Origin of the sequence: Photorhabdus hindustanensis (assembly GCF_002968995.1) — a bacterium.
Classification (GTDB): Bacteria; Pseudomonadota; Gammaproteobacteria; order Enterobacterales; family Enterobacteriaceae; genus Photorhabdus; species Photorhabdus akhurstii.
This window is the reverse complement of sequence record NZ_PUWT01000014.1, coordinates 57,672-114,396: the sequence shown is the minus strand read 5'-3', so window position 1 is coordinate 114,396 and position 56,725 is coordinate 57,672. Positions and strand designations below refer to the sequence as shown.

64 protein-coding genes, 1 tRNA gene and 3 pseudogenes (1 of these 68 running past the window's edge) are annotated in these 56,725 nt (G+C 41.9%); 27 read left to right on the top strand and 41 right to left on the bottom strand.

What is annotated here, in order from left to right; genetic code table 11:
* Both C6H66_RS06225 and eutA read right to left on the bottom strand, forming a co-directional pair.
* On the bottom strand, positions 1-375 hold the start of the coding sequence (locus C6H66_RS06225) for an ethanolamine ammonia-lyase subunit EutB (RefSeq protein ID WP_105395102.1). 987 nt of this gene lie to the left of the window's left edge; only the first 375 of its 1,362 coding nucleotides appear in the window; its start codon is at positions 373-375; its stop codon lies beyond the left edge, outside the window.
* A gap of 12 nt (positions 376-387) precedes the next feature.
* Positions 388-1,800 carry an ethanolamine ammonia-lyase reactivating factor EutA gene (gene eutA, locus C6H66_RS06220; RefSeq protein WP_105395101.1) on the bottom strand — a complete coding sequence of 471 codons (1,413 nt, stop codon included), beginning with the start codon at positions 1,798-1,800 and terminating at the stop codon, positions 388-390.
* 315 nt (positions 1,801-2,115) lie between these two features.
* Here eutA and cobA point away from each other — a divergent pair, with 315 nt between their 5' ends.
* The 5 genes and pseudogenes from cobA (at position 2,116) to cobO (ending at position 6,116) form a co-directional block, all read left to right on the top strand.
* Positions 2,116-2,898 (top strand): uroporphyrinogen-III C-methyltransferase, encoded by a 783-nt coding sequence (gene cobA / locus C6H66_RS06215; protein ID WP_036777417.1) that lies wholly within the window; start codon positions 2,116-2,118, stop codon positions 2,896-2,898.
* Positions 2,899-2,927: 29 nt separating this feature from the next.
* On the top strand, positions 2,928-4,001 hold the full coding sequence (gene cobD / locus C6H66_RS06210) for a threonine-phosphate decarboxylase CobD (RefSeq protein ID WP_105395100.1): 1,074 nt from the start codon (positions 2,928-2,930) through the stop codon (positions 3,999-4,001).
* On the top strand, positions 3,994-4,854 hold the full coding sequence (locus C6H66_RS06205) for a GHMP family kinase ATP-binding protein (RefSeq protein WP_146111025.1): 861 nt from the start codon (positions 3,994-3,996) through the stop codon (positions 4,852-4,854). Before cobD ends, C6H66_RS06205 begins: the two co-directional genes overlap by 8 nt.
* Before the next feature lie 19 nt (positions 4,855-4,873).
* Positions 4,874-5,503 (top strand): annotated as a pseudogene (locus tag C6H66_RS06200) (NAD(P)-dependent oxidoreductase); the annotation flags it as partial.
* A gap of 55 nt (positions 5,504-5,558) precedes the next feature.
* Positions 5,559-6,116 carry a cob(I)yrinic acid a,c-diamide adenosyltransferase gene (gene cobO / locus C6H66_RS06195; RefSeq protein WP_105395097.1) on the top strand — a complete coding sequence of 186 codons (558 nt, stop codon included), beginning with the start codon at positions 5,559-5,561 and terminating at the stop codon, positions 6,114-6,116.
* A gap of 766 nt (positions 6,117-6,882) precedes the next feature.
* Here cobO and C6H66_RS06190 read toward each other — a convergent pair.
* Positions 6,883-7,131 carry a helix-turn-helix domain-containing protein gene (locus C6H66_RS06190; protein ID WP_011147600.1) on the bottom strand — a complete coding sequence of 83 codons (249 nt, stop codon included), beginning with the start codon at positions 7,129-7,131 and terminating at the stop codon, positions 6,883-6,885.
* A 70-nt stretch (positions 7,132-7,201) separates the two neighbouring features.
* Positions 7,202-7,474 carry a helix-turn-helix domain-containing protein gene (locus tag C6H66_RS06185; RefSeq protein WP_051240231.1) on the bottom strand — a complete coding sequence of 91 codons (273 nt, stop codon included), beginning with the start codon at positions 7,472-7,474 and terminating at the stop codon, positions 7,202-7,204.
* A gap of 103 nt (positions 7,475-7,577) precedes the next feature.
* Here C6H66_RS06185 and C6H66_RS06180 point away from each other — a divergent pair, with 103 nt between their 5' ends.
* On the top strand, positions 7,578-7,835 hold the full coding sequence (locus C6H66_RS06180; protein ID WP_065389358.1) for a helix-turn-helix domain-containing protein: 258 nt from the start codon (positions 7,578-7,580) through the stop codon (positions 7,833-7,835).
* 100 nt (positions 7,836-7,935) lie between these two features.
* On the opposite strand, the gene C6H66_RS06175 is transcribed toward C6H66_RS06180, so the two are convergent.
* The 31 genes and pseudogenes from C6H66_RS06175 to C6H66_RS06025 all read right to left on the bottom strand — a co-directional run bounded on the left by C6H66_RS06175 (position 7,936) and on the right by C6H66_RS06025 (position 30,264).
* Positions 7,936-8,388 carry a tail fiber assembly protein gene (locus tag C6H66_RS06175; protein WP_105395096.1) on the bottom strand — a complete coding sequence of 151 codons (453 nt, stop codon included), beginning with the start codon at positions 8,386-8,388 and terminating at the stop codon, positions 7,936-7,938.
* Positions 8,389-9,366 carry a gp53-like domain-containing protein gene (locus C6H66_RS26635; protein WP_248000617.1) on the bottom strand — a complete coding sequence of 326 codons (978 nt, stop codon included), beginning with the start codon at positions 9,364-9,366 and terminating at the stop codon, positions 8,389-8,391. It abuts the gene before it with no gap.
* 1 nt (position 9,367) lies between these two features.
* Positions 9,368-9,943 carry a phage tail protein I gene (locus C6H66_RS06165; RefSeq protein WP_377312609.1) on the bottom strand — a complete coding sequence of 192 codons (576 nt, stop codon included), beginning with the start codon at positions 9,941-9,943 and terminating at the stop codon, positions 9,368-9,370.
* Positions 9,936-11,039: a baseplate assembly protein gene (locus C6H66_RS06160; RefSeq protein ID WP_105395095.1), complete on the bottom strand. Its 1,104-nt coding sequence runs from the start codon at positions 11,037-11,039 to the stop codon at positions 9,936-9,938. Before C6H66_RS06160 ends, C6H66_RS06165 begins: the two co-directional genes overlap by 8 nt.
* Positions 11,030-11,383: a GPW/gp25 family protein gene (locus C6H66_RS06155; protein ID WP_105395094.1), complete on the bottom strand. Its 354-nt coding sequence runs from the start codon at positions 11,381-11,383 to the stop codon at positions 11,030-11,032. The genes C6H66_RS06160 and C6H66_RS06155 overlap by 10 nt, the downstream gene beginning before the upstream one ends.
* Before the next feature lie 46 nt (positions 11,384-11,429).
* Positions 11,430-12,032: a phage baseplate assembly protein V gene (locus C6H66_RS06150; protein WP_105395093.1), complete on the bottom strand. Its 603-nt coding sequence runs from the start codon at positions 12,030-12,032 to the stop codon at positions 11,430-11,432.
* On the bottom strand, positions 12,029-13,207 hold the full coding sequence (locus tag C6H66_RS06145) for a phage late control D family protein (protein ID WP_105395092.1): 1,179 nt from the start codon (positions 13,205-13,207) through the stop codon (positions 12,029-12,031). Before C6H66_RS06145 ends, C6H66_RS06150 begins: the two co-directional genes overlap by 4 nt.
* On the bottom strand, positions 13,195-13,410 hold the full coding sequence (locus C6H66_RS06140) for a tail protein X (RefSeq protein WP_105395091.1): 216 nt from the start codon (positions 13,408-13,410) through the stop codon (positions 13,195-13,197). Before C6H66_RS06140 ends, C6H66_RS06145 begins: the two co-directional genes overlap by 13 nt.
* Positions 13,411-13,412: 2 nt before the next feature.
* Entirely contained in the window at positions 13,413-14,297 is an 885-nt protein-coding gene (locus C6H66_RS06135; RefSeq protein ID WP_105395090.1) for a phage tail protein, read from the bottom strand.
* A complete protein-coding gene (locus tag C6H66_RS06130; protein ID WP_105395089.1) occupies positions 14,297-16,849 on the bottom strand; it encodes a phage tail tape measure protein in 2,553 nt (850 codons plus the stop codon). The genes C6H66_RS06135 and C6H66_RS06130 overlap by 1 nt, the downstream gene beginning before the upstream one ends.
* 3 nt (positions 16,850-16,852) lie before the next feature.
* Positions 16,853-16,972 (bottom strand): GpE family phage tail protein, encoded by a 120-nt coding sequence (locus tag C6H66_RS27405; RefSeq protein WP_105395088.1) that lies wholly within the window; start codon positions 16,970-16,972, stop codon positions 16,853-16,855.
* A complete protein-coding gene (locus tag C6H66_RS06120; protein ID WP_105395087.1) occupies positions 16,932-17,258 on the bottom strand; it encodes a phage tail assembly protein in 327 nt (108 codons plus the stop codon). The genes C6H66_RS27405 and C6H66_RS06120 overlap by 41 nt, the downstream gene beginning before the upstream one ends.
* Positions 17,259-17,355: 97 nt before the next feature.
* On the bottom strand, positions 17,356-17,544 hold the full coding sequence (locus tag C6H66_RS06115; protein ID WP_105395086.1) for a hypothetical protein: 189 nt from the start codon (positions 17,542-17,544) through the stop codon (positions 17,356-17,358).
* Between the two features lie 8 nt (positions 17,545-17,552).
* Positions 17,553-18,077: a phage major tail tube protein gene (locus C6H66_RS06110; protein ID WP_011147613.1), complete on the bottom strand. Its 525-nt coding sequence runs from the start codon at positions 18,075-18,077 to the stop codon at positions 17,553-17,555.
* Positions 18,077-19,504 carry a phage tail sheath subtilisin-like domain-containing protein gene (locus C6H66_RS06105; RefSeq protein WP_105395085.1) on the bottom strand — a complete coding sequence of 476 codons (1,428 nt, stop codon included), beginning with the start codon at positions 19,502-19,504 and terminating at the stop codon, positions 18,077-18,079. Before C6H66_RS06105 ends, C6H66_RS06110 begins: the two co-directional genes overlap by 1 nt.
* Positions 19,494-19,703 (bottom strand): hypothetical protein, encoded by a 210-nt coding sequence (locus C6H66_RS06100; protein ID WP_040152989.1) that lies wholly within the window; start codon positions 19,701-19,703, stop codon positions 19,494-19,496. The genes C6H66_RS06105 and C6H66_RS06100 overlap by 11 nt, the downstream gene beginning before the upstream one ends.
* Positions 19,700-20,167 (bottom strand): Gp37 family protein, encoded by a 468-nt coding sequence (locus C6H66_RS06095; protein ID WP_105395084.1) that lies wholly within the window; start codon positions 20,165-20,167, stop codon positions 19,700-19,702. Before C6H66_RS06095 ends, C6H66_RS06100 begins: the two co-directional genes overlap by 4 nt.
* Positions 20,167-20,604, bottom strand: a complete 438-nt coding sequence (locus tag C6H66_RS06090; RefSeq protein WP_040152993.1) for a gp436 family protein — start codon at positions 20,602-20,604, stop codon at positions 20,167-20,169. The genes C6H66_RS06095 and C6H66_RS06090 overlap by 1 nt, the downstream gene beginning before the upstream one ends.
* A gap of 1 nt (position 20,605) precedes the next feature.
* On the bottom strand, positions 20,606-20,956 hold the full coding sequence (locus C6H66_RS06085) for a DUF2190 family protein (protein WP_105395083.1): 351 nt from the start codon (positions 20,954-20,956) through the stop codon (positions 20,606-20,608).
* 13 nt (positions 20,957-20,969) lie between these two features.
* Complete coding sequence (locus C6H66_RS06080; RefSeq protein WP_105395082.1) at positions 20,970-21,905, bottom strand: hypothetical protein; 936 nt, start codon at positions 21,903-21,905, stop codon at positions 20,970-20,972.
* Between the two features lie 31 nt (positions 21,906-21,936).
* A pseudogene (locus C6H66_RS06075) lies at positions 21,937-23,032 on the bottom strand (peptidase).
* 204 nt (positions 23,033-23,236) lie between these two features.
* Positions 23,237-23,686, bottom strand: a complete 450-nt coding sequence (locus C6H66_RS06070) for a phage virion morphogenesis protein (RefSeq protein WP_065389182.1) — start codon at positions 23,684-23,686, stop codon at positions 23,237-23,239.
* A complete protein-coding gene (locus C6H66_RS06065; protein WP_040153002.1) occupies positions 23,679-24,509 on the bottom strand; it encodes a phage head morphogenesis protein in 831 nt (276 codons plus the stop codon). Before C6H66_RS06065 ends, C6H66_RS06070 begins: the two co-directional genes overlap by 8 nt.
* Entirely contained in the window at positions 24,490-25,983 is a 1,494-nt protein-coding gene (locus tag C6H66_RS06060) for a DUF935 domain-containing protein (RefSeq protein ID WP_105395081.1), read from the bottom strand. The genes C6H66_RS06065 and C6H66_RS06060 overlap by 20 nt, the downstream gene beginning before the upstream one ends.
* Positions 25,983-27,506 (bottom strand): hypothetical protein, encoded by a 1,524-nt coding sequence (locus tag C6H66_RS06055; RefSeq protein WP_065389185.1) that lies wholly within the window; start codon positions 27,504-27,506, stop codon positions 25,983-25,985. The genes C6H66_RS06060 and C6H66_RS06055 overlap by 1 nt, the downstream gene beginning before the upstream one ends.
* Positions 27,503-28,048, bottom strand: coding sequence for a DUF3486 family protein (locus C6H66_RS06050; protein WP_040153010.1), 546 nt, complete (start codon positions 28,046-28,048; stop codon positions 27,503-27,505). Before C6H66_RS06050 ends, C6H66_RS06055 begins: the two co-directional genes overlap by 4 nt.
* Positions 28,048-28,359, bottom strand: a complete 312-nt coding sequence (locus C6H66_RS06045; RefSeq protein ID WP_040153013.1) for a hypothetical protein — start codon at positions 28,357-28,359, stop codon at positions 28,048-28,050. The genes C6H66_RS06050 and C6H66_RS06045 overlap by 1 nt, the downstream gene beginning before the upstream one ends.
* Positions 28,352-28,684, bottom strand: coding sequence for a hypothetical protein (locus C6H66_RS06040; protein WP_040153014.1), 333 nt, complete (start codon positions 28,682-28,684; stop codon positions 28,352-28,354). The genes C6H66_RS06045 and C6H66_RS06040 overlap by 8 nt, the downstream gene beginning before the upstream one ends.
* Positions 28,681-29,304 carry a hypothetical protein gene (locus C6H66_RS06035; protein WP_105395080.1) on the bottom strand — a complete coding sequence of 208 codons (624 nt, stop codon included), beginning with the start codon at positions 29,302-29,304 and terminating at the stop codon, positions 28,681-28,683. The genes C6H66_RS06040 and C6H66_RS06035 overlap by 4 nt, the downstream gene beginning before the upstream one ends.
* On the bottom strand, positions 29,294-29,911 hold the full coding sequence (locus C6H66_RS06030) for a transglycosylase SLT domain-containing protein (RefSeq protein WP_040153018.1): 618 nt from the start codon (positions 29,909-29,911) through the stop codon (positions 29,294-29,296). The genes C6H66_RS06035 and C6H66_RS06030 overlap by 11 nt, the downstream gene beginning before the upstream one ends.
* Before the next feature lie 2 nt (positions 29,912-29,913).
* Positions 29,914-30,264 (bottom strand): putative holin, encoded by a 351-nt coding sequence (locus C6H66_RS06025; protein ID WP_105395079.1) that lies wholly within the window; start codon positions 30,262-30,264, stop codon positions 29,914-29,916.
* A gap of 250 nt (positions 30,265-30,514) precedes the next feature.
* On the opposite strand from C6H66_RS06025, the gene C6H66_RS06020 reads away from it, so the two are divergent.
* Complete coding sequence (locus tag C6H66_RS06020; RefSeq protein ID WP_105395078.1) at positions 30,515-31,285, top strand: DNA adenine methylase; 771 nt, start codon at positions 30,515-30,517, stop codon at positions 31,283-31,285.
* A gap of 47 nt (positions 31,286-31,332) precedes the next feature.
* Here the strand turns inward: C6H66_RS06020 and C6H66_RS06015 are convergent, their stop codons facing one another.
* The 3 genes from C6H66_RS06015 to C6H66_RS06005 all read right to left on the bottom strand — a co-directional run bounded on the left by C6H66_RS06015 (position 31,333) and on the right by C6H66_RS06005 (position 32,981).
* Positions 31,333-31,770, bottom strand: coding sequence for a hypothetical protein (locus C6H66_RS06015; protein WP_105395077.1), 438 nt, complete (start codon positions 31,768-31,770; stop codon positions 31,333-31,335).
* Between the two features lie 239 nt (positions 31,771-32,009).
* A complete protein-coding gene (locus C6H66_RS06010; protein WP_040153027.1) occupies positions 32,010-32,546 on the bottom strand; it encodes a hypothetical protein in 537 nt (178 codons plus the stop codon).
* An 18-nt stretch (positions 32,547-32,564) separates the two neighbouring features.
* Entirely contained in the window at positions 32,565-32,981 is a 417-nt protein-coding gene (locus C6H66_RS06005; protein WP_082301050.1) for a helix-turn-helix domain-containing protein, read from the bottom strand.
* 90 nt (positions 32,982-33,071) lie between these two features.
* Between C6H66_RS06005 and C6H66_RS06000 the strand changes: the two genes are divergently transcribed.
* From C6H66_RS06000 to C6H66_RS05890, 20 genes and pseudogenes are all read left to right on the top strand, one after another.
* A complete protein-coding gene (locus C6H66_RS06000) occupies positions 33,072-33,260 on the top strand; it encodes a DNA-binding protein (protein WP_036777229.1) in 189 nt (62 codons plus the stop codon).
* A gap of 66 nt (positions 33,261-33,326) precedes the next feature.
* Positions 33,327-33,635, top strand: coding sequence for a helix-turn-helix domain-containing protein (locus C6H66_RS05995; RefSeq protein WP_040153029.1), 309 nt, complete (start codon positions 33,327-33,329; stop codon positions 33,633-33,635).
* Between the two features lie 19 nt (positions 33,636-33,654).
* Positions 33,655-34,611 carry a hypothetical protein gene (locus C6H66_RS25830; protein WP_036777233.1) on the top strand — a complete coding sequence of 319 codons (957 nt, stop codon included), beginning with the start codon at positions 33,655-33,657 and terminating at the stop codon, positions 34,609-34,611.
* A 53-nt stretch (positions 34,612-34,664) separates the two neighbouring features.
* Positions 34,665-36,449 carry a DDE-type integrase/transposase/recombinase gene (locus tag C6H66_RS05985; RefSeq protein ID WP_105395076.1) on the top strand — a complete coding sequence of 595 codons (1,785 nt, stop codon included), beginning with the start codon at positions 34,665-34,667 and terminating at the stop codon, positions 36,447-36,449.
* Between the two features lie 238 nt (positions 36,450-36,687).
* Complete coding sequence (locus C6H66_RS05980) at positions 36,688-37,860, top strand: ExeA family protein (RefSeq protein ID WP_040153035.1); 1,173 nt, start codon at positions 36,688-36,690, stop codon at positions 37,858-37,860.
* Positions 37,861-38,459: 599 nt separating this feature from the next.
* Positions 38,460-38,651, top strand: a complete 192-nt coding sequence (locus C6H66_RS05975; RefSeq protein WP_040153038.1) for a hypothetical protein — start codon at positions 38,460-38,462, stop codon at positions 38,649-38,651.
* Positions 38,652-38,766: 115 nt separating this feature from the next.
* Positions 38,767-39,177 carry a gp16 family protein gene (locus tag C6H66_RS05970; RefSeq protein ID WP_248000620.1) on the top strand — a complete coding sequence of 137 codons (411 nt, stop codon included), beginning with the start codon at positions 38,767-38,769 and terminating at the stop codon, positions 39,175-39,177.
* Positions 39,170-39,538: a Mor transcription activator family protein gene (locus C6H66_RS05965; protein WP_065389196.1), complete on the top strand. Its 369-nt coding sequence runs from the start codon at positions 39,170-39,172 to the stop codon at positions 39,536-39,538. Before C6H66_RS05970 ends, C6H66_RS05965 begins: the two co-directional genes overlap by 8 nt.
* Positions 39,539-40,306: 768 nt before the next feature.
* Positions 40,307-40,945: a hypothetical protein gene (locus C6H66_RS05950; protein WP_046394953.1), complete on the top strand. Its 639-nt coding sequence runs from the start codon at positions 40,307-40,309 to the stop codon at positions 40,943-40,945.
* A gap of 583 nt (positions 40,946-41,528) precedes the next feature.
* On the top strand, positions 41,529-42,551 hold the full coding sequence (locus C6H66_RS26630; protein ID WP_248000616.1) for a hypothetical protein: 1,023 nt from the start codon (positions 41,529-41,531) through the stop codon (positions 42,549-42,551).
* A gap of 909 nt (positions 42,552-43,460) precedes the next feature.
* The gene (locus C6H66_RS05940; protein ID WP_105395074.1) at positions 43,461-43,988 is read left to right on the top strand and encodes a GNAT family N-acetyltransferase; all 528 of its coding nucleotides are present in this window, start codon (positions 43,461-43,463) and stop codon (positions 43,986-43,988) included.
* A gap of 407 nt (positions 43,989-44,395) precedes the next feature.
* Entirely contained in the window at positions 44,396-45,229 is an 834-nt protein-coding gene (locus tag C6H66_RS26625) for a gp53-like domain-containing protein (protein ID WP_246593307.1), read from the top strand.
* A gap of 478 nt (positions 45,230-45,707) precedes the next feature.
* The gene (locus C6H66_RS05930) at positions 45,708-47,192 is read left to right on the top strand and encodes a pyocin knob domain-containing protein (protein ID WP_105395073.1); all 1,485 of its coding nucleotides are present in this window, start codon (positions 45,708-45,710) and stop codon (positions 47,190-47,192) included.
* Between the two features lie 288 nt (positions 47,193-47,480).
* Entirely contained in the window at positions 47,481-48,896 is a 1,416-nt protein-coding gene (locus C6H66_RS05925; protein ID WP_105395072.1) for a tail fiber assembly protein, read from the top strand.
* 804 nt (positions 48,897-49,700) lie between these two features.
* The gene (locus C6H66_RS05920; protein ID WP_046394949.1) at positions 49,701-50,288 is read left to right on the top strand and encodes a gp53-like domain-containing protein; all 588 of its coding nucleotides are present in this window, start codon (positions 49,701-49,703) and stop codon (positions 50,286-50,288) included.
* 2 nt (positions 50,289-50,290) lie between these two features.
* A complete protein-coding gene (locus C6H66_RS05915; RefSeq protein WP_046394948.1) occupies positions 50,291-50,713 on the top strand; it encodes a tail fiber assembly protein in 423 nt (140 codons plus the stop codon).
* 366 nt (positions 50,714-51,079) lie between these two features.
* Positions 51,080-51,739 carry a DUF4431 domain-containing protein gene (locus C6H66_RS05910; protein WP_105395071.1) on the top strand — a complete coding sequence of 220 codons (660 nt, stop codon included), beginning with the start codon at positions 51,080-51,082 and terminating at the stop codon, positions 51,737-51,739.
* Between the two features lie 206 nt (positions 51,740-51,945).
* On the top strand, positions 51,946-52,242 hold the full coding sequence (locus C6H66_RS05905) for a type II toxin-antitoxin system HicB family antitoxin (protein ID WP_105395070.1): 297 nt from the start codon (positions 51,946-51,948) through the stop codon (positions 52,240-52,242).
* A 504-nt stretch (positions 52,243-52,746) separates the two neighbouring features.
* Positions 52,747-53,403 (top strand): annotated as a pseudogene (locus tag C6H66_RS05895) (tail fiber protein); the annotation flags it as partial.
* A gap of 228 nt (positions 53,404-53,631) precedes the next feature.
* A complete protein-coding gene (locus C6H66_RS05890; RefSeq protein WP_082301060.1) occupies positions 53,632-54,255 on the top strand; it encodes a tail fiber assembly protein in 624 nt (207 codons plus the stop codon).
* 87 nt (positions 54,256-54,342) lie between these two features.
* Here the strand turns inward: C6H66_RS05890 and C6H66_RS05885 are convergent.
* The 3 genes from C6H66_RS05885 to C6H66_RS05875 all read right to left on the bottom strand — a co-directional run bounded on the left by C6H66_RS05885 (position 54,343) and on the right by C6H66_RS05875 (position 56,493).
* A tRNA-Pro gene (locus C6H66_RS05885) sits at positions 54,343-54,419 on the bottom strand.
* A 75-nt stretch (positions 54,420-54,494) separates the two neighbouring features.
* Positions 54,495-56,234, bottom strand: a complete 1,740-nt coding sequence (gene yejM, locus C6H66_RS05880; protein ID WP_105395069.1) for an LPS biosynthesis-modulating metalloenzyme YejM — start codon at positions 56,232-56,234, stop codon at positions 54,495-54,497.
* A gap of 31 nt (positions 56,235-56,265) precedes the next feature.
* Complete coding sequence (locus tag C6H66_RS05875; RefSeq protein ID WP_011147091.1) at positions 56,266-56,493, bottom strand: YejL family protein; 228 nt, start codon at positions 56,491-56,493, stop codon at positions 56,266-56,268.
* Between the last annotated feature and the right edge of the window lie 232 nt (positions 56,494-56,725).

Here is a 56,725-nt window from a genome sequence, read left to right as displayed (position 1 = left end):
CACGGCGGCAACGACTTCAGAACTGATCCCTTTACGCAGAAAGGCGATATCATCCACGCTGGTATCATCGCTTAGTATGTATTCACGCAGTTCACCGATACTCCAGTTTTTTGTGCGGGTGTAGGCAATTTCGTTAATGTCATCCTGAATAATGCGAGTCACGCAATCCTCTTCATAAGGAATGATCGGATTCATGCGAATATCCGCAATCGTCATTTCCGAGAGGACATGTTTAGCCGCGACGCGTTGTTGGGAACTTTCGGCCGCTACCCCGGCTAGCATATCCCCGGAACGCAATTCGTTAGCCATTGCCAGCACCTGTTTGACATCTTTAAACTGATAGGTCTTACCAAAAAGCTGAGTTTTCAATTTCATGTTTACGCTCTCTCAGGAAGGAAAAGCCAGTGATTTGATAGTGACGGGAACCACAGTGCCATTAAATAGTGGCGTGCCAATGTCGATATAATCCCCGGTGCGGGTGATCACTTCATCGATAACCGCCAGCGGCCGTTCTCCCATCAGAGGATGCAACAGCATGCCCAATGCCTTACCAAAATCTTGACCGGCGACGATGAGCAGCGGGTGAGAAGAGGGATAGCGGGCGGCGAAATTCTGTAAAGCGGTAATGCATGTCTGTACGGCGGCATAATTCACCGGCAGGGCGTCGGGTAGGGCCAATGCATATAGATCTTGTTCGGCATTCAGATCCATTTGTGTGAGTGCATGTTGCCAGGCTTCTGCCAGCGATTCAGCGGCTTCTGTGTCAGGGTGGACGACGGGAATGTTGCGTAGTGGTAGTGATAGTGTATCGAGCCAAATGGTGCTACCGGATAATGATAATGTATGAGCACCGGCGCCAATGACGGTAGCACGCACGGTTTGTTTTGGCACTTGCAGTGGTAGTTTGGTGAAATCATTATCACGATGGATAGCTTGCGCCAGCAATGGCCCTAAATCGTGAAAACGGAATAGATCATGATCCGATGCTTCACGATAACACTCTCCTACCCCGCCGGAGAGGGTGACGGCATAGAGTTCATCACAGTTTGACAGCGGTTCGGTCATCAGTAATTGTTGCGTCAGTGGTGTGAGTTGTCCGGTGACGACTTCCCACAGCAATTGCGACATCCGCGTAGCAATTTGCTGTAATTGCGTGGCTGTCAGATGTTGAATATCTGTGTTTTCGCCAAACAGTGAATTAACGATGAGTACTCCGGGCGGATGTGCCCGTAAGACTTTCCCTTGAGGATCGGTTTCTAATAAGCGGCCGCCGACATTTAAGCAAGCGGAGGCGATGAGTCGCCCGGCGTCAAATAGCGCATAGTTGGCTGTGCCGCCGCCGATGTCAATGTTGAGCACTCTGGCCATTTTCTGCTGTGACAACGCTTGAGCGCCGGAACCCAAACCGGCAATCATTGATTCCAGATGTGGTCCCGCTGTTGCGACAACAAAATCCCCTAATTTTTGCGCCAGTGTCATGATCGCAGGGCGTGCATTGCATGTTTTCGCGGTTTCACCCGTAATGATCACCGCGCCGGAGTCGATGCTTTCCGGATCGATGTTTGCTGCCTGATATTGTGCCAGGATCAAGTTGAACAGCTCGTCTTCACGCAATTGTCCGGCGAAGTCTACGGGGGTAAATAACACCGGGCTTTGCCAGATAATCTCGCGGCTAACAAACTCGTAGCGTGGCACTTGTGATACCGCGGCACGGTTCACCAGTGACAGACGCGAGAAGATCACTTGTGTGGTGGTAGTGCCGATGTCAATTCCGACACTGAATAATTCCTTGGATTCCATCGCTACGCCTCTTGTTTGTAATAAGGCGTATGTTGGCATTTTTTTTTTATCAATCAGTATTAAATGTCGTCAATTTGGTTGAAAAGTAAACTGTGGTCACAAAAACATTAGGGGTTATAATAAAAATGGCGTAGATACAAGGTACAGGGCGAAGTTGCTAAGGGAAACAAGCAGATAAAGCTGCAATGTGTCAGGACATATAGTTATCATCAATACATTAATAAAAATGAATAATTATTGATCTTACACCAGATCGTGTTGCTGCCTATCGGTTATATATCTTCAAACAGACTTTCGTTAAGGGTGAGAAAAATGATGAATAGCGGAAAAGTTTGGTTGGTAGGCGCCGGTCCAGGCGATGCGGCGCTGATTACTGTCAGAGGATTGCATTGTATCCGTCAGGCTGAGGCGCTGGTGTATGATCGATTAGTCAGCCCGGACCTGTTATCCGAAGCGCCTGATAACTGCAAAATGATTAATGTCGGCAAAACGCCGAACTATCACCCAGTGCCGCAACGGCAAATAAATCAGATCTTGGTGGAGTGTGCGCAACAAGGGTTAAATGTCGTCCGGCTGAAAGGGGGAGATCCCTATGTGTTTGGCCGTGGTGGTGAAGAAGCGGAAGCTTTGGCGCTGGCGAAAATCCCTTTTGAAGTGGTGCCGGGCATCAGCTCATCAATTGGTGGTCTGGCTTGTGCTGGGATACCGGTCACTCATCGTGATTATGCATCAGGTTTTCATGTTATTACCGGCCATTTGCGTCAGGGAAATGAATCACAGGATTGGGCGACGCTGGCAAAACTGGAAGGCACGCTGGTGATCTTAATGGGCATGACCCAACTGGCGAGTATCTGTGAGCAATTGATCGCAGGCGGTAAAGCGCCGACAACGCCGGCGGCGGTTGTGATGTATGCCAGCCATCAGCAACAACAGGTCGCCAGTGCAACCCTGTTAACTCTGGCTCAACGGGTGGCGGCTCAGGGATTGACTGCGCCAGCGTTGATTGTGATTGGTGATGTGGTGCGTCTGCGGGAAACACTGGCTTTTAGCCGGGATCGTTTGTTGCTCTCTTCCGTTCCATCACTGATGGCACTCTGATTTTTTGTTTAACATTCGGGATCAATTTGATGAGCGAACATGGCGGTAATGTGCTGGAAATGGCGCTGAAAATGGGTGTTACAGTCGAAGAGATAATTGATTTCAGCGCTAATATTAACCCATTAGGGATGCCGGAATCCCTAAAAGCGGCCATTATCGACCAATTAAAATGTGCAGAGTATTACCCTGATACAGAATATCGTCGATTGCATGCAGCGTTAGCACAGATTCATCATTGTACTGCGGAAAACCTGATGGCGGGTAATGGTGCTACCGAATTGATTTATGCTGTGGTGAATTATCTTAAGCCGCGTCGTGCCATGCTCTTGATACCGGGATTTGCTGAATATCGGAAAGCCTTACAACGGGTTGATTGCCAGATTGATGAGTATGTGATGCGTGAAGCTGATGATTATCAGCCTGATCAACGTTTATTGGCGGCATTGGATCGATGTCGCCCTGATTGCCTGTTTCTTGCTACACCCAATAATCCAACCGGTTTAATGCCAGATGCTGCGTTATTGCAGGCGGTATTTGAACGTTGCCGTCAGCATAATATTGCACTGATTTTCGATGAAGCGTTTATCGATTTTCTCCCGGATACTGCCGGATTTATTCCTCAGATAGCGCATTTTCCTCGTCTTTATATTCTGCGTTCACTCACGAAATTTTTTGCTATTCCGGGGCTGCGCCTTGGTTATCTGGTCAGTAGTGATGTCACGGGGATTCGGGCAATGAAGCGCTGGCGGGAACCGTGGACGATTAATGCTTTCGCGGCATTGGCCGGTGAAACTGTTCTTAATGATAAGGCTTACATTCAAGCAACACACCGCTGGTTAGCTGAACAACAACGTTGGCTTTATCAGGCGTTGACCGCATTACCGGCATTGCGTGTTTGGCCTCCTGCGGCAAATTATATCTTCCTGCATTGTCTGCGCCCGGAAATTAATCTTCAACAAGCATTGTTGAAACAGAGAATACTGATTCGCCATTGTGCTAACTATCCTGGCTTGGACGCGGCTTATTATCGGGTCGCCATCAAGGGTGAGCATGATAATCGCCGTCTGGTATCGGCGTTACATCAGGTATTCAATTATGGCTAAAGCGCGTTGTCCCGCATCGTGTGGTGAACTTATCCAAGGGTGGATACTTGGTGGTGAGAAATTGATCTCTTGTCCGGTGAATTGGTTTAGCGAGGTGTCTGTTACAGATGGCGTGCCGGGAAAAAATGAACGTCCTCGCATGCGTCAAATGATGAAAACTGTACTGGCGTATTTTGGTTTATCGGTGGAGATGGCGCGAGGTTTACGGCTCTCCTTTACTTCTACGATCCCAGTAGCAAAAGGGCTGGCAAGTAGTACCGCTGATATTGCCGCCACGGCGCTGGCGACGGCGCGTTATTTTGGGGAAACACTTGATGAAACGACTCTGGCTGGCTTTTGCGTACAGCTTGAGCCTACTGATAGCACGTTATTCAGCCAACTTACCTTGTTTGATCATCAAACGGCTGCTACTCGGATTGCTTGTGACTGGCAGCCATCTATCGATATTTTGTTATTGGAAAGCCCGGAAACTTTGATCACGGCTGATTATCACCGTTTAGATCGCCATCCGGTATTACTGGAGAATGCCGCAGTGCTAGAGCATGCCTGGAGACTATTTTGTCAGGCTGTGACTACCCAGAATTGCTGGCGATTGGGAGAAGCCACAACACTCAGTGCACAGGCCAGTCAAAAGTTGTTGGTAAAACCGGCGTTTGACAGTTTGTTGGAACTAGTGGAACGGAGTGGGATCTACGGGCTGAATGTTGCTCATAGTGGCAGTATTGTCGGGTTATTGTGCGATCGCAGCCATCATGATGTTGAGTATCTATGCTGGTGGCTGAAACACCGAGGCATAACGCGTTTTTATCCTCGCCAGCACTTGCTGACCATGATACCGGGTGGTGTGCGTTAACTGTAGGAGGGGACTTATGTTGGATTATTTGCCGATGTTTTGTCAGGTCCGGGATAAAACCTGTCTGTTGGTTGGAGGAGGTCAGGTAGCGGAGCGTAAAGCGCGTCTATTATTAGATGCCGGTGCGCATCTATTAGTTAACGCACGGGAATTCACCCCTCAATTTAAGCTATGGGGGGAAACTGACCAAGTGACACTTATTCATGGAGAGTTTGAGCCTTACTGGCTTGAGCATTGTTGGCTGGTTATTGCCGCTACTAATGATGCGGTGGTGAATGGCTATGTGAGTGATTGTGCGACGGTGCGCCGCATTTTTTGCAATGTGGTGGATGAGCCACAGCAAGCCAGTTTTATCACACCGTCAGTGATTGATCGTTCACCACTGGTGATTGCTATCTCCTCCGGTGGCAATGCGCCGGTATTGGTCAGGTTATGGCGTGAAAAACTCGAACGGTTGTTACCGATGCATCTTGGTCGTCTGGCCGCTTACGGTGGAACACTTCGTCAGCGGGTAAAACGACACTTTCATCATTTGGCGGCACGTCGTCGCTTTTGGGAACGGTTTTTTACTAATGAGCGATTAATGCAATCGCTGGTGAGTCAAGATCGTCAACAAGTCGATCGGGTAGTAGAAACATTATTCTCTGAGTCAACTCAAGCAAATACAGACAAAACAAACTGACTAAGATATTGGAGCCAGATAAATGAGTGAGGAGCGATATAAACAGAGAAAACAGCGGCAAAAAGAGAGATTTATGGCACAAGTTTCAGCCGCTCAGGAAAGCCGAGGAATTGTCATTATCTATACCGGTAACGGCAGAGGGAGAACCACCGCAGCAATGGGGACGGTTACACGAGCGTTGGGTCATGGATTAAAGGCCGGCATTGTCCAATTTATTAAGGATGAATGGTCAGCCGGTGAACGTGTTTTGTTACAGCGGCATGGAGTAGAATTTCAATTAATATCAATGAACTTGACTGGAGAAATTCACAATCGTACTAAGAATATTGCCGCTTGTACTGAGGTTTGGCAGCATGCGTTGCACATGATGCGTGATCCTGAATTATCATTGGTAGTGCTTAACGAATTGGCTTGCGTGATAAACAACAGTTATCTATTACTCGATGAAATTATCGAGGCATTAAACGGACGGCCAATTAATCAGACGGTGATAATTACCGGACAAGATTACCCTGCTGAATTAATTGAACTGGCAGATACGGTCACTGAAATGCGTCCTGTAAAATATGTTTTCACTTAATTATGCGTTTTCCAGTCATCACATCAGATAAAGAGTGATTCACATTTTTATCTTGTTTAACCAGTGCATTAATTTTTCTCATGGTGATATTTGATACTGTTGATGCCGCGCGCGATAAATTTCGCTTATCCGCTCGATAAATAAAGCGACAATTGCGTTTCATCTATTGAAAAATTTTTACACAAAATGCACAGTACAGAATGAAATGCCTAACCAAATGAAAATGATTGGAATGCATTCAGCTATGATTTTAGCTGAACTTGAACCTACCTCTAATGTAAAGCTATCTTAGCCTTATAAACCTCTATCTTGAGACTAAGAAGTTATTAAGAAGCGCCTGACAAATTCACCTAACCGAACGAGAAGAATGAGAGTATAGATAGGAAAAACGTGAAGTCATTTTTGGAATTCAGCATATAAGTTAGCAATACGCAACGCGTAAAAATCGTTGGTCAAACTAAGGGAGCCGAAGCTCCGAAAATTTGGGAAATCGCTATAGCTGAAAAGGCCGACCTTATGACCTCATAAACCAGCCCCCCTCTCTAACCTGGAGCGGAACCTGTTTAGCTATATCTATCTGCGCAAAAGGAGCGCAGATAGCTCCAATTATAGTGTTAGCCAAGTAAAACGTGTATAGACACTGCATAACACGGAGTACAAAAAACAACTCTAGGGATATAAACCCTAATTGTTCTATCACATAGTTAACTATGTGAATCCCTCTTTAGCTACGCTATCTGATGAAACTAGCATAGATAGAAAGTTATCAGCATATCGAGGAATATTTTCTTGGGATTCTTTTTATGAGAACACTTGGCTCTAATGATAACAAATGTGCTATATGAACAAATTCCACAACATCCAATCTTCTTTCACCATTCTCAACTTTCGCAATAAACGATTGAGGGCGATCTAGCGCTTGAGCTAAATTCTCTTGCGTGACCCCCTTTGCTATACGAGCCTCACGGAGTGCTTTTATAACTATTTGATATTCATCAGAGTAAATTGAAACCATATATTCAATCCTACTAAACATTTAGGATTAAATATCAATCGATTGTTGATTTATACCAAAATGGGATTTTTTATTTTATAAGCTCTGCTCGTTTTGGCTTTTTAGGTGGTTTTTTGAACAGTATTTTTTCTAAAATTAGCCCATGATCGACAGATAGCAAGTGTGCTATATGCACAAATTCAACTACATCCAACCTTCTTTCACCATTTTCAATTTTAGCAATAAATGATTGAGGTCGATCTAAGGCTTGAGCCAATCTTTTTTGAGTAATACCTTTTTCTATCCTAGCCTTACGAAGAGCGTTTATAACCATTTGATATTCATATGAATAAATAGATGCCATTTCTTTAACCTTGATTAATATCCCAAAATCGAATATCAACCATTTACTTAAATATCCCAAAATAGGATAATTCATGCGTTTGTTATATGGAGATATAAAGGAAATGAATAAAAAAGATTGGCATACCGCCGACATTATCGCTGCCTTACGTAAGCTCGGCACTACCTTAGCAGCGGTATCACGTAAGGAGGGACTTAGCTCATCTACATTAGCTAATGCTCTATCACGACCTTGGCCTAAAGGAGAGTGGATTATTGCGAACAATCTCGGAGTACATCCCTCAGAAATTTGGCCAAGCCGATATTTTGACGAGAATGGACAACCTATTGAACGAGTTATCCGAAATAATTCTTCCAGGTGACTAATTCTCAACTAAATGGTCTAAGTTCGGTATAATATCGAACCTAGGCCATGTTAGCTGCTTAGACTGTCTGACTATTGGGGCCAGTTTATTGCAGCCCTTATTCTATTACTCTGGGTTTTTCGGGCCAATAAATATCTGGCGCTAAGTTAGCATCAACACGGTTCAGCAATACCCTATATTTTTTCAAAGCGGTCAACCGAGAATTTTCCTCATCACTCGCCATCCCCAAATCTACAGCATCTTGTAACGGAGCTATCTGTTTACTTACAGTGAACATAAGTTGCTGTTTCTTATGTTCTGCTTGTTGCTGCTGTTCCTGCCTAAGTTTTATCACACCGCTTTCTGATATTATCCACTTTTCACCATCGTATTTATGATAAACGGACGGGGCGCGTTCAGTAAGCACTGGATAACCCTCTTTATTACTGACAATTGACAAACCGTGTGACTGCCCTGTAAGTAATTCATTGTGTTTTTCTGCTGTTATTTCAACACATTCTTCATGAGAGTCACTATAAAAAGCGCCTTCTTTTCTGGAGAAATAAACCATTTATACCCCCCAAAATAATATATGAACAACTTTGCTTGGATTCTCATTGTTGTTGGGAGTGCCAGCTTGATATTCAAACGTCGATAATGTTGCATTACGTACTAATGTGTGACCTGTTGATGTATTGATACTCGACATGCTTGCGACATAGCCAATAAACTGACATTTAAAAGAAATTGGATAATTGACTTTTACCCATGACTGTTGGTTTGATGCAACTTTAACCCATTGAATAATTATTCCCGTATCCCCGCATTGCCACCAGCCATTTTCAGATTTTATAGCTGCGTTTTGCAATGCGAGTGTACCGCTTCGCTCAGGTATTAATATATTATAACGTCGCTGATTGCTCGGATCGTTAGAATAAATATGTAACAATTTTCCTTCCGAACCATTAATTCCTACCATATACCCATCTTTCGATTTGAAACGTAGCTCAGGAAAAGGAGTTTTACTATCAATTAATAAACTACCAACGGTTGCAGTTTTATCGCTAGAAATACGCAAGAAAGTGTTATCGCTCTCAGATTTAGCATAACTTCCCACATCCCCGGCATTCAATGAAATATCAGATGACAACGCTTTCCCATTCACTTTACGAATGGATGGTACTCGGCTATTAGCGTTGTTATTTGCTGCTATAGCACTTTGATTCGCCGTATCCGTCAGTGATTGCACAAATGCTGTTGTTGCAATCTGAGTATTATTAGCGTTTTTAGCAGGTGTGGGGGCGATTGGCGTTCCTGTGAAAATGGGACTGGCTTTCGGTGCATACTGAGTATGCGGGTCTTTCGCTTCGGTGTGCTCTTTCAGCTCATTCCCATTTTGTTCTAGCTTCTGTTTAAGATAGCTTGTGCGGTTGGCCAACTGTTTAGCCTGCCGATTGGAAATACCATCAGGCCCGCCTAACACTGGGTCTGAGGTTTCTATCTGATACACGCCCTCTGACCACTGTGGGGTTTCCGGCAAATTAGCCATTTTAACTGCTCCCATAATTGTAACTACCGTCATAACTGACAGTATTGTTGTAACGAATTGATACAGACTGATATTCCAAGCTGGCAAGGTGGCAGCGTGCAGGCGCAAACGCTGCCAGTGTAGTGCGCAGTAGCGAGGCTTGATCATTGGTAATAGGTTGTTGAAGTATGACGCGATAATCTGCCCAGGATGTTGAATCGCCATGAATATAATTACCGTTATGGCTGGCATGACCGTCATAATTGATTTGACCAGTGCTTTCAATTAAATCAATTTCACCAAACCCAAAACGACGGATAATTTCACGAATTGACCACGGTGTGCCTTTATAGCGATGCAATTCTATAGCTGATTTGATTAACGTGCGGCGAGCATTGTCTGATTCGACAAGCTCCCAGCCATCGCCAAATAGGGAGAATTGATTTGCCAGCCAATGCAGCGTGCTGCTATCGACAGTATCAATGAGATAAACCATTAATTGGGTTAAATCGATATCATCAAAACGAGAGGCCAACTGACCTAATGCACGCATACTGATATCAGCTTCTAGTGGAGGTGGTAGATGTAACTTAACCATCAGCGACTCCAGTGACCACAACAGTGATACCGATACAGTTCGCCCATTCATTTTCATCTACAATCTGAAACGTGGGAGACTCCAGTACGACTTGATAGACGCCAGAAACAGACAATGTTGAGATGATTTGGCTGGGAACAATATCCTTTCCTAACATTGTTGCTCGTTCAGCTACCCATGTTTGTATGGCTTGTTCTGCTGCCGATTGAATACCAGGTGCATTAACGCCACTGTACAAGGTCAGTTTCGCCTTGATGGTATAATCAACCTTCACGGGAGGTTTTGCATATACAGTGTCAGTCAACGGGCGGATTTTTTCATCAGAACAAAAACTTTTCACCAGCGTTAAAATGCTTTCATCTGGCAACCCCGTCGCCAATAGTGGAAACAGTTCAACAACACCCGGAATGGGAGACATGACTGCGACATCAACAATATTGGGATGGGCACGCATGGCATGAAAACGATAAGCCTGACGACTGCCCGCATTAGTAAACGATTCAGGGGCCATCTTGATTCGTACACGTAGCCTCTCGTCACTTTCCTCTGCCGAACCACCACTGCTCACTATTGTGTTGGTCACTTGCAGGTCAATGTCGTCGATTTCATCCAACAATGTACTAATTTGTGCTGGTTGCCAGCTATTCCCTGATAATCCAGTATCTGTACAAGTAGCTGTGACATTAACGAACCGTGTGCCGACTTTCAGAACAGCATCTGTATTAGTAGCAAAAATAATACTGTCCGATGCATTAACACGAGTTCCAACTGGAATGAGTACATCTTGCTCTAATGCTTCATCAACACTAAATTGCAATATTGTATGCGCCGGTTGGGCGGATAGCCGATATACTCCGACCAATTCCCCTAAGTAGTCCAAAATGGGCGCACGGGCAAACTCGACCAAATTCTGCTTGGCGGCTTCCTGAACTTGCATTCTGGTCAGTGCTTCACGATATGCAAATAAATTGATCAGCAGGCGTTCTGCCTGTGCTGGGTACAAAGTCTTACCTACATCAGCTTCATATTTTGCGATCATTTCGGTTGTGATTTTTTCTACATCACGCTCGATAAAATCAGGTTCTGTCAGCGCCATAGCAACTCCGTAGATTGTGTAATGCCATCAACTGCTGTCCAATTCACACGCAGAGTTAGATGCTCTCCATTGACAGTTGGTTTCACGGAGAGCAACTGGCAACGAGGTTCCCAATGTGTAATAGCATCAACAGATTCCCTGACAACGTGGGGAATCGCGCGGTCTATTGGGTAATCCATATAAAGGTGCAAGTTACTGCCGAATTCTGGTCGATGTGGATCACTGCCACGTGGTGTACGTAGAATAATGAGTATTGCTTGGGCGATATCATCCAGCCCACAGGCAATTTTGCCTGAGTTCTGGAGAGCGGGTTGCCAAAAAACAGAATGTGAGTTCGTATTCATAGGGGACAGTATTATCCCCTGTAGGTATATCTAATATTAAAGGTGTTTAAAGAAATTCATGAAAATGATGATTCGAGTTACCGCCTTCATCCATGATGCTACCTGTTGCATGGATGTTGCCATCGATGCTGACATTACCCTGAATGTTCGTAGTACCATTACCACCAGAACCCGACAGCCCATTTTGATAGATTAATTGACCTTTCACTAACATATTTCCGGTTACGATTGTTTCCGGCGCATCAATAGTTGCCTGCTGTGTATAAATAACAACATTGGCTCCCACCCCAATTTTAATGTGCTGAATGCCGCCATTAATAGTCAGGGTGTGTGAGGTACGATCATAGTAAAAAGCCGCATCATCTGCATAAGTTACACCACGGATATTTTTATTGTTAGCAAGTGGTTTATCAACACTGGAATAGATAGCACCTAAAATAACACCATCTTCACCATTGGCATCCAATAATACTTCAACTTGTTCCCCAACATCGGGCAACCAATAGTCTTTGTTATTCTGGGTATTGCGCTGCAACACATTCAGCCAGTTAGTACGCATATTATCGTATTCAGGCAATCGCACGCGGGCACGAACAGTAGCAGGATCTACGGCGCTAATTGTGCCGACTTGACGAGTTATGCTGCTCATTTAGATTCCTCCTTGATGATTGTGTCGGAAGAACCATCGGGCTTATATACAACCAATTTCTGAGTCTTACCCCTTTTACCTTTCTTAGATTTACTTGATGTAACAGGGCCACGAGCAACTTCAAGTTCGGTTATATATCCACTGTTGCGATCAAAAGAGTGGTGAGCTGAGGTAATTAACCATTGCCCAGATAACTTGCCAAATTCAACCAACTCAATTTTATTTCCGGCGGTTAACTGAGGGGTACCCACCAATGAAAGTGAGCCGTTCTGCTGGTACTCATTATGTGAATCCAGTGCTGACGTGGCCTTTATTTCAGCGCTATCTTTGTTAGCAGCCCGGCTGTTTACTTTTAAGGTATCTGCGCTGGTTTCTTTACCGCTACTTTTGTCTTTTGGATTGGACTGATTACTTACACTGGTCGTGCCATCAGCTTCATAGACAATCAACTTTTTATCATCAGCCTTTTGGTGCTTCACTTTAGCTTTTTTATAGATTTTATTAATCGTGTCCCGCAGTGAAAATTGGGTAACATCACGAGGGTGTAATTTTTTTATGGGTTCTTGGCAGCGCAAACTGGCTAAGTGGGAGAAAATTAGCTGTTCACTGACAACCTTAACGGCATAACCATATTCACCGGCCAGTCGTTTCAAGAACGCCACATCGGTTTCAGAATATTGTGTCACCCTGTCAATCTTGATGATTTCGATACTGCCGATCAGCTTTAACTGATGTTTCTTAGCGATGCGGTTAGCAATAGCTGCCAGAGTTGTATTCTCAAATCCACGGTTAGATTTGGTACGCAATGCTGTATTGATAGACGTTGCTACACCTCGAACAGATACAATAGAAGGAGGGATACTGACTTCAATTTCATCAATATAGAATGAGCCACAATTCAGTAATCGTTCTCCGAAATAGCCCAACTTCAATGTCAACGTATCACCTTTGCCCGGATACCATTTATCCAACCAGCGACCATCAGTATCATCCAACTCTACCTCTATTTCATCAGATTCGCTTTTGATGTTGTCGGTATAGCTGACACGAGTGACATAAGGAGTGATGTCATTTGTGATATCTTTTTGCAAATATCGTAACGTGAATGTTGGACTTAAAATCTCTGAGACACCCGTTATAGATGGTGTTTGCTTGGAATCAATTATCTCAGCCACGGTGGTGTATCCTCTTCAGTTACTACATTATTGTCAGCGTCAATGATAGGGATCAACAATACGATCCCAGATGGCAATACAGGTGTAACTGCAACGTGCGGATTGGCAGCAATTATGCGAGCGTAACCTAAAGGGTCACCATAATAATGGTGAGCCAATAAATCCCATCTATCTCCCTCTTTCGTTATGTGTTCAAGAAACATGATCAAAGAGTCCTTGTGGTAATTTGCGCTGCCATCTTACTGAGCGCGGGTGATATTGATGTAAATGTTGAACTTGCTGATTCAAGTTGAGTTGATACAGAATCCAATGCAGCCGCGATATTACGGCTATCTGCACGGCTTAATGACGATTGAGCACTGTTAACAAATGTTGCTGCTTGTCCCGCTGCTCTGGTCAATTGAATTGCATCAGGCAATGAGTCACCGAGTGATTGAAAAGCCGGATAGCTTTTCCCTAATGGCCCAACAATATTGTTAAGTCCGGTAAGAAGACCTGGTACGCGGGTTAACGCTACAGTCGGGTTGTCTTTCATCTTCTGTGCAATACGTACCGCACTGATCGTCGTTTGCAGTGCTGATTGTGCTTGTTTGGCATAATTCACTCCATCCCTGACTTTTTTAGCCATACCTGATGGTTTCGGTATTGCATTAGACAACGCCTTTGTATTCGGGACATGAGATTTAATGGCAGGCGGTTTCAGTGGTTTTTTAGGATCACCGATATATTCACGTAATGTCACCGAGGCATTGAGGGCAAATATATTACCTACTGAATCCGTTTGTTCACTGGAGGCTGTCACATCAGTAATAACAAACCAGCCACGGTAATCACCATTTCCGAATATTAGCGCAAGTGCTTGATGTTTCCGCATTGCTTCACGCAGCCGATTCAATTCAATATCCGGCGTACAATAATGTTGATGAAAGACCAAGCTAATTTGAATTTCATCCAGTTTCTCACCTACAAACTGCAAGCCGGGCTTACCTTGAATTCGGGCATGTTCGGCATAATCAACACCAAACGTTACATCAAAACCATCCCAATATGTGATTAGCTCAAATTCAATATCACCTAATACAGCAAACATTATCCGTACCTCCGGCGTTCTCTCTGAATAACAATACGCTCCAGCAGTTTTTCTAATTCACGCATACTCAGGTTTAAGGCTTGACTAATATCGGGTATAGCCGTTTGTTGTTTATCACCAATGTATATTTGCGGGGCGAAAGAGATAGAAAAACCATTATTGCTGTTGCTGGCATCTTTATAACCTGTTCGTTTAATTGGATTGCCCGACATCATCTCAGGAGGTGAGATTTGTGGGACATCAGGGGTCATTCCCTCAGTCAGACGCTGAGTGGCACGAGCAGCCAACGGCGTAGTACGATCAATACCAACAACCGTACCTTGCACAATATTATCGCCAAATCCCATAAATACCCGACTGGGAGATTGAATACCTAATGCTTCTTTAAACCAGCTAGAAACTTTGCCACCAAAGTTTTTAATGGTGTCCTTAGCCGTGGTCAGCATATTAGAAATACCATTAACCAACCCATTAACGATATTTTTACCAAAGTCAGTAAAATTATCGGGCATATCCATGCCAAACCATTTCATAACGTCAGCGAATGTTTTATAGAACAATCCCAATGGAGACCAATTTAAAATTAATTTACTGACCTCAAATATTCCGCCATCAAACGCATTAGTAATGTCATTCCATCGAGCTGTAAACCAACCTTTGACGTTAGACCAAATATTTTTGATTCCCTGCCATCCCATTTGGAAAGCGAATTTTACTAAGACCCAAAGCCGTTTAAAGAAATTACTGATGGGCTTCCAATAGCGATAGATAAGATAAGCGGCCACTGCAATACTAGTGATGATCAATCCGATAGGATTCATTAATAGTGCGCGTCCAATCCACAAAATAGCTCTGCCAGCTAACATCAAGCCCTTATAGAGAGCACTACCGAGGATTCTACCCAACCAGAGAGCTGCTCCGGCTATTTTTCCCAAGATGTTTGCAACGACACCAAATCTGCCGCCACTGCCGATAGCCATTCGAAACAGTAACCACCGTGTGCGCATTAACATTGCGCCTTTCCAGATATCAGTTATAGGGGAAAGCAAAAGATTAAGACCTAATCTGACACCGATTGAAGCTGCTTTGAATGCCAAGAACCCGCCGACCAACGTGACAACATTGCTGATGAGTTCAGGATTAGCGGCCAGCCATTTTCCGGTCTTGTCCATCAATGGAATAAAGGTTTCGGCTAACTGTATTAATGCTGGACGCAGCGACTGACCAATGCTAATAGCCGAATCATTAAACTCAATTTGAGTACGCCGCCACTGTGCTTCTAAGGTATCGTTCTGTTTATCAAAATCGGTATCAACAGATTTTTGTGCCGAATCAGTCCCCATGCCTGTTTTGATACGCTGATAATCTCCCCAACGTTGCCGCATGGCCAAGAGATGGTTGACTGTCTGTACGTCGGTGAAAATAGAGGATAGCCCGAAGGATTCCATGAGCATACGCTGTGCATCTTCATCACCTCTGGCTCCCGCTTTTTTCCACTCTTTCATGAGATCAGCGCCTTTACTCTTGATAAAGCGGTCTGCGATCATGATTGAGGCTTCATATTGTGAGTACCCCGAAGAAACATATCTGCTCATTGAGGTTTGATAATCGACGTCAGCTTCAGCGTATCTTTTGGCAATATCACCACGTCCCATTGAAGCTAGCCAGTTCCTCATATTGGTAGCTGCTTCACCTTCCGTTCCTGCGCCTTCACGGCCAACTTCCAAGCTGGCTATAATCTGTGAAACTGCCTCCTGACCATATATTCCCTTACCAGCAAATTGCTGCGCCATTTCTGGAAAGTATTGGGCGAGATCTTTTAATTCAAAACGACCCGATTTAGCACCGAAAACGGCTCGGTTAAAGGCTTCCTTGAGCGCTTGATCGCCTTCAATTTTCAGGGACTCAAAGGACAGAGCCATTTTGGCTAAGTCATTAATATTAGCTTTGGATGCCGTGGCGACGTGGCCCAATAATCTACTCATATCGGTCGATTTCATGGGAGATTTTCCGGCGGCAACCAATGTACCAATACCTTCCAGCAGAGTTTCTTGTAATTGGTTTGTTTGCTTGGCGTTCTGGCGCAAGATGATTCCGATTTTTTGCTCTTCTTTCGGAGACAAATTGCCCGTGACAGCTATATCCCTTAATCCTGATTCAAAAGAGGCATACTTTGTTACGGACTGAACAACGGGAGAGGATATCGTGCGAGTTAATGCATAGGTTTCGGCTCCCCGTGCATATAGCGCCATACGATTCGCTTTGGCTGCATCACTCATACTAGCCGCAGACTGTAAGCGCTGTTGCTGGCGGTTCAACTGTTCCAGTGTTCGACTGATGCGTTGTAGATCCGCATTCAAACGCTGGGCACTACGGGAACCAAGTTGACCGTAACGTTCAACAGCACGGTTCAGTGCCTGCTGTCGGTTCTCCAGTTGGCGAGTCGTTTCTCCCAGTGTTCCTAGAGTACGGCGTGTACCAGACATGGCAGAACTGAACGCACTACTAATGGCTCCACCAATAATGACACCAATGGAAAATTCTGTTGACACGAATTAACTGCCTCCATTCTCGCGTTTGATTTGAGTGTTGGCCTCATTCAACCAACATTCAAATTCATCCAGCGCCAGATTATCAATCTCGCTCGGCTGGAACCGGAACCATCGTGCCAACATCGCCGATGCTTGCCACACTGTTTTTATTTCCCTGATCCAATCCGATAACTTGCTGAAATCGTTTCTGTAATGCCAGATAATCAGCGACATCCATCTGTTCGATATCTTCTGGTAACAATCCTGTCGAACGTGCTATCAAAATATCATCCCAGTCAGTAGGGTTTTCGCTGGCTCGCCGGGCAGCCTTGATATCTTTAACTTTCAAACGTGATAACTGAAGCTCTTCAATGCGAACGCCAGCAGCCGTGGTATAGGGAAATTGAAGATGGTAAGTCGTTTCTGACATGATGATACTCCTCTGTAAGTTTCATTCAGTATCATTCATGTATGTAAACAGAGATATTAAAGGGGATTAAAGAAGAAAGGGGCTGATGCCCCTGTCATTAGTGAGTGCGAAAGCCTTTACAGTTACGGAAAAAGTCTATCAGATATTCTTTCCCTTTCTCTGCTCCGATATCGGAAAACCAACCCAAAGTCTCCACACCTGGAATGTTTAAGACAGCCAACCATGTACCATTAGGCAATCCAACACTGGGAATATTCTGGTCTTTATCCACTGATTCTACTGTCATTATTTAGTTTAACCTCCAATATTGATGCGATAATCGGTCAGTTGATCAATGCCGCCGACACGAAAGATATTGGCCAGATAATCCAGTTCTAACAGTTCCTCCCCATCCAATACTTGCTTAATATAGGTACTGGTAAAGCTACTGGAAAAATCAGCATTTTCATGTTGTTTAAATGTGCCCAGCGGATTCTTCTTAAATAAAATGGTCAGATATGTCACCAATGGCACTTCATCAATGCGCCCCTGTGAACTGAATTTCTGGACGCTGGAACGGCACTGTAATGCCAGAGATTTATAGGGATTGGCTGCGGATAACATAGCGTCACGGTAGAAACTGTTCCACTTGATCTCGCCTTCCAGCTTATCGAAGCCTGCTGGTAGCTCCACCTTACCGACCATCCCCAGCGCCTTATGTTCCTGCATGGTCATGGAAACGTCTGGCAGTTTCACTTCTTCAGCTCGCCCCAGCAGGTTATTGCCGTCAATATAAATGTTGGCATTGGTAATACGGTTAATTTCAATTTTTCCAGCCATTAACTATTTCCCTTTAAATTCAGCAAATATTCAGAGGTAATCTCAGTTTCAAATGTCAGTCGTTCCAGTGGTGGCGGTGGTGTATATTTATAACTGAATAACAGATGACCAGCAGTCAGCGCAGTTTCTTCATTACGTGTAGGGTCAAACCAGCATTTGAATCCCAACAAAGCGCCATCAGCAATCAATTTACGACCATAGGCATTCACAGATTCTGTCAGGGCATCTATCAGCGCTGGCGTGATCGGCATATCGATATATTGCTGGCTGAAGTAACGCAGGGATTCATTAATCACGTCGCCCGTTCTGCGCACGTTCTCGAAGTTACGCATGTGTGTCACAGTTGGCCATGCGGCGGTACGGTTGCCCCATAAGCGCAAACCAGAGCCATAATTATTGAACACTGTAGTAATCCCTTGTTCATTGAGCTGGTTCACTTCACTTTGTGGATCGTCAATTATGGCGGATAGCTGGCGCTCAATACCTGTGATCCCTATAATTTCTTGATTGGAGGATGACCACCAAAAACCTTTGTCTGCATCAATCTTGGCACGCAGCCCTGCTGCACGAGATGACAAGGGTTCCAAGCGCTCGCTATTGCTTTCCGCATCATAGACTTTGACGTGTGGGTAACACAGCCGGACACGATCAGAACTGGTATTAAAATTGATTGTGCCAGACGGGCCGCGGCCACTGATAGCCTGAACAAAAGTGGTACCTATCGGGGCATCAATATAAGTCATAGCACCCAATTTAGTTGCAAGGGCAATCAGTTCTGTTGTCACACTTAGCTGGGTACAGTAGACAGGAGCCAGCAAAATCTTGGCAAAGAACCCATACAGGTTATAAGTATCATTCAGCAACTTCATACCTGTACGATTACCCGCTGCATTGATGCTGCCAATAATGTCAGCAGGCGTCACTAATGTAGGGTCGGCAAAGTCATAGCTGGCAATCACGGTTGCACCCGCAGCAATGTTTTTACCGATATTCTTGAGGCTGCCTGTTTGAGCATCCAGAGAATAGTCTTGCCCTTCTACATAAGGGGCACTACCAGAGGTGGCTTTTAGTAAGACATTACTGACCACGGGATTAGCCGGTTTCGCTGTTTCTGTAGTTTTATCAAAGCTAATGCTTTCACTGGCAACATTAGCTTTATGCACCTCAGGATCAAGAACATTAATAACCAGCACAGTTCCCGCCCCATGATCATAAATAGCATCCAGTGCTTGTGGGATGGTAAAACCATTCATTTGAGTACCAAATTGAGCGGCATCTTTTTCTGACAGACAAAGTGTCACTGCATTTACTGGCCCTATCGGTGCAGTACCAATTAAGCCGATCACGGCGGATTTCACTGTCTTGACAGGACGTGAGCCTTTTTCGACTTCGATAGTTTCGACGCCATGCAAATAATTAGCGGCCATCAGTGACCTCCTCAGGCTTTTCTTTCTTCAGAATATTTTTTTGCTGTTCTGACAGTGGATGAAGATATCGCAGCGCTATCAATGTCTTCACATAATCATGCTGCTGCGGTAAATCAACAGTTTTTCCTGACCAGAGCAAGACTTCAGTGCCATCAGCTAAAGTGACGCCGCTTGCTGGGCCTGTATAGAGGTATTTCATTGTTCAGTTCCCTCATAATTGATTTGGGCTAACGGCGAACCATTCGGTAACTCACAGTCTTCGATAAATACACTTTCAGTCGCAAAATCCAGCGTGTATTGCCACAAACCAGCTATCTCACCGAGAAATGTATCCCGTACCAGCCAACATTTTCGTTGGCAGTTCGGTGGTTGGAATCCGCCGAGAACCCGGCGTACATCATCTAATGTGGCAACGGCACCGTGACGTCCATTAAGCTGACGAAAAACTATGGTGGCATTGAGCATAACAGTTTGTGTCTGCAATACCGCCCCAACATCTTTAGGCTTGTCGAAGCGAGAACCGGGATAGCTGATTAAAATGGCTCCTACCGGATGGTTCAGCCTGAATTCAGTTGGTCTTTCAGGGAAATACTCCACCTGTAAGCCAGGTAGTTTTTCTCTTAGCCTCATGACAATGGCATCAATGATCGGCGAAACATCCATCAGTATTTCTCCAACATTCCTTTACTCCCCCCAAAGGTGGGACGACGCGCCCGAACACGAAACTCCCCCGGTTCAGGGGTATCTTTTCCTGTGGAAAGCAGGCCCAGTGTCAGTTTGGCATCTCGGATGTCAGCCAGTTGGCGCAAAACAATTTTGTAATCATCTATCACGGCTTCAGGAATAGAACCCTCTGGACGGCGGGCATACAGCCGATAGCGTGTTAACGTAATGGCGGCATCACGTAATACCGTGGGAACTTCCGCCAGAGGCAGGATATAACGTCCACGTAAATGGGCATCGATAAGTTCATCGGCATAGCGAATGACATTGTTAACCACAGTCTCATTGATTGTCTGGGCATTAGGCTCTTCGTTGGACAGCCATATCAATGATTGCGTTGGTATCTGCTCTTGCAAGTCTTTCAATGAGCAATACATGTCATATGCCACGTAAGATGCGAATGATATTACCTGCCGCTGTGGCATCATCCAGCGCAAACCCGACAGATGTGCCGGCAGCATTTTCAGCCGAACTCAGTGGTACTGCACAGGCATCCTTATCCGACTGTACGACTTGCCCACGGGTTATTGGCCCACCAGCTTCAACAGCAATAATGCCCAAGACATTAACTGGAACGACATCACCAGCCTTCGCATCCACCTCTGCTATACCAAGTGCAACGGCTCCAGCCTGACACGGTACATTATCAGTACTAACTAAACGATGCTGGATGATGTTTGCACTGGCGATAATTGTTGTCGTCAATACGGATTGTTGTGTTACTGCCATGATGATGTCTCCCTTACTTCACAATATTGGTAATCAGATAGCCGGCATCACCGCCAACAACCGCAACTTTATAAATATCGGTATAACGACAGTAATTGACCTTACCGCCCACACCTTCATATTTATCCGCTACAGGCATCCCTTTGCGGCGAAATGTATAGCCAAAGGAGGGTTCATATTCATCAGCGCTTTCTGCTCCTGCCTGCGGAGGTGATACGTAATGCAACATCAAATTATCAGCCCAGATATCAACGGGATTTTCTTTAATACTTGGGGTAGAAACAGGTTCACCAACGACAACGTTTTGGATTTGGAAAAGGTCTTTGAGTATTTCTATTGTGATACGTTTACGTTCGTTGGCTCCAATAGCTGCCTGAATTTCAGGATGAAATTTTAACAGTGACATCACGCTAGCCCCCATTGTCATGAGGTTTGGACGTACACCAATGGTAGTACGAACAGCATCAATTCCAGCTTCAATGACTTTGATTGGATTACCTTTGCCACCAGCCCAACGTTCATTAGCTGTCAGATTCTTCACCGAGTCATTAAGATAAACTTCAGGGTCTTGTGCCAATCGAGCGGCATACAGTTCACGCTTGAGATTCACGCCATTGGTGGAACGACGGATTGCCTTTACTTCTTCATTAAATAAAGATTCCGATTTCTCACGATAATCAACAGGTGCAGCTAGATCATGTTCGTTGAGCACGATATCTAACGAAGAGCCTTTCTCACGGATCAAAACGTTACTGTTGGCACCAACGGCACGCATGGTGTCATATTCCACAAAAGCACTTTTGCCAAATGTCGGCACACTAGCACCTTCTTTCTCCATTTCGACAATGGGAAAAATATGTTCACCAATAAACACCGCATTTTTATAGCCACGCGCCACGCTGGTTAGCACAGGGTCAACAATACGTTTGCCTTTCAAATAATCAGACACTTATCTCTCCTCAATAGTTACGGTCACAGTGTTACAGGCAGCGGGTAACGGCTACGTCGTAACTGATACCTTCTTTCTTCGCCAGAGCGATGGCTTTTTGATGCAACGCCAGACGTTCAGGATCTGCATCAGAAAACTCAGCAATATCTGATGATGTGTTTTGGTCAACCCGGTCTTTTGTTGCATGTTCACCAAAATCAATAATAGGCTGGGTAGAACTCAGCAGATCTTTAAACGCAGTAGCCAATGGTTTTTTCACATAACCTTCAGCAAACTCGACAGGGGAATCTCCTTGGGTTATAGCGTCCAGCAAGGCGACCACGACAGATTGAGCAGCTGGCGCCAATCTGCCGTCTGCGATCAGCTTTTCGGCAAATGCCATGTTTCCAGCATGTTGCTCAGTTTGTTTGCGCTTTGCGTCGGCAACATCACGGGCAACAAGCTGTTCTTTCAGGCGAGTGTTTTCATCTTTGAGCGCCTTTTTTTTCTTCATTTGTCACGATGTTTTCCTCATGTTGATGTGTGTTATTGGGTTCATGAAAGGCAGGAGCAGGCTGAGTCGTGCTATAAGCTTCTTCACGTAATGAATCCACCTGCCAAGAAGGAAGCGCTTTGTCTGCTTCGTCCATACCGAATTTACTAATCAAAAATTCTCGCAAACGCCCCCAAAGTGAGGCGTTGGTGATATCACTCCAATCAGAGAACTCGACGACACCATATTCTTGTTCACTGAATTCAACCTGTTTCAATCCTTTAATGGCGGGTGGCTTCGCCCCCAAAAAGCCGACATGACGCAGATAGAGCACGCCGGGTTTAGGGTTGTTTGGGGAATCAGGTAAATAGAAAGAAGCAGAAATTTTTTTATAGCGGCCTGCATCGACCAGTTCGGCGAACTGAACATCAACCTGTTGAGGCTCTGCAATCAAGTCATCACCAGAAGACGTCAGCGATTTAACCCAACCATAGGCAGGTAAATTGTCTTTTGGATGCCCAATCACAATCGGTGCTTCATGCAACGATGAGTCATAAGCCTTTGCACAAGCTTGCAAATCTGCGGGGCTGAACGGCAATTGTTTGCCATTCATATCGGTATGTGTACCGGATTTGAAAATGTGAAGTGACTTCATTTTACTGCCTCTATTACGTTAATAGAGACAGTTTCACTACAATCAGAAAAAACGACTTTTAATCTGCTTTAGAAAAGGATTGGGGAAGGAAATAGAAAAGTGGAGAACTGCATGCAATTAGATACCGAAAATTTGAGTCTGTAAACGCTTTATAAAGTTTTTTGCGGATGAGAATGATAAATCACCCGCATAGGGAAGCACAGTTTAACGATGCGCCGCTGATTCAAGATGTCGTTGAATGGTACTTAATACGGCTCTTACTGCTTCTGGTGATAATTCGCCTTGTTCTGTTACGGGCAGATAAGGCCGGGCTGGTAGCAATAAAGATTGATTGCGGCCAGCTTTACCTCCCAATTGATGAATACGCCCGTAGACTAAGTTTGTACCGACAACTGCCGTGTGGGAATCATATCGGGTACTGACTGAACGCATCAAACGAGCAGTTTTTTGCAGTGTCTGACCACCACGTTCCTTTGCAGCCACAGAGGGTATCCATGCAGGGCGTCCTTCAGCTTCAAAGTTAAAAGCGGTTTCTGCTGACAATGTTCCAGCAATTTTACGCATGGCAAGTGTCAGATCATTAGTAGCCAATTCTAATGCCCGCAGTCCACGTCTTAGGTCTCCATCATTAATAGTGACAGTGATATTACTCATTCTGTCCTCTCAGTTCGCGGCGGGCCAGTCCAGATAGCTCCCCCTGATACCTGGCCAAATCGGGACGATATGCTGCCCCTGGCGAATATGACCAACCTACATCAGTCGCCACTTTTGTTATGCCGGTGTTGAATGTAACAACGGGCTGCATCTCACCTGTTTTTTGTGAAACCAATTTCAACTCCCAGCCCATTGCTTTACCTGAATGCATAACTTTTATCCCTCTGGCACGAACATCATCATGACTGAGGGCAATTACACTGCAACGGCAACGCCAGCCATTAGGAGGGTAGAAGGCTTGCCAAAATGGGTCGTCAGAGCGAAATACCAAACCATGCAATGCGAGATGGCTCTTGCGTGTATGGTTATCGTTGATCCCTGTATACATCCAGTACGGTCGGTCATCAATATTTTCCATTTGTTCGGCCCAACGGCCCGCACTGTACAGCACCGACATGTTGGTACGAAAGATAGTCTCAAGGCGCCACGGGCTACCTTGCTGAACAGTGACACGTTCCCCTGTAACGGGGTCATCGGTTTCTTTCGTTCCCCACCACCCCTTACGTCTTAATGTTGGCTCCAGCTCCTGACGAAACCAACGATCAGTCTTGCCTTCATCCAGTGCCTGCTGTAGCGCCTGGCGAATATCTTCCAGAATATCCAGACGCGTGACTTTCGCCACCGTGAATGCACGGGCATGAGTCTCTTGCCAAAGTTCTTCCCAATCCCACGTTATCTTGTAGCCCTTAGATTGCAGATAACCAATGGCTCGCTTGGGAGGTAATGTCATGCAATACGCCAGTTCAGGCGTGGTTATGTTCATGCAAGCGCCCCCAGATGTTAGACACAAACAAAACCCGTGCTAGCCGCTCTTGCAAACCCTCTGCGTCCATTTGTGGATAAAGCTCGGCTAACTCTCCTATTAGATCGCTGGGATTAACACCGTTTTGAATACGATGGAACAAAGGGAGCAGCAGAGATTCCAATGATTCATTCAATGATCCTTCATTCATCAAAATATCCAGTGCTTTATCTAAGGTGTCTTGTGCTGCTAAATCTGCGTGAACAGCTTCAGAGAACGCCAGTGGGAGTGATGGAATAGGTGTGGTTGACAAGGTCGTTTCATCAATATCCCCATCCTGCAATTGATATTCGCGTTTCCAGTATTGCGGAGTAAATCTGACACCAGCCTGACTCAACTTAACGTCACGATTAGCCTGTGTTTCATCAACCGATTGCTGTTCCCAAAGACGATAGACTGGACATTCGACGTTACCGAAGTTCAGTTCTACGACCCAGCGTATAGCCTGATTAATGGCGCTGGTGATAACGTCAACATCAGCATCACGAATATCATCCGTTACCTCCAATCCCGCTTGTGCAGAGGCTTTATTGCTGTTTGCTTCGGTCGTTTGGTTTTGTCCCAGTAACGCAATGGAGATCTCACTGCGAGCAACGGTAATTAAATTCTGGTAAATATCACTGCTGTCTGATTTACCTGCTGCCTCTTTAATCTCAACGGAGGAATCATCAGGAATGGCGGCAACTGCATCATCAATCATCGCTTCCATCGAATCCAATAACAGATCGATTTCACTTTGTGGCGTACCTCGTGGATGCTTTCCAATCACCCACGGTGAACCATACTTCTCAGCAAAGCGCACCCAAAACTTCATGCCGCCTTTCTTAAAGGTGACGGGCCAGAAGCACATGGATAAATCTGGAAATCCATAAGGGTTGTCATAAGTAGCATCTTGACGTGGTGTTACAAATTTATAGAGAGGAACCAGTTCTCCTTCAACGCTTGCATCACGGGCACGAAAACGCAGTTGGTTATCACGGTCATAGTGGAACCAGTCAGGCGGTTTGCTAACAATATCCGTCACTGACCATGATTGATTCTGGTTCCACATCAATTCACAAGGCTGATAGCCGTATAGAACAGCGTCATGCATTTCGCCAATGATACGTGACATATCCAAGTCCGCGAGCATGTCGCGGATAAAGTTAAAGACTTGCACAGGGGCATTGCTGCGTTCTACACCACGCTCCAGTGCTTTCACTCCGGCCTTGCGGCGGCGAATACATCCACCAACTAAAGGATCAGTACGTAATTCACGATAGATACGAATATCTCGCCCTTGGGCTTTGAGAATAGGATCAGGGTTAGGTAGATATGTCCCCAGACCGTAGAAGTCAATGGAACGGCTACGTGATGCAATTTGCTCAGTGAACAACTGCTTTGATTCGGAAAAGTTAATAAATTCTGTTGGTGAAACCCAGATACCACGTGCCATTAGTATCCCTCCAGCATACGTGCAGACTGACGGCGTCGGCGGGAACTTGCCTTCACCGGACCTTTGTTAATTTCACGGCTGGCGAAGTATGCTAGGGCAAGGGCTATTGCTGCATCACCGTGGCGCTTGCCGCCGTCCGCTTTTGCTTTTGAGCGCTGATCAGGTACACGGGGAACACCGTTAATGACCTGTACTGCTCTCAGGTCATCCAAAATGTCTTCATCCTTTGGCAGTGCCTCCAGATTGCCGTCTTCCAGCGCAGCCTTCACTGGGGGCATATTGTCACGGTACCAACCTTCTGTGGGCATGACTTGCTGCACACGGCTGGCACCATATTTTTGCATGGCATATTCGGCCAGATAAGCACCGTTACCACGGGCATCAAAGGCTGCACCCAGCAGATTAGGAAGTCCATCCATTAGATACCAAGTGATTTGTTCCTGTTGTTTAAATGGCACGTTGCGCAGCTCCAGCACGAACGGCACTCTACGTACCAGATTTTTTTGTTGCAGCAATGGATAATCCACGGACAAATCTCCACTGCGGCCAAAATCGCGTCCCAGAAACGAACGAGCATCAGAAGGCAATGCATCTAGCAACGGTTTCAGGTTGGCTTTTAGCCACTCTTCGGTATCTGTGCGGCGTATTTCATCGGATTTAAGCTCATATCCTTTCGGACAAGTCAGTCGCAGCAGTGGCGTATCGGGAGACATCCGAGATTCAATCAGAGCGCGGGACAACCATGCTCCACCACCATTAGCAGGAATACAGTCCAATTCTTCTGATGCTCCAGCTCCGTAGAACTTGTACACCGACATCATCCACTGTTGTTCAGCCTCTTGTGACCATTCACGTCCGGTACGTAAGCAGACACGGTGGAATAGTCCTTCAACCACAGCTTCCTTAAAGGTAATACGGTGGATAACGCCGTCTCTGTGTCCTGCCCGGATATCGTTCAGCAACTCATTAAACAAGTTGCTATCCCCGTTATGGGTGGAGATCACTCGCACTTTACCGCCCCAGATAAGCATGGCTAGCGCCGCTTTCAGTAATTCATCGAGCTGTTCGTGGAAAGCAGCTTCATCAATGACAATGATCCCCTGACGGCCACGCAAATTAGACGGACGGCTAGAAAGCGCCACTACACGGAATCCAGAATCTGGAAATTTGATAGTGAAAGTTTTGATGTGCTTATCATCTTCGTCTTCTTCCCAGAACCCTTCTTCAATTTCACTGGCCGCATAGTTGAAAGCACGAGCCCACATTGCACAGGCTTGAATATATTCAATGGTCATATCTTGGTTATAGGCGATGTAATACACATTCATACCACCCGCAGCGGCAGAAGATGCGGCGATGAGTACATTATCTGACGCTTCAGCCCAAGTAATTCCCGTTCGACGACTCTTCTCATTGACTTTAAGAGGAGACGAGTCGGCCACCCATCGTTGCTGGTATGGCAATAAGACAACAGGTGCTGCTATTGAGGAAGTATCTGGTAGAACAGGTGCAAGCTGACTCATGTAGCAATTCCCAATATTTCCCGACGTAATGCAGCAACTGCTTCGGCAGATAATCCACCTTTGCGTGCAATTTTCTCTGCATTACTTGCGGCAGCTTCAGTCCGTGCCCGGACTTCAGATTGGAATTTTTTCAGATTTACGCTAGCGCGAGAGAGTGTAGCTACATTTTTTGCCACCGTTGAAAGCAGTGTGACACGCTCTTTTGGCGCAATTTCTCCGTCTTCAGCTTCCTGAAGTTGAATAATACTTTCAAAAAGTTCAGTCTGAATTAAAGCAATCACTGCCTCAGAACGTGCATCTTGATCATCCACTGCACCTTCTGTGAGCATCCGTGCTGCTTCTGTTGCCGCCCGTATTGCACCGTATCGCTTTTCTATTTTTTGTCCATAGCGGTGAATAGCGGACTTACTGATTACATAACCTTGATCACGTAGCAAGGTTTCAAGTTCCTGGTATCCACTAAACCCTGATTCAGTCAACGCCCGTTCCAACCAACGCCGAACGTCTTCTGGGAGTTTATCGATTGTGCTTCGACGCGCCATTATTCACTCCAGTACTTTTCAGGACGAGCAATACCAAGGCCGCATTCGATCGTATATTCAACAACATCAACACCAATACGAGTTAAGTCAGCAAACCAACTACCCGATGGCTGTTTATTGAGGTCAATTAATTTACGGTCTGCCAGATAATCCAACTCCTTCCGTAATTCCAATGCAGTGACGTCAGGATAAATCGCGCGAGATATATCCAATAACAGAGTTTCACTGGCGGTATATGGGCGGGTTTTATTCAGTGCGACCAACAGACTCCAGCGCAATGATTCACGACGAACACGAGCAACATCAATCATTTTTACCTCCGGCAATTCGGTGCTGCTGCACCACCTCTAATTTGCTGTAAAGAGCATCCAGCTTGGCTTCAATTACTGTCTGACCACGAATGTAATCTTCACGGCGCACGTAATTCAGCGGCAAGTCAGCCTTAAACTGCATAAACTCACGTTCGAGTTGAGACCAATTGTCTACGGAATTCTTAAGCGCCTGTTCTAATGAGGTATGTCTTTCCTCCTGTCGTTCTTCGGCTTTGCTGAATAACCACTTTGCGATACCAAAAACGAAACCGAGGAAAGAGAGCAGAAAACCTACGGCAGCCCAAAATTCAATCTGTAGTGTCATTGTTGTAGTCCTTCGATGTAATCCAGCAGGCCATTGACCTGCGCTTTCAATGCAAGACACTGTTCTCCGTTGTCAATGATATTGGCGAGGATATCTCGTTGCGTGATACCGGATGGCTGTAGTTGGGCATCAGAGCTTTCATTTCCACGGAACGTTTCATCAGCGCCGGAGGTAACGGAGGCAGAGCGAGTTTGTTCACTGGACAGGCCGAGGGCAGCGTTGTATTGCTGCATGAAGCCACGAGTAAACACACAATTAACAGGATGAAACTGTTGTTTTTCATCCATCCAACTCTGGGTAACATGGTCAATTTTCCTCTTCAGTTGTTGGTTTTGAGTGCGGAGTTGTTCAATATCGTTGAGATAATTGGATTCTGCCTGATGCGCTGAGTTGACCTGCATTTGGTAACGTTGCTGCAAGGCATTGAGTGCTGACAGTTCCCGCTCTGTCCGTTGCTTTTCCAGCTGAAGAAATTCAGTTTTCTGCTGTGCTAATGCGGTGTTTCCTGTCTCCGTTGCTTTCTGAAAGCCTATGGTATGGCTTCTCCAGCAGGCCAAAGCAAACATGCCAATTAGCGACAAAATCAATACAACAGGTTTAGCCCATAATTTAATTGGCACAGCTGGTACCTCCCCAAGCCAAATAACGAGGCGCGAGTTCCAGTAATATGCGTTTGGAATAATGTCGATTTTCTTTCCATGCTGACGCTCTACGCCCAGCATTCTGAGATTCAACATGACCGAACCAGACCCACGGATTGAGACCAACTGCCTCGGTTTTCTTCTTATCCCGTAGTAACCAGCCTAAGCCTCCATTATAGGAAGACAGCACCATCGCCATTCTTTGGCACTTATCGGCAGCTTTAATGCGTTGCCATAGCCAATGGTCATAGTGAACCATTGCCCGTATAGACCAGACTGGGTTGAAGGGATCTTTATTGGATAATTCAGGAATGCGTTGACTAATCCAATCCACTGTTGCGGGCATAAACTGGGCCATACCCTGAGCACCAATAGGCGAAATAGCTCGTGATTTCCAGTCACTCTCCTGATGCAACTGAGCGGCAAAATCAGCTACAGGCGCATTCAATCCCCAGATCACACGAGAAGCACGTATCAGGTCATTGCGGTATTGCCGCGAACGGTGTGGCAGTTCGTCAGCCAATGCTGGGCTGACCATACCGCTACACCACAACAGAACAATTCCGATAATCTGCCGCCAATTCATAATCACAACCCTGTAGCTACGCTCAGACAGGTGGCGGCAACAATCAGTGCACGGCGTATCAGAACGGCTGCAAACACCATATGGTAGCCAGCCTGAACGGGATATTTTCCTTCTTTCATGAGTATTTCATCATATTTCAGATACTGACCGGGCCTTGCTTTCGGGAATAAACTGCGGTCAAGCCAGTACCCCAAGACAACAGACAGAGCAATAAGCGACAATTTGTAGATCACAACAGGGACTTGTTGAGGGGAAACTAAACCGATAGTGATCAGCAATAGAACAGTTGTTAACAACCAGCCACCGAGGCGTAATTTTTTGATAAGTGATACAAACGATTTGAAAGTTTTCACTGAACTGTCTCCGTAGTCGTTGATGGAAACAGTTTTGCCAATTTATCGGGAAAAGGATTTTAAAGGGCGTTAAGAGCGCATCAGAAAAGTAAAAGACAGGATAAGAGCGACCTGCCTAACACTCGAATACTGGGTAGGCTATCAACTCACAGGTATGTACTGTGAGTCAACCGAGGCTCTTTCAGTTATTGATTATTGATGACCGGGAAAGCCGAACTCATTTTCAACTAATGGAAAAGGCTTACGGATAATGAAAGAACAATCTTTACCTATCGTTCCGTGGATTGGTGGTAAACGCCGATTAGCAAAACATATTTTACCGTTATTTCCTGAGCATACCTGTTATGTCGAACCGTTCTGTGGTGCTGCCGCGCTGTATTTCCTAAAAGTACCGAGCAAATGTGAAGTGATTAATGATATTAATGGTGAGTTGGTGAATCTTTATCGCGTGATAAAGCATCACTTAGAAGAGTTTGTCCGGCAATTTAAATGGGCATTGGTCAGCCGCCAAATATATAAATGGTTGCAGATTACCCCCGAAGAAACGCTAACCGATATTCAGAGAGCAGCACGTTTCTACTATCTCCAAAAGCAGGCGTTTAGCGGCAAGGTTGCTGAACATACTTTCGGTACTTCCACCACCAGCCCACCGCGATTTAATTTACTCAGAATAGAAGAAGAGCTATCAATGGCCCACCTGCGACTGGCAAGAACGATCATTGAAAATATGAGCTGGGCACAATGCGTCCAACGGTACGACAGGCCACATACGCTGTTTTACTGTGATCCGCCGTATTGGGGTACCGAAGGATATGGCATAGATTTCGGACTTGAGAACTATGATCTATTAGCAGAACTAGCACATACCATTCGAGGGGAAATGGTAATTTCGGTGAACGATATTCCAGAAATGCGTAAGGCATTCAAAGGATTGAAAACGCAAGTAGTCAATATCGGTTACAACTTGAAAGTTACGGGGAAAGCTAAACAGAGTAAAGAGCTGATTATTTGTAATTTCTAATAACCGAGAATGGCAAGGCAATATATTTGCTTTGCCATTTTTTACCTTTAACCTAAGCCAATAGAACGGGATACAAACTGTAAGCCTATTCCGAGAGTTTGGCTCACTAAAGACCTTAACGCTTCTTTACTTTCAGTCTTCAATGTTTCCTTAATGCGATCACCTAATGGGGTTTCTAAGCTATCAGGGATTGCTTTGAGAACTTCTAAACCCTCAGCAGTTAATACGGCTCTATGACAACCTGCTGAGCTCATAGTCCCTGCCAAGTAACCATTTGTCATAAGCCAATCCACTGTATCCAGAAAGAATCTATGATCTTCTACTGTAGTACAAAGTTCGTCAGAGTATATTCCATCAGAATATTGAAGGGGTTCACCGATTACCTCTATAGATAAAAGATCTATCTTTAAAGGAAATGACTCATATAGCTTCCCAAATATAATACCTACAATTTCATTAAACTTTTCTATGTTTGTAGTAGACATAAATATCCTATTTGTTTCTAAATTTTCAATTTCAACGTTCCACTAAGTACATTCTGTTGATCTAAACAAACAGATTGGCAAGCTGATTTAGATATAGATAAAACTGTTTCGTTATCCTCTATATCAAGAAAACAATTATTTCCATTAGCTATATAATCATTGGGAAGTTTGGCATTTGTGGGAATTAATAAGTTACGCACAGTCCATACCCTTATATGAAATAGAAAATAGCTATATTTTTAAGAATTTCTACGTTGTAAGATGACATCTATGGTATCAATAACATTCTGATTTTCATCTATTATTCTATTTTCTATCTTCCTGTGCTTGTCCATTTTTTTTCCACAAAGCGTTATCAACACGACCCAAGAAATAAAGATTATCAATGTCTTATCATTAAGTACCAATACATTAGTAAATCCTCCACCGAAAAACATCATATAAGCGTTCCATAGGGCAAACGTGAATGCTATAAGCACGAGGCTAAGTAATAGCAGGCAAGGTGTATTTATGTAATAACGCCATTTAGCATCTTTATTTTTTATAAGTAGTTCTCGTTTTATAGCAAGTAACTCCCGACTATCCCTTTCATGAAGCTCACGCGGGCGAGATGGCATGGGGTTAATATTGACGACTGAACCTACATGAATAGAACCATGATTGTTGCCACCAACGCTGATGGTTATTTGTCGTTCCTGCCCATCTTGGGGAAGTTGTTTAAGGCTATCAAAAACTTGTTCTGCTAATGTTTGTAATTCTTCATCTCTTCTGTTCATGCAAATCCTTTACTTTTTTTAATGATTAACAACTAGCTTTAATACTCTGTCAATTCTACTGTCATCGACAACCGACTCTTTAATTAAAAAGTTATATATTTTTGATGATTGCAGGACGAGTTCATCGGGCGTCCAGCGGCGATTAGCCTGTTGTGCCATCGAATCTAGTTTATGAACAATTTTTCCCAGTAATTCTGTATCTATCTCACTGTTTTTGTAAATGGTAGAGGCTGACTGTTGAACTTGCCCTGTTATTAGGTACAACACATCAAGACCCGCTTTTGCCCAAAGGCTTATAGCATCAGCCCCTGGTGCAGATTCGTCTTTTTCCCACCTTATCTGTGATTTTCTTGATGCGCCAACCATCTCTGCGAAATCGGACTGACTAAACCCCAATCGCTCACGCTCTTTTTTTAATCTCTCACCAAGAGACATTTTTGTCACCAAAACCCTTTACAAGTCCCATTAATGGGACAATAATGTCATGTATTGTACAAACATCATTGCATTACCGGAGGCCATAGCATGACACCCGAGAAAATTAAAAGCCGCTTTCATCAACACGGCATCACTATTACCCAATGGGCACAGGAGAACGGGTATTCCCGCGAAGCTGTATACCGAGTTCTTAATGGACAATCCAAAGCTAATTACGGAAAGGCCCATGAAATAGCTGTAAAGCTAGGTCTGAAAACGCCAAGTTTAGGCATTTAAATTTAGCCTAACTATTTTATCACTTTATGTAACAGATTATCACATATTGAAAAGGGAGAATGTGACATGCGCAAAATTAACGTTTCCAGTTCTGGTACGCGCATATTACGGGTTCTTAAGGCTCTACGTGGTCATTCCTTGTCTGGGCTGAGTAATGGTGAATTAGCGGAATTACTGGGGGAATCTCCCGCAAATATTAATCGTGCACTAAATACATTAATAGAAGAAGGGCTGGCGCAAAAACTGAGTAGCGGCAGATATGCACCAGGTATGCAATTACTACAAATAGCACAATCGTTCTCAAATGAAATGGCTAATACCCAGGCTAGAATTACGGAAATGAATCAGCGCGTTCTCGCAGGTAGCAGAAATTAATTAACAGGGGATTTATATAATGGCACGCTCAAAAAATACAACATCAGTAAAATTGGCCGAAGATGTTCAACTTGCCGACGATCTACAGGTCAATCTCAACGCTATGACAACACACCGTCTGCAAATCATGGAACAGTTTGGTGATGGTTTGCCGTATGAACGAGATCGCATCGTCCATGAAACCCGTTTCTACATGGCTCAGAGTGCTGAAGCGATGTTAGAAGCTGGGAAGCGCCTCATTATTCTTAAAGAGAATGAACCTCATGGCGAGTTTGTTAACATCGTTAAGGATCAACTCGGTCTGGAACCCCGTATTGCCCAAAAAATGGCACAAGCTGCACTCAAATTTCTTTCACCTGGATTAGAAACAAAAGCGAAAACGTTTTCGCTTTTGGGACGTTCCAAACTGTATGAATTGATGCTTGAAGACGATGATGAACTGTCTGAATTGGCTGAAGGTGGCACTGTAGCTGGTCTGACATTAGATGATATTGATCGCATGTCTGTCCGCGAACTACGTAAAGCCCTGCGTGATACACGTGCTGATCTGGATATTTCACGTCAGACGGTACAAGAAAAAAAGGAACTTGTTAGTAGTTTGATTGAGGAGAAATCTGAAATCCAGCACAAACTTCAGCGCCGAATCAATCATGAAAAACCGGAAGAAGAAGGTGCAGCTTTGACACAAGAGGTTAATTCATTGTCTTTTGCTATTGATGCCGCTATCACCAATCTTTTCAATGGATTTGAAACGCTTAATGACCATACCACACGCACCGATATTAGTCATGTTGGGTTTATGGCAGGCGTACTCGATGACCTTGAAGTCAAAATTCGTAACCTACGTAATCACTTTAATCTGCCTGAGTACAGAGAACACAGCATTGTTCCTGATTGGGCTAAAGAAGGTGCGGAAGCAGAAGAGGAAAGATTCGAACGACCAGAATGGATGGATAAGGAAGAGGCACATGAATAAATCTGAATTGAAAAAAATGCTTGAAAAGAAATTGAAGAAATAAGGGCAATAACATGAATACCACAATGACCGAACGATTAGTTTCTATTGCACAGGCAGCACATAAAGCCGGACATGGCAGTAAAGAAGCAATATATCGGGCGGCTTGTGAAGAGCTGTGTATGTCACGTTCAACATTGATTAAAAAACTTGGTGAAGTTTCTGGCAAAAAGCCACGCAAGAAACGTTCTGATGCAGGTAATAGCGCGCTGACACGTGAAGAAGCAACTTTGATCTCAGGGGTATTGATGGAGGCCACTCGTAATACAGGGAAACGGTTATATAGCCTCGAGCAGGCCGTTAATGATCTGCGTTCAAATGGCCTGATTAATGCAGGCCATATTGATACCGAAACAGGTGAATTTTCTCCGTTATCCATTGACGCTATTAGTCGTGCATTACGCCAGTACAAACTTCATCCTGAACAGTTGAAAATGCCTGCGCCCAGCCTACAATTGGCTAGCCTGCATCCCAATCATGTCTGGGAATTAGATGCCTCAATTTGTGTGTTGTATTACCTAAAAAACCCTAATAAAAACAATGGGGTTGACAGTGGATTACGCATGATGCCTGTGGCTGAATTTAATAAAAATAAGCCGAAAAATCTGGCTCGTATCATTAATGATCGCGTCTGGTCGTTTGAATTAACAGATCACACAAGTGGCTGGATATATGTTGAATACTTATTTGGCGGTGAAACCAGTCAGAATTTTACTTCTGTGTTGATTAACGCAATGCAAGATCGTGGTGACGCAGATGTATTACACGGTGTACCCCAAATTTTATTTACTGACCCCGGTTCTGCTTTGACAGCACCTACACTACGTAACTTGTGTAAGGCCCTAGGCATTCAAATGATACAACACAAAGCCCGTAACGCCCGTGCTACGGGGTCTGTTGAAAAAGCGCGTGACATCATCGAACGCAATTTCGAATCCGGTTTACGCTTTCGACAGGTTGATAATATTGATGAACTTAACCGTCTGGCACGGCTATGGCGTATGAAGTTTAATCGCAGTGCAATACATAGCCGACATGGACAAACCCGTACAGATTGCTGGCTAAAAATCACAGCGGAACAGTTAGTAAAAGCACCTGCCATTAACATTTGTCGTGAATTGGCAATTAGCACCCCAGAAAGCCGTAAAGTACAGGCAACCTTGCGAGTATCTTTCAGGGGACGTGAGTATGACGTCAGTACTGTTCCTAGCGTGAGTGTTGGTGATTCTATCATGATCACCCGCAATCCGTGGCGTGACGAAGAGGCACAGGTAGTCATTACTGGTGAAGATGGCTTTGAGGCTTTCCATCTTGTTAATGAAGTCACTAAAGATGAGTACGGCTTTGCCATCGGCGCACCTGTAATTGGTAGTGAATTCCAAGCCATTCCTCAAACAATTGCACAACGTAATTTAGCCGAAGTTGAACAGAAAATCATGGGGACAAACAACACGGCTGAAACTGAAATAGCACGTAAATTGAAAACACTTCCCCTCAATGGTCGGTTTGATCCATATTTGGATATTGAACATAATGATGCACCAACGTATATGCCAAAACGTGGACAAGCCTCTACGGTACATAGTCCACGAATTGAACAGCTTATGAACCCCGTTGATGTTGTCAAAATTTTACGTGAACGGTTTCAATTACATGGTAAGACATGGCGTGGTGAATTTTATCAGCAAATAGTTAAACGCTTTCCTAATGGTGTTCCAACAGATCAAATTGATGAGTTGGTTGATGAATTCATGGGGCAATCAACAACTGTTGTACGTAATATTGTTAACGGTAATTAGTTTTTCATGCTGTATATTAAGGAAAAGAAAAATGGCAATTAAAGTTCATGATCCGCTATTTTCATTGACAATTCAAAATACAACTGAGGTTTATTTATAAAAGTGACCCAATTTGTTTTCGTGAAACTCATTATAACGTAGGAAGTATATAGGATATTTTTCCAGGGAGTGATGTTGCTATCTCTTATTATCAATGGCATATGCAGAAATAAAGATAGCCGCTTAACGGGGGATTATTATGCTGGTGTTTAAACAGCAGTTACAGGCACATCAGTTAACGCAAAGTGCAGCAGCAAGTGCGGCAGGAATTTCAGCGGCGGCGTTGGCTCAAATTGTTAACCACAATATATGGCCACGACAGAACGCAGGTGCAATTCGTCAGCGTATTACTGATTTCTTGGCAAAAAGAGGTATTGATACTGCAAAAAGTTTTGAGGTGGTACAAACAACCAATCAATCAGATATCTATACCGATAATAAAAATACAACCCTCATTTCTGAGGAGGAAATCATGTTACTAAAAAAACAAGTGTTATTTCCAGCTACGAAAAAGCACTTTGGTTTATTTCGTGATCCATTTGAAGATAGTGCAATTCAAAGTGCTGAAGATGTTTTTGTGACTCCAGATAGCCGTTATGTGCGGGAAGCCATGTATCAAACAGCCCGCTATGGTGGTTTTCTGGCAGTATCAGGGGAATCGGGTTCAGGTAAAACGACACTGCGTCGTGACCTTATTGACCGTATTAACAGGGAAAATACCCCCGTTATTGTTATTGAACCCTATGTATTAGCAATGGAAGACAATGATGTAAAAGGTAAGACCTTGAAAGCATCAAACATTGCTGAAGCTATTGTGAATACCTTAGCGCCATTGGAAAACTTGAAACGATCGCCTGAAGCACGCTTCCGCCAGTTGCACAAAATATTGAAAGACAGTTCACGCGCTGGCTATCAACATGTGTTAATAATAGAAGAAGCACACTCGTTGCCTTTACCAACATTAAAACACCTTAAACGATTCTTTGAACTGGAAGATGGATTTAAAAAACTGTTATCGATCATTTTGATTGGTCAGCCTGAACTGGAATTGAAACTATCTGAACGTAATCAAGAGGTTCGTGAAGTAGTACAACGTTGTGAAGTTGTTAATTTATTTCCTCTTAATGATTATCTGGAAACATTTCTGGATTTTAAATTTGGTCGCGTAGGCATGAAGACTAACAAGATTTTAGATAATAGCGCTATTGGTGCTATCCGTGACCGTTTATGTCTTAGTCGGCATAGCGGTAAAGAAACTGTTAGTTTATTATATCCATTAGCTATCGGAAACTTGATTATTGCAGCTATGAACATGGCTGCAATTAATGAGATACCTATGGTTGATGCCAATATTATTCGCAGTGTTAGCTAAAGATATCATTATAAGAAAAAGTTCTACTTAACAATATTCATATTAAAACTGCCTTATTACAAGTTAAATATGCAATTAATAAACTATCAACACAAAGATTCACTGTCAGCCGAATCGATATCAACCCGCAAGGTTGCCCAATAATCATTGGGTGGTATGATGTTTATTGCCGCCTATATCAAGGAAGTAGATGGGCTGCTAGGGTATGGTCGTAAAAATAGAAACACATATTCGGATAATTTCTGGTTTTATTGGTTTCAAGTTGGTTGCAGCCAGAATGGAACATACCATAACCAAAGAAATGGAAGTCTTGGAAATATTAAGTCCGGCATTTGATTTTCGGTCCACGTTAAAAACAAGGTTTCCTTATTGAAGGAAAGAAACAAACATATTGGTATTAATAAACACATTTATTAAGTAACAGGTAATTAAACATGGCAAAAAGAAAAATTATGTTTAAAGCTGCAGCGGCTTCCTACACCCCATAATTCTGTAAATAAAGCTGTTGTAAAAGATATTAATGAAATATCAATTAATTCAGGTAAAGAAAATTTTTCAATTATCCTATTTGAACAGAAAATTAAGTAAGGAACATACTTATGAAAATAACATGTAATCACTGCAAACAACCTGTTGAAAAAATGAACTTAAAACAAGCCAAGGTTATTCAGACTCCTGAATTTGGTGAGTGGGTTGTTGATTTAATCTTGGTTTGTCCACATTGCAGTCAGCAATACGGTGTATCTGTGTCAACATGGGATTTACAGCCATTGGAGACCACACATGGATAAAACGCCTTATACCGAAAAGCCAAGTTCAGTAGTATCAAGTTAATACTGGCTATTCTGGTTTACTTAATTCAAGAGTACATAGCAGAGGATGAATAAGATGGCAAAATAGAAACTTATTCAGCTTATTCATATTGCACGTAGTGATCTAAAACTAGACGAGGATACATATCGCCAGATGTTACTTTCAGAAACCGGAAAAGCCTCTACGCGGGAAATGGATATCCCGCAGTTAACTCGCGTTTTGGAAGCTATGAAAAAGCGCGGTTTTAAAATTCAATCCTTTAGGAAATCCAAAAAATCACGTCCATTAGATAGACATCCCCAATCAAAGAAGATACGTGCATTGTGGCTGGAAATGGCATCTATAGGTATTGTTCGTAATAATTCTGAACAAGCCTTAGCTCACTGGATTAAGCGTAAAACGAATATTGATGGTTTACAGTGGTTAGATTCAGACCAAGCCAGCAGCATTATTGAAAAACTGAAGAAGTGGCAGAACCGCGTCACGAGGAAAAAGTATGAATGATGTGAATAACTTTCGTAGCAAAGGTCCTGAGTTGCTGGTCGAACTGGCACAGCATACAGCCTGCACGGTCAGTGAAATAATCCATGTTGAGCCTGCGTTAGCCGATCAAATTGGTGAAGCTGTTGCGAACCATATGATGCAGGTTTGGGGCGGTCAGAATGTCTATTTTCCTATGGGCATGGTTTGGAAAGTCAGCCTCCGTGATCGTGAGATTTTCAACGAATTTAACGGTAAAAATCATCATGATCTGGCTCGTAAGTTTGGTGTTTCTATTCAATGGATTTACAGCGTAGTGAAACGTATTCGAAAGGAGGAACTAGATCGCCTGCAAGGTAAGTTATTCGATAACGAGTCTGAATAGGCAGGTCAAACTAATTGAGCTTAGTAAAATCAGATGGCAGACTAAACATGATTCTCGTTCAGTCTGCCTTTCAAATACTGAAAAGGATTTACAATTGAATCTCCATAACTTCCCATTTAGTCCAAGTTTTTCCCATAATTATCTTTCAGTTTCTTTTCAAATATCTTATTTATGATCATACTGTGCCAGATTTATGAAAACGCTCAGCCATTTTCTGCATTTTGATGAGTCGATTATTATTCATTACATGTTACCTCGATTAGTAGACCAGATGAATAAGTTGCCTTCAAGATTCTTCTCATTGATATTAAGAAAGTTTTTGGCTAATAGACTATAAACTTTCAACAGCTTATTGGCAATTTCTTTAGTTAGTGAGTTGTCGTCTATGAAAGCTGCTAAATCATCGGTGGTAAAAATTTTCATTAAGAGTATTTATTTCCCCCTATGTTTACTTAGATTAAGTATATAAAAGCAAATTAATATTGAGGTGATTAATTTACTGGTTGTGATGAACTTTATCGAATAGATATTTCATAAAGCTTGATAATACATTAAATAAATTCCATGCAATGTATCTCACCATCTAATAATTTTAATTTATTTACAAACTGGTATTTATATCTAATATTGTCGGCGGAATAAATATAACGTCAATTTAAGTTTTGATATGTGAAACGAGTTCACGTAATCGATATCATATTCTGTTGAATATTTTATTAAGTTTCAAACAACACATGGTTATTTAATTTATAAATTAAGAGGTTTAATATGTCTATTGAAAATACCAACGCGGCTGAACACACAACTGGTAAGGATGCAGTTGTACTTGGACGTGCAGAAGCGCCGGCAGTGCATTCTATCGCGATTGGCGCTTCCCCCAGAAGTTCTAAAACGATCAGTGAAGCGGCTATTGCTATTGGGCAAAATCAAATTGCGGGTAAACAAGGTGATGCGAAAGTAGTTTGGCCCATTGCGATTGGTGCTGATTCTGTATCCAACGGTTTGGCTTCTATCGCTTTGGGACAAAAAGTGACTGCTAGTGCGGCTCAGGCCGTGGCGATTGGTCAACACTCCTCTGCAACAGAAAAAGGGAGCATTGCATTAGGTGCAGATTCTATTGCTAATAAACCGAATGTTGTTTCTGTAGGAAAAACCGGCCATGAACGTAAGATTATACATGTTGCGGCTGGGGAGATTTCAAATCACAGTACTGAGGCGGTTAATGGTCAGCAGTTATATGCTGAATCGGCAAGGATTGATATATTATTGGATGCAAAGAATAAGGAATTGGAAGAGAAGCTTCAATCTCTGGAAAGTGATATAGCTAATCTTACTTTGCTACTTCAAAATAGTGTGGATGATGTTGCATCATTGAAGAAACGACTTCTCGATGCATTGAATTATTAATATCCGTTGATTGTTATTTCATATATTCTTGGCTATTGGGCTGAGAATATATGATAAATGACTTAGTGGCAGGATTATTATTTGATAATGATTTGTAGAGTATATCTCAGTGAATAACAGAATAATTGTTTTGCTCGGTTTCAAACACTAACTGTATTTACTCGGGTAAATTATATAAATGGTTGTTTTGAGGGTAATGAAAATATATACAAATAACATAGTGTCGGTTTGCATTTGATAGGTCTATAAGTCATTATATTTAATAAAGCCATGTGATACATTAAATAAACCCATGAAATATATTTCATAACTAAATGGTTTTAATTTATTTACAAATTTAATTTTCTGTATAATATTCTATTTTAACGATAGTGGTGTTAATTTAGGTTCACGTAATAAATGGGAGGTATAATGATCTTTTAAAATCACGTTAAGTTTGTTTAATATTTCATAGTGACAAATTTGAAAAGAAATTATTATGTGTTATTTAGTTGTTTCTGATGAAAAATACTAAGTTATATCATTGGGTTTATTAATTCAATAATGAATTATAATAATTTAATTTCTGAATTAGGGGGTATATATGTCTACAGAGGATATGAATATAACTGCTCAAAAAATTGGTAAAGATTCCGTTGTTGTTGGGAATGCAGAAGCACCAGCAATATATGCTATAGCAATTGGTGCTTCACCACTAATTTCTAAATCAATTAGTGAGAGCGCTATTGCTATTGGGCAAAATCAACTGGCGGGTAGAGAAGAGAAAGAGAATAAGAATGATAAAGTCATATGGCCAATTGCGATTGGCGCTGATTCTGTATCCAGTGGTTCAGCTTCTATTGCTCTGGGGCAAAAGGTTGTTGCTAGTGGGATTCAGGCGGTAGCTATTAGTCAAAACTCCGCTTCAACAGGAAGTTCGAGTGTTGCAGTGGGAGCAGACTCTCAATCCAGCGGTTTGGCTGCTATTGCTCTGGGGAAAAAAGCTATTGCCAGGGGGAATCAGGCAGTAGCAATTAGTCAAAATTCCTCTGCAACAGGAAGTTCAAGCGTTGCATTAGGAGAAGGCTCTGCATCCAGCGGTTCGTCTTCTATTGCTCTGGGGCAAAAGGTTTCTGCCAGTGGGTCTCAGGCAATTGTGATTGGTCAAAACTCCTCTGTAACAGGAAGCAAGAGCATTATATTAGGATCAGACACTAAATCCAGCTCTTCGTCTTCTATTGCAGTGGGACAAAAGGTTAATATTAGTGCGTCTCAGGGAATTGCAATTGGTCAAAACGCTTCTGTAACAGCAAGTGGGGGTATTGCATTAGGCGCAAATTCTGTTGCCAGCAAATCGAATGTTGTTTCTGTAGGAAGACCGGGTAATCAACGCAAGATTGTGAATGTTGCTGCCGGGGATATTTCCAAAAACAGTACGGAGGCGGTGAATGGTCAGCAATTATATACTGAATTGACAAAAATGAAGGCATTGGATATGAAAAATAAGCAACTGGAAATGAATATTAAAAAGCTGGAGAGTACTATAAATAAGCTTACCCGTTCTATTACTGATCTTACTCTGCTGTGCCAGAAAAATTCAGATGAAGTTGCTTTGTTGAAGAAATGAATTCTTAACACATTGGATTATTAATAACAAATGGATTCGACTAAACTAAATAAGTGCATTTTCAGGAGGGGAAGTTAGTTGCTATTCCCTTAACCTTAGCATCTTTCCTTTTCCAAAGGAAAATGCACTGAAGTCCATCAATCATTAGCAGAAAGTTGAAACGAAATCAGAAAATAAAAGAATATTTCCCGAAAACAGACTCATCTTAAGATGTTTTCTTGCTAACATCTTATTAAGTAAGCAACAAAAATAACCCAGGAAATAGAAAAACGGATTAGCCGGTTAATTTAACAGGGGTTAAGCCCTGAACATAAAAGCCAGCTCAGAAACTGGCTGTTCACGTATCGGGTAAAAAAATAGACTTAAAGAAAGCGAGGTGTTGACAGGTAGACAACAACGCTATGAACACTTGAGATGAAAGATGTAACAGATTTCATGATGAACTCTCTTTATTGATAAAATGTGATTTGTTTCACGAAAATCTAAATTGTGGCTGTGATTTTAATCAGAAAAACTTCAGAGTCAAGCAGTTTTAAAAACTATTTTAAATATTAAAATAATTTTGCATCGGTGTTTTAGATGATAAAGTGAGCAAATCTTGCAAAGGAAGATACTGAGCGTAAGATTGCATATTAGTTGGCATAACCCGTCAGTCGTTACATGAGAAAGCAATGGGACATGATGTCTGAACAATCGTTATCGGTTTGGCACAAATCTAACGAGGAAAAACCGTACTGAAAGGGTTTATTGGTTTTCCATTTATTCTCATTCACCTATGTTGTGCGCTATAAACAATCTTGGATTTCCTCCAAAGATTAACCTCAAACTAAATATCAATATTTTCCCCATGCTTTAAGCAAAACATCTATGTTAAGCTCAATATTCAAGCTAAAAGTTAGGAGTTCTTAAGTGAAGAATATAGTGATTCGCCATGTTGAAGAAGGCGATTGTGAACAAATTCGTCAGTTATACGCTAACCCACAAGTTTACTATGGTACTTTACAATTACCTTATCCTTCTCTGGAGACATGGATAAAGCGTATTACAAATCTTTCGGCAGGATGTTTTTCTTTAGTTGCTTGTATTGATGGGGAAATTGTGGGTCAGGTTGGTATTGAAATATGCCAAAACTTGCGGCGTCGCCATGTTGCTACTTTTGGTATGGGAGTACATGCTGATTACCAGGGACAGGGTATTGGTAGTGAATTAATGGAGGTTATGCTAGATACGTGTGATAATTGGTTGAACATTGAACGCATAGAGTTGGAAGTATATACAGATAATGATGCTGCTATCGCATTATATAAAAAATTTGGATTCGAGATTGAAGGAACGGCTAAACGTTATGCTTTTCGTCATGGCCGATATGCTGATGCCTATTACATGAGTAGGATTTCAGATATTAATGGGAAATTCCAATCTACACTAGAGAGCTAATTTACTTTAGACGTAATTTGACATGGTAAATATAGGGATGAAATTAGATATATTTATTATATCAACTAATGACAAAAATGACGATTTAATTGGATTTTCAGAATGAGTAGATATTTAATTGCCAGCAAGAGTGCTGGCTTTTTATTTAATGTGATTAATGGATGGAATATACGGTTATCAGAGAAACCTCAAGAAATATATAAATAAATTCAAAATGGACAAGGGTGATTTTTAGATATTAAATTATTTACTAATGTCAATTATATAAAAATAGTTACCCCCTTTAGTTATAAGAACATTTCATTATACTTTTTCTAGACTATTATTGATGTGAATTGCGATAAATTACCTTTCAATAATTTAATGTGCTAATTATAAAATAATGTTATTTAACTCAAGGAGAATATATGAATCCAAAGAATGATTTTAAGGCTTTTTCTATTGATAATAATGCTAATGTCATAAGTCAGCAAGGATATGAAGAGAGTGTGGAATTACAAACTGGGTTTCCACCATATTCTATGGCGCCTCACATATTAAATAAGGTATTGCGTCAATCGTCAACCATATCGTCCGTTGTGGCTAATTTCATTGCGACACAATCGGGCGGTGATATTCTAGATGATGGAAATGTAGCTAAACTTACCGAGCAACTAAATAAAGCATTGAAACAAAAGATCACAACAGAAACCCCCAGTGCTTCATTAACTCAGGCAGGTGTTGTTCAGCTTACTGATGTCATTGGTAACAGTGATATATTGGCAGTGACCCAAAAGCTTGCTCAGGAAATAGTAAATTCATTACGTGAAGATATTAATACCAGAGTACCTAATAGCCGCAAGGTGAATGGAAGAATACTGTCGAATGATATTAGCCTCAATGCTGGGGATGTAGGGAGTTATACTAAATCTGAATCTGATGTTCGATATGGTAATAAAAATACAGCTTTAAAATCTGCAAATGGCTGGTGGAAATGTGGTGATACAGGAATAATCTATCAGTGGGGGGTTGTAACAGGGAGCGATAATTATTTGGTTAACTTTCCTATTAGCTTTCCTAGTGCATGTACAACTGTGGTTGCGACAACTGATGGTAGAAGAAAACCTTCGTCTCCGATCTGGGATCGTTGTTTTGTTGAAGTTGGTGATATTACTCGGGTATCTTTTACAGCAACAACTATTGGTGCGTTAGACACTGATTTCCGGTCGCGAGCGGTCCATTGGATGGCTATTGGATACTAAAAGTACATTATTCTTCTGAGGGGTGAATACTGTATAGGGAATAAAAATGGTTTATCAGAATAAGCCGATATTTCCACTACTAACAAAGGTATTTCCCTCATTTCTGATGTTAATTGGCTGAAACTATCAAAGTAAAAATAAAATCATATAGTCTTGACATATTACTGATAAAGCGCTGTCTAAATAGTCAGCGCTTTTAAAATATTGAAAAATTCAATCTGGGATATGAGATATAAAAATAAGTAATGACAAAGTGAAATATTTTAGATGTTGAATATGAGTGACCAGAATATATTTCTGATTGAAATTTGTTGGTTTTTTTCTTGCCTCTAATGATATAAAAATAATTATTCTTCTAAGTTAGAAGAACATTTTATTATTATTTTTATGAATTAAACTATGGCTGCCGTAAATTATGATGGCTTGCTTTAATAATAATTCAATATATAGATAACAATATTTAATCTAAGGGGTATATATGAGTGCTAAGAATGATTTTAAGGCTTTTTCTATTAGTAATGATGCTAATGTAGTGAGTCAAGAGAAATATGAGAAAGATCAGGGTTTGCAGGTTGGGTTTCCGCCAGATAATATTACTAGCAATCTGTTAAACAAAGTATTACGTCAATCGTCAACAATAGCATCTGTCGTGGCTAATTTTATTGCGACACAATCTGGCAGTGATATTCTGGATGATGGCGATGTAGCTAAACTTGCTGAACAATTAAATAAGGCATTAAAACAAAAAATCACAACAGAAGTTCCCAATGCTTCATTAACACAAAAAGGTGTTGTTCAGCTTACTAATGTATTAGGCGATAGTGACACATTAGCTGTTACACAAAAGCTTGCTCAGGAAATAGTAAATTCATTGCGTGAGAGTATTAATGCTAAGGTACCCAACACTCGAAAAATTAACGGGAAAGCATTGTCTGAAGATATCACCATTACTTCTCAGGATATTTTGGGCGGGCAGGCGATTAGTTTAGGTGATAAGGCGGATTTGAATAGCTACAAAACACCGGGAATTTATCATCAAGAGTATGATGCTCATGCCAAAAATGGCCTTAATTATCCTGAATTTCTCGCCGGTGCTCTTGTTGTATTGAAATCGGCTGGGACCGTTCAACGTTATTTTGTCTATAATAGTAGTCGAGTATATACACGTAGTCAGTTTCATGATAATCCGTGGACACCTTGGACTAGAGAATATAATACGTTGAATAAACCTAATGCTGAGGATATTGGCGCATATACAAAAATAGAATCTGATTCTCGATATATTGCGGGAATCCGTAAAGTGAATGGAAAATCTTTAGCTACGGATGTCACTATCACTTCTCAGGATATTTTGAATGGGCAGGCGATTAGTTTAGGTGATAATGTAAATTTGGATTACTGTAAAACACCGGGGATTTATTATCAGGATTATAATGCTCATGCTAAAAATGGCGTCAATTATCCTGAACCGCTTTCTGGTTCGCTGATTGTGTTGAAAGCCGCTGGAATCATTCAACGTTATTTTGTTTATAACAGCAGCAGGGTATATACACGTAGCCAATTCCATGATAATCCGTGGACACCTTGGGCCCAAGAATATAACACATTGAATAAACCGGCTGACAGGGTTATTAGCGGATATACAAAAGCAGAAGTAGATAACCTGGTTAATGCGAAAGGAAATAAAAATACCGCTTTGAAATCAGTGAATGGTTGGTGGAAATGTGGGGAAACCGGGGTGATTTATCAGTGGGGGATCGTGAACTGGGCAGCATATGATACACCGGTTAGTTTTCCTATCCAGTTTCCTAATGCTTGTGTAAATGTTTCGTTGACATTGGGTGATAAGTCTGATTTATCATCATCACATAATGTTGTTGCCAGACAATTGTCTGTGACAGGATTTAGTTATTGGGCATATGAGACTGAAAACTCTGCGTTTTGGTTTGCGGTAGGATATTAATATGTAATTTATAATGTAAAAATAAGTGTTTTTTATTTTTGCATTGCTTCTCAAAACTTGAACAGTTTAAACTGAGTGGCTATTAAAGTCTGAGTTTTGTATTTAACGAGGGTCAGGCTTTTTGATTTTGTTTTTTAATTTATACGAAAATAGTCAATATTCTGATTGATAATAATTTTTTGCTATTTTTATGAACTAGATTATTTTCGGTGTGCATTGCGATAGGTTTATTTTACAATAATTAACTGTGTTTTTTGTAAATAATATTATTCAATTTGAGGATTATATATGAGTGCCAAAAATGATTTTAAGGCTTTTTCTGTTAGTGATAATGCTAATGTAGTGAGCCAAGCGAAGTATGAAGAAAACCAGAGCTTGCAGACCGGATTTCCATCCGATAATATTCCTGCTAATCTATTAAATAAGGTATTGCGTCAATCATCAACCATATCATCTGTGATAGCTAATTTTATCGCGACCCAATCTGGCAATGATATTTTGGATGATGGTAATATAGCTAAACTTACCGATCAACTAAATAGGGCCTTAGAACAAAAAATTGCAACAGAAGTTCCAAATGCCTCATTAACACGAAAAGGAATTGTTCAGCTTACTGATGTCGTGGGTAATAGTGACACATTAGTTGTTACCCAAAAACTGGTTCAGGAAATAATCAATTCATTGCGTGAAAGTATTAATACCAGAATACCAAATACCCGAAAAGTTAATGGGAAAGTATTAACTGAGGATATTAATATTACTTCTCAGGATATCCTTGCTGGACAGGCGCATAGTTTAGGTGATAATGCGAATTTGGATAATTATAAAATACCGGGGATTTATCACCAAGAGTATAATGCTCATGCCAAAAATGGTAATAATTACCCTGAGCAGTTCGCGGGTTCGCTGGTTGTATTGAAAGCGGCCGGGGTTATTCAACGTTATTTTGTCTATAACAGCAGTCGGGTATATACACGTAGTCAATTTCATGAAAGCCCGTGGACGCCTTGGACGCGAGAATATAATACATTGAATAGACCTACTGCCGGAGAGGTTGGAGCATATGCAAAAGCAGAGTCTGATTCTCGATATATTACAGGGCTCCGCAAAATTAATGGAAAAGCTTTAGCTGCGGATATCAATATTACTTCTCAAGATATCTTCGCTGGGCAGTCGATTAATTTAGGTGATAATGCGGATTTAAATAGTTATAAAACACCAGGAATTTATTATCAAGAGTATAATGCTCATGCCAAAAATGGCGCGAACTACCCTGAGCCGTTCGCTGGGTCGCTTATTGTGTTAAAAGCGGCAGGGGTTATTCAGCGTTATTTTGTTTATAACAGTAGTCGGGTATATACGCGTAGCCAATTCCACGATAGTCCGTGGACGCCTTGGGCGCAAGAATATAACTCGTTGAATAAACCCTCTGACAAGGTTGTTGGGGAAAATACGGCAGTAGAATCTGATAATACGTATATTGCTACTAAAGAGGAATTGATACAGCAAGCAGAACATGAGAAGTCTCGGTTATTGATTAAAGCTAATAACCTTGTCGCTCCACTACAAGACTCTGTTGATTTAGGCATTGCCACCGAAGCAGAAAAAGCAGTTCTACTGGAATGGAAGAAATATAGGGTAATGTTGAGCAAAGCTGATATTTCATTGGCTCCTGATGTTGAGTGGCCGGAGCAGCCGAAATAATGATCTGAATAAACAGGTCATTCATACAATGGTTTTATTGATGTTTGTGAGTAAGATATTGAAATATTCAGACTAAAACTTGAAATGAAAAATCTGTAATAAGAAATTTTGGTCTAATAGGCGTGAATTTAAGTAAATCATCTATGTAACAATTTAATATATTAATTGTAAAATAATATCATTAAGTTTAAGGGGGAGATATGACCATAAAAAATGATTTTAAAGCTTTTTCTACTAGTAATAATGCTAATTATGAAGAGACATAGAAATTGGTTAATATGATACCGGTAATTTATTTGGGTGTGTAGGGTATAAGCTAGCACTTATTTATTGGTTAGTCTGATGCAGTAATTCTTTGATAAATGCCCTAAGAATATAGCCAGAATTTAAATATGGATTTTGGCTATATATGAATAATATGGGAAGTGATAAGGAAAAATCTCTGTTAACGGGCCTGAACAAATGGGATTTTTATTCAGGCCATTTTTTGTTGCTATAATTAAAATATTGTAAAATTATATTTTTGATTTAAAGATAAAATAATTTCAGGAAAAAATAAAGATATGAAAAATAATAATTTAGAATGTTGAGTATAATGATTTTAGGGATGTTTTTGATTGCAATATATCGGATTATTTATTGTTGGCAATTATATAAAAATAGTTACTCCTTTTAGTTATAAAAATATTTCATTATTGTTTTTCTAAACTAGACTATTATCGATATGAATTGTGAGAAATCATCTTTAGTGATAGTTCAATATGTTTATTATGAAATAATGTCATTTAATTTAAGGATATGTATATGAGTGCCAAAAATGATTTTAAAGCTTTTGCTATTAGTAATAGCGCTAATGTGTTGAGTCAACAAGGCTATGAAGTATATCCGGAGTTGTTAATTGGGTTTCCAGACAATCAGTATATTCCTAATCACGTATTAAATAAGATATTGCGTCAAACATCAACTATATCATCTGCTATAGCTGACTTTATTGCGACAGAATCTGGCACTGATGTTGTGGATGATGGCAATGTAACCAAAATCACCGCACAATTCAAAAGCGTATTAGAACAAAAAATTGCAAGATGTTGTAATCTTAATGTGAATACTGCAAATAAGGTTGTGAACGGTTGGTGGAAATGCGGCGATACTGGAATAATTATTCAGTGGGGTCTGGCAAGCGGCTCTGTGAATGTAAATGATTACAGAAATTTCCCGATCCAATTCCCTAATACTTGTTTCCAGATTGTTGCAACATATTCTAGTTTCAACAATTACGGGTTAGGAGTTGCTGCTTTACCTATTTCTGCAAGTCAGTTTATTGTAACATGCAGAGATTCTGTAGCATCTTCTACAAATAGTCCAGTAAGATATTTAGCGATAGGATATTAATTATGTATTTTTATAGCGCGAAGACAAATTCATTCTATCCTATAGAATTGGAACAAAATTATATTGCTTCTGGTTCATTGCCCGATGATATTATTGAGGTTAGTCTTGATATTTATCAAGAATACGCCGCGAATAATGCACCAGAAGGAAAATATCGTATAGCAGGTCAGAATGGTTTACCAGAATGGGCAGATATTCCTCCACCAACGAAGGAAGAATTGCAGCAATATGTTGAAAGCAAAAAGCAACAATTTATTTTGGAGGCTAGCCAGAAAATAGCACCATTACAAGATGCTGTTGATTTAGGGATTGCGAATAAAGAAGAGGAAGCGGCTCTATTGGTATGGAAGAAATATAGAGTAATGCTGAACAGGATTGATATTTCACAGGCTCCCGGTATTGAATGGCCGGAACAGCCAAAATAACGAGAATAGTCTGAGTAAGTAGACTATTCATACAATGATACCAGAAGTTGGATATTTTAAATCAAATTGTTATCAAAGTCTGAGTTCTGTATTTAACAGGACTCGGATTTTTTAATTTTAATATCGAATTAGCGGTGCTTGAAGAGCTTATCTAATTCCGTAGCGCGGGCGTAAATAGATGTGCTCGGATTATTCACAGTCGTGTAGAATTTGGCTGCTTATTTCCGGATAACTTCGAGGAAATCAAGAGTTGAAAACACAATTAATCTCCTGAGGAGGAAATGACGAATTAGCAAAAATTCAGGTTGTGATTTTAACTTTAATGTATTTAAAATAATGCTGAAAAATCACCAATAGGAGTAGTGTATGAGAACACTAATAGGTTTTTTGGCATTAATACTGTGTGGTGTGTCATTCCTATCATTCGGTGCGAGCTTTGATTGCGCAAAAGCCACCAGTAAGGCTGAAAAGTTAATTTGTTCGACCCCAGCATTATCCCAAGCTGATGACAACCTATATATTAATTACCTTCAGGCCAAACTGGCCACTAACAACGATGCGGACTTTAAAGCTTTGGTAAAACAGAATTGGGAACTTCGCGAAAAATGCGTGGCAGTTGAATGTCTTCAAGACTGGTATCACCGGTCATCGGAAATGTACAGAAAGATTGCCACAGATAAAGCAACAGAGAACTGTTATAAAGAAAGGCAAAATATTACTCTTGATGGCACATTATTAAGGATCACCTATCCCGGTCCACCAAATTACGAAAGTGTGGAAAACGGGGATAGCCCTGAAACTTATTGGGTGTTGCAACCGGATAAGGCGATAAAATGCGCTACAGGGGCCCCAGAATGGGGGGATCGTAGTCTGATGCAACTGGTGGTTGAGGATGAGTTTTATACCGTGTATCGAAGCCTTATTGGGCACCGCGTGAAAGTAACCGGAACCATTATGTACGCGGTTACTGGACATCACCATACACCGATAATGCTTGAAACCCAACGAATTGAAGCTGCTAAATAATTTGGAAGTAATTAACGCAGGTATTTTGCTGAGCAATATCTAAGATCTAAGGAATGGATCTTAGTCGATTTGGATGAAAAGAATTGGATTGGTTATTAAGATAAACTTCAACAAGGTTTGCTTGGTCAATACTAAACGTATTGCACTCATCTCTATACGGTCTGTATAGATCTAGCTACCCTGATGCATAGAAGAGGAGAAGAAAAATGAGATTACGTTGCATGGCTTATCGTCAAGATGGGGTGTATGTAGCTGCCTGTTTGGATCTTTCTTTGGCCGCTCAGGGTGACAATATAGATGAAGCAGTAAATAAACTCGAAGTCCAGATTGAAGATTATCTCAATGAGGTGAAATCAGAACCTCGGTACGCCAAACAAATGTTAAACCGAAAAGTGCCACTATCTATGTGGTTTAAATATTGGCGAATTGCCTTTCGAATTTTTATGAACAGAAAAGACTGTAGCATGGCTAAAGTTTTTAATGAGCGGTGCGAACCCGCTTGATGTAGGGCAGCGCTATATTTTTTAAGAAATTAACGCCATTGAAATACGCTGAAGTCATTAAAGGACTTACTGCATGCAAGGGCGTGATTAGTGCTGAACAAGTGCAGGCTGAAAACTCATCAGATTATGAGAATAACGAGTGTGTCTCTTATGAAGACGGAGTGTCATACGATATTCTTGAACACGGTAGATTAGGTATTAGGGTAAAGATTCAGTGTGAAGCGTTCGTTAAACAGAGAGAGTTGCAGGGAAAGATATAAGGAATAAAAGAAAAATAGTTTCCAGATATTGAATATAGATTTTTGGATATATTTTGAATATCAAAATGTTGAGCTATGTATTGCTGCCAATTATAAAAAATAGTTAACCTTATAAATTAATAAAAAAGCTGCATTATTTTTTTTCTGAACTAGACTTTTATTAGCGTGAGTTGTAGGGGGATTGTTTTTACAATAATTCAATATGTTGATTATTAAATAATATTATTTAATTTAAGGAAGGTTTATGAATCATAAGAATGATTTTAAAGCTTTTTCTATTAGTGATAATGCAAATATAGTCAGTCAAGAAAAATATGAGGCAAATCAGAGTTTGCAGACTGGGTTTTCACCAGATAATGTTCCCACACACTTGTTAAATAAGGTATTACGTCAAGCGTCAACGGTATCATCTGCCGTGGCTGATTTTATCGCGGCACGATCTGACAATGATGTTCTGGATGATGGAAACATAGTCAAACTCACCGCTCAATTAAATAAAGCATTAGAACAAAAAATTACAACAGATATTCCTGGCGCCTCATTAACACAAAAAGGTGTTGTTCAGCTTACAAATGTAATTGGCAATAGCGATACATTAGCGGTTACACAAAAGCTTGTTCAGGAAGTAATAAATTCATTACGCGAGTATACCCGCGCAGAGATAGATAATCGGATTAAAACAGCTAATGAAATTCCTGTCGGTTCTCCTATTCCGTGGCCGTTGCCCTATCCACCTATCGGCTATCTCACTTGTAATGGTGCATTCTTTAATAAATTACAGTATCCGAAGTTGGCGGAAGTTTATCCTGACGGTAGATTACCCGATTTAAGGGGAGAATTTATCCGGGGCTGGGATGATGGAAGAGGGGTAGATCCATCTCGTTCATTATTATCATGGCAAGAAGGGTCTTATTTGGTACAGGAAATTTATGCGCCTGGTGATAATATTCTTACCTTCTCACTCAATGATCGTGGAAAATTGAAGTGGGATGTTCCCGAAAGTAGCAATATTTCGACAAGAATTAAATGGATTGAAAAGACTCATCTCGGGGAAGCGAGTAAGGATTATATAGGAGTGTCAAGACCTCGTAATATTGCATTTAACTACGTCGTCAAGGCGGGAATAATAGTGACACAAGAATCTATCTTAGATTCAGAAATTGCCATATTAGGTGAAGACGGATTAGCGACTCAAGCCGGCTGGATAAAGGTTTATCATGTTAATCCTTATTCGAGAGAATTTGCTGGAACTAATTTTGAATATGTCGCAAAAGGTGTGGGTTTATCAGCGCGTTCTTACCCTGATGCGCCAGAGCTTCCTGATTCTGATAATATGGCTATTTGTCGCAGTGAAGACGGTAAGCGTTGGGAAATTGTCCCTGACCACCGAGGGAAAATCGTTTACAACAAACAAACCCATGCACAGCAAGAAGTTACTGAACTGGGTGAGCTGCCAGAAATTCTGACATTCAAGAAACCTGATACCGATTACGATCGATGGGATGGTAAAGAGTGGGTGGTTGATAAAGACCTTCTCAGATCCCATCAGATTACGGAAGCAAAGCAACAGCAAGCAGAACTGTTACAACAGGCAAATGAAACACTCTCATTGTTGCAAGACTCGGTTGATTTAGAAATTGCTACCGAAGCAGAAAAAGCCGCTTTGCAGGAGTGGAAAAGATACAGAGTATTACTCGCTCGTGTAGATATTTTACAAACGCCTGATATTGAGTGGCCGGAGATGCCCAAATGAATGAAGTTGGGTAAGAGGAGTTTTACACCAACTAAGCCACAGCCATAAAAAAACCAACCCTAACAGGTTGGTTTTTCTAGGGAAATTTGGTCGGCATGATAGGATTTGAACCTACGACCCCCGACACCCCATGACGGTGCGCTACCAAGCTGCGCTACATGCCGATAATTCCTATTATAGTACTGATTTTTTATCTAAAAGCAAGTGCTGAATTTTGTGACCGATTGATTTTTAAGCATTTAATTAGCTATAAAATGTTTAACCTCGGTTAGTATCTGTAACAATTGCGCCAGATTGGGTTTAGCATCTTTTATTTCGTTGCCTTCCAGGTCATATAGGTAATAGTCACCATTTTTATCCAGGAACAAGGTGTTTTCGCTGGTTGTAATGATTAGGGAACCATCATCACCGGTAATCACCCACGGATTGTCACGCTGTGCTGCAAATAGATCTTGGCCTTGAGAATAATCAGCAGGAGTATTGCTGACATGCAACAAACGTTGCATTAATGTTGTCATAATGTCCTGATGGCTTGTCAGTTTATTAATTGTCTGTGATGGTGTTCCGGGCCAATGAATCAGCAGTGGAACATGCATCTGAGCACGATTAAATCTGCCATTGTTTATCCATCTAGGTGGATGTGTAGCGGCGATTTCACTGTGTTCAGCGGTAATAACAATGACAGTATTGTTCAGTGCATTTTTGTTTTTTAGTGTCTCTAGTACGGTGTTAATTTGAACGTCCAGTGCCGCTCTATTACCTTGGTTGTCAGCTTTATCTAGCCCGTTCATCCTCAAGAAGGAGAACCACGGAGCATTATTATTGGGTAAATTTAGCCATTGCTGCCATTGTTCTACCGTGAATTGGTTGCTTTGATTGACCTCGGTGGGCAATGAATAATCCGAAAGTAATGCATGACGATAAAGCGGAGTATCAAACCCTACAGAAGAGAATAGGCCAAATTGATATCCCCGATGAGTCAGGGCATTAATCAGGGTTGATGATTTACGTCCAGCCAATATTCCATCCAGATAACCAGAAGAAATGCCATAAAACAACCCGAATAGGGCAGTATCATTTTGAATCCCAGTACTGAAATGTTGATTGAACTGAATGTTGGTTTCTCTGAAATGAGAGAGCACAGGCATATTCTCTGTAATATCTCTATTATCCAGTTTATCGACTACCAGTATTAATAGGTTGTATCCGCTTCCTTGATTCTGATAAGTCAGGTCATTAAGTGGATATTCCACTGTCAGCGCGGCAGGATCACCCTGTTGCATAAGGCGGCGCTGATATTCCTGTTGATCGAGTAGACCATGTTTTTCAAGAAATTTACGCGCTGTCATTGGATAGGAGAGCGGCAGGTTAGAACGTTGCATGGTAATCGGACGATAAAAATTAGCATCAGCCCAGATATATATCAAATGGGAAGCTAAAAAAGCCGAAATAAGGACGGCAGCCAGCGGTTTACCAAACCGTTGCCGATTCAGGCTGCGTAGTTTCTGCCAACTCCAGGTGCCAAATAACATCTGTATCAGAAAAATGACTGGAATACAGATGAACATGAGTTGCCATTCTCGCGCGAGTTCCCCTTGATCAGGATTGATCACTAAATCCCATACTAAAGGTGTGAGGTGAAGATGGAAGCGGTTGTATATGGCAATATCGAATATTAATAGTGTCAGCCCGGCCGTGGCGAAAATGGCTGAAAGAAACCTTAGCAGACGCTGTGACATGACAATAAATGTCAGTGGAAACAGGATCAGCAAATAAGCGGCAAAAACAATAAAACTAAAGTGCCCAAGCCAACTCGCCAGAGCATAGACTCGGCCGAACAGTGAGCTCGGCCAGTCAGAAACAAATAGGTAACGACTACCTAATCCAAGACTGAACAGAATATTAAATAGGGCAAACCAATGCCCCCAGCTAATCATTTGGGAAACTTTTTCACGATAACGCTGACGGCTAGTTACCATATTTTGTTTACATTGTCGTCTTAGTTAAAAATTAATGGGCTTTATCTTCGTTTACCGAAGATTTAAGCGCGTGTGCAAACGAGTCAGCAATATGTCTGCGCTGTGCAGGAGATATACTCGTATTGATTAAGTTTGTCACCATATTGCCCAGTACCATTAGAGAAAGGTCTGTTGGCGTACGGTTTCTTTCCAGAACACTAACGAGTTCTGTTAATAAGCGTTCAACGTGTTCGTCACTGTAACGAGATGACTGTGGCATAGATTTAAACTTCCTGAACTAACAAAGCGTATTATCTTACCGTATAGATGCGTGATTTTCCGCTCTTTTGTGGCAAATTAATTCACGGATAAGATTATGTTGCAGTAATAACCTATTTTTAGCAATTTTTTGATATCTGTCAGTAAATTATAGTTGATGGCAGATGACGAAACGTTGTTTCCTTTCGGGGTTTTTTATTGCAGTCGTTTGTTATCGGTGTTTGAATGCGTGT

What these genes read in the sequence shown, in the direction of transcription:
- eutA (WP_105395101.1), bottom strand. Translation starts at nt 1,800, where the DNA reads ATGGAATCCAAGGAATTATTCAGTGTCGGAATTGACATCGGCACTACC.
- cobA (WP_036777417.1), top strand. Translation starts at nt 2,116, where the DNA reads ATGAATAGCGGAAAAGTTTGGTTGGTAGGCGCCGGTCCAGGCGATGCG.
- cobD (WP_105395100.1), top strand. Translation starts at nt 2,928, where the DNA reads ATGAGCGAACATGGCGGTAATGTGCTGGAAATGGCGCTGAAAATGGGT.
- C6H66_RS06205 (WP_146111025.1), top strand. Translation starts at nt 3,994, where the DNA reads ATGGCTAAAGCGCGTTGTCCCGCATCGTGTGGTGAACTTATCCAAGGG.
- cobO (WP_105395097.1), top strand. Translation starts at nt 5,559, where the DNA reads ATGAGTGAGGAGCGATATAAACAGAGAAAACAGCGGCAAAAAGAGAGA.
- C6H66_RS06190 (WP_011147600.1), bottom strand. Translation starts at nt 7,131, where the DNA reads ATGGTTTCAATTTACTCTGATGAATATCAAATAGTTATAAAAGCACTC.
- C6H66_RS06185 (WP_051240231.1), bottom strand. Translation starts at nt 7,474, where the DNA reads ATGGCATCTATTTATTCATATGAATATCAAATGGTTATAAACGCTCTT.
- C6H66_RS06180 (WP_065389358.1), top strand. Translation starts at nt 7,578, where the DNA reads ATGAATAAAAAAGATTGGCATACCGCCGACATTATCGCTGCCTTACGT.
- C6H66_RS06175 (WP_105395096.1), bottom strand. Translation starts at nt 8,388, where the DNA reads ATGGTTTATTTCTCCAGAAAAGAAGGCGCTTTTTATAGTGACTCTCAT.
- C6H66_RS26635 (WP_248000617.1), bottom strand. Translation starts at nt 9,366, where the DNA reads ATGGCTAATTTGCCGGAAACCCCACAGTGGTCAGAGGGCGTGTATCAG.
- C6H66_RS06165 (WP_377312609.1), bottom strand. Translation starts at nt 9,943, where the DNA reads ATGGTTAAGTTACATCTACCACCTCCACTAGAAGCTGATATCAGTATG.
- C6H66_RS06160 (WP_105395095.1), bottom strand. Translation starts at nt 11,039, where the DNA reads ATGGCGCTGACAGAACCTGATTTTATCGAGCGTGATGTAGAAAAAATC.
- C6H66_RS06155 (WP_105395094.1), bottom strand. Translation starts at nt 11,383, where the DNA reads ATGAATACGAACTCACATTCTGTTTTTTGGCAACCCGCTCTCCAGAAC.
- C6H66_RS06150 (WP_105395093.1), bottom strand. Translation starts at nt 12,032, where the DNA reads ATGAGCAGCATAACTCGTCAAGTCGGCACAATTAGCGCCGTAGATCCT.
- C6H66_RS06140 (WP_105395091.1), bottom strand. Translation starts at nt 13,410, where the DNA reads ATGTTTCTTGAACACATAACGAAAGAGGGAGATAGATGGGATTTATTG.
- C6H66_RS06135 (WP_105395090.1), bottom strand. Translation starts at nt 14,297, where the DNA reads ATGTTTGCTGTATTAGGTGATATTGAATTTGAGCTAATCACATATTGG.
- C6H66_RS27405 (WP_105395088.1), bottom strand. Translation starts at nt 16,972, where the DNA reads ATGTTGGCACGATGGTTCCGGTTCCAGCCGAGCGAGATTGATAATCTG.
- C6H66_RS06120 (WP_105395087.1), bottom strand. Translation starts at nt 17,258, where the DNA reads ATGTCAGAAACGACTTACCATCTTCAATTTCCCTATACCACGGCTGCT.
- C6H66_RS06115 (WP_105395086.1), bottom strand. Translation starts at nt 17,544, where the DNA reads ATGACAGTAGAATCAGTGGATAAAGACCAGAATATTCCCAGTGTTGGA.
- C6H66_RS06110 (WP_011147613.1), bottom strand. Translation starts at nt 18,077, where the DNA reads ATGGCTGGAAAAATTGAAATTAACCGTATTACCAATGCCAACATTTAT.
- C6H66_RS06105 (WP_105395085.1), bottom strand. Translation starts at nt 19,504, where the DNA reads ATGGCCGCTAATTATTTGCATGGCGTCGAAACTATCGAAGTCGAAAAA.
- C6H66_RS06100 (WP_040152989.1), bottom strand. Translation starts at nt 19,703, where the DNA reads ATGAAATACCTCTATACAGGCCCAGCAAGCGGCGTCACTTTAGCTGAT.
- C6H66_RS06095 (WP_105395084.1), bottom strand. Translation starts at nt 20,167, where the DNA reads ATGGATGTTTCGCCGATCATTGATGCCATTGTCATGAGGCTAAGAGAA.
- C6H66_RS06090 (WP_040152993.1), bottom strand. Translation starts at nt 20,604, where the DNA reads ATGTATTGCTCATTGAAAGACTTGCAAGAGCAGATACCAACGCAATCA.
- C6H66_RS06085 (WP_105395083.1), bottom strand. Translation starts at nt 20,956, where the DNA reads ATGGCAGTAACACAACAATCCGTATTGACGACAACAATTATCGCCAGT.
- C6H66_RS06070 (WP_065389182.1), bottom strand. Translation starts at nt 23,686, where the DNA reads ATGAGTAATATCACTGTCACTATTAATGATGGAGACCTAAGACGTGGA.
- C6H66_RS06065 (WP_040153002.1), bottom strand. Translation starts at nt 24,509, where the DNA reads ATGAACATAACCACGCCTGAACTGGCGTATTGCATGACATTACCTCCC.
- C6H66_RS06060 (WP_105395081.1), bottom strand. Translation starts at nt 25,983, where the DNA reads ATGGCACGTGGTATCTGGGTTTCACCAACAGAATTTATTAACTTTTCC.
- C6H66_RS06055 (WP_065389185.1), bottom strand. Translation starts at nt 27,506, where the DNA reads ATGAGTCAGCTTGCACCTGTTCTACCAGATACTTCCTCAATAGCAGCA.
- C6H66_RS06050 (WP_040153010.1), bottom strand. Translation starts at nt 28,048, where the DNA reads ATGGCGCGTCGAAGCACAATCGATAAACTCCCAGAAGACGTTCGGCGT.
- C6H66_RS06045 (WP_040153013.1), bottom strand. Translation starts at nt 28,359, where the DNA reads ATGATTGATGTTGCTCGTGTTCGTCGTGAATCATTGCGCTGGAGTCTG.
- C6H66_RS06040 (WP_040153014.1), bottom strand. Translation starts at nt 28,684, where the DNA reads ATGACACTACAGATTGAATTTTGGGCTGCCGTAGGTTTTCTGCTCTCT.
- C6H66_RS06030 (WP_040153018.1), bottom strand. Translation starts at nt 29,911, where the DNA reads ATGAATTGGCGGCAGATTATCGGAATTGTTCTGTTGTGGTGTAGCGGT.
- C6H66_RS06020 (WP_105395078.1), top strand. Translation starts at nt 30,515, where the DNA reads ATGAAAGAACAATCTTTACCTATCGTTCCGTGGATTGGTGGTAAACGC.
- C6H66_RS06015 (WP_105395077.1), bottom strand. Translation starts at nt 31,770, where the DNA reads ATGTCTACTACAAACATAGAAAAGTTTAATGAAATTGTAGGTATTATA.
- C6H66_RS06010 (WP_040153027.1), bottom strand. Translation starts at nt 32,546, where the DNA reads ATGAACAGAAGAGATGAAGAATTACAAACATTAGCAGAACAAGTTTTT.
- C6H66_RS06005 (WP_082301050.1), bottom strand. Translation starts at nt 32,981, where the DNA reads ATGTCTCTTGGTGAGAGATTAAAAAAAGAGCGTGAGCGATTGGGGTTT.
- C6H66_RS06000 (WP_036777229.1), top strand. Translation starts at nt 33,072, where the DNA reads ATGACACCCGAGAAAATTAAAAGCCGCTTTCATCAACACGGCATCACT.
- C6H66_RS05995 (WP_040153029.1), top strand. Translation starts at nt 33,327, where the DNA reads ATGCGCAAAATTAACGTTTCCAGTTCTGGTACGCGCATATTACGGGTT.
- C6H66_RS25830 (WP_036777233.1), top strand. Translation starts at nt 33,655, where the DNA reads ATGGCACGCTCAAAAAATACAACATCAGTAAAATTGGCCGAAGATGTT.
- C6H66_RS05985 (WP_105395076.1), top strand. Translation starts at nt 34,665, where the DNA reads ATGAATACCACAATGACCGAACGATTAGTTTCTATTGCACAGGCAGCA.
- C6H66_RS05980 (WP_040153035.1), top strand. Translation starts at nt 36,688, where the DNA reads ATGCTGGTGTTTAAACAGCAGTTACAGGCACATCAGTTAACGCAAAGT.
- C6H66_RS05975 (WP_040153038.1), top strand. Translation starts at nt 38,460, where the DNA reads ATGAAAATAACATGTAATCACTGCAAACAACCTGTTGAAAAAATGAAC.
- C6H66_RS05965 (WP_065389196.1), top strand. Translation starts at nt 39,170, where the DNA reads ATGAATGATGTGAATAACTTTCGTAGCAAAGGTCCTGAGTTGCTGGTC.
- C6H66_RS05950 (WP_046394953.1), top strand. Translation starts at nt 40,307, where the DNA reads ATGTCTATTGAAAATACCAACGCGGCTGAACACACAACTGGTAAGGAT.
- C6H66_RS26630 (WP_248000616.1), top strand. Translation starts at nt 41,529, where the DNA reads ATGTCTACAGAGGATATGAATATAACTGCTCAAAAAATTGGTAAAGAT.
- C6H66_RS26625 (WP_246593307.1), top strand. Translation starts at nt 44,396, where the DNA reads ATGAATCCAAAGAATGATTTTAAGGCTTTTTCTATTGATAATAATGCT.
- C6H66_RS05930 (WP_105395073.1), top strand. Translation starts at nt 45,708, where the DNA reads ATGAGTGCTAAGAATGATTTTAAGGCTTTTTCTATTAGTAATGATGCT.
- C6H66_RS05925 (WP_105395072.1), top strand. Translation starts at nt 47,481, where the DNA reads ATGAGTGCCAAAAATGATTTTAAGGCTTTTTCTGTTAGTGATAATGCT.
- C6H66_RS05920 (WP_046394949.1), top strand. Translation starts at nt 49,701, where the DNA reads ATGAGTGCCAAAAATGATTTTAAAGCTTTTGCTATTAGTAATAGCGCT.
- C6H66_RS05915 (WP_046394948.1), top strand. Translation starts at nt 50,291, where the DNA reads ATGTATTTTTATAGCGCGAAGACAAATTCATTCTATCCTATAGAATTG.
- C6H66_RS05910 (WP_105395071.1), top strand. Translation starts at nt 51,080, where the DNA reads ATGAGAACACTAATAGGTTTTTTGGCATTAATACTGTGTGGTGTGTCA.
- C6H66_RS05905 (WP_105395070.1), top strand. Translation starts at nt 51,946, where the DNA reads ATGAGATTACGTTGCATGGCTTATCGTCAAGATGGGGTGTATGTAGCT.
- yejM (WP_105395069.1), bottom strand. Translation starts at nt 56,234, where the DNA reads ATGGTAACTAGCCGTCAGCGTTATCGTGAAAAAGTTTCCCAAATGATT.
- C6H66_RS05875 (WP_011147091.1), bottom strand. Translation starts at nt 56,493, where the DNA reads ATGCCACAGTCATCTCGTTACAGTGACGAACACGTTGAACGCTTATTA.